Raw genomic sequence first — 54,383 nt, forward strand, 5'->3', positions numbered from 1 at the left:
AGAAGTATGAAGAATAATAATTAAAAAAGAAATTAAAAGTATTAATTAAAAGTATTAAAAAGTATTTTTAATTAAAACTAAGCAGAAGAAGAAAACAAACAAAGATTTTTCCTTCTCCTGCCACCACTTAAACATTTTTATATTTTTTATTTTATTTTTTACTTTTCACTTTATAATTTTTTTGTTTTAAACAAACTAAAACAAAAAGAAATAAAACAATACTTTAAGCTTAAAAGATAAAAGAGAAATAACAAAACTCTTTAATCTTAAAATCAAATCTTAAAGTTTTATAACAAAACTCCTTAGTTTAAGTGGTGGTTGGAGAGGGAAAGAGAAAGATTAGCTTTTAATAAGTGGAATTCCCATTTCCTCAAACTCTTCATAATTTTCTTTCAAAAAATAAACATTTTCTACTCCTAGATTCAATAAATGATGCACATACATAGAAGCAGTATTGCCATGGTAGCAGTAAAGTAAAATATTTTTATTAGTTTTTTCTTCAGCAAGGGCAATTATTTTGCGAATATCTTGTAGATGGATTGCATTTTGAATGTGAAACTTCTTATAATCTTCTTTTTCTCTAATATCTATCACAATATAATCTTTGAGATTGATTTGTTTAAATTTTAGTGCGTAATCTTTTGTATTTTGCATTTTTAAACCTTTATAAAATAATTTATTTTTAATAAAATAGCACTTTATTTTATCAAATACATCAATCCCCAAAGGAAAAAAAGTGGATATTTTTGAACAAAAGATATTAGAAGCAAAAAGTATGGCAGAGCTTGATGGAGTAAGAATTGAATTTTTTGGAAAAAAGGGAAGTGTTACTCAGAGATTTGCGGAGTTAAAGAATCTAGAAGGAGAAGCAAAGACTGAATTGGCAAAAGAATTAAGCTCTCTTAAGGCAAAATTTGAGACATTATTTGCAGAAAAAAAGACAATTTTACAAAATCAAGAGTTAGCACAAGCATTGCTGAGTGAAAAAATTGATACAAGTTTGTTTTTTACACAAGCCAAAAGAAGTGTGGGGCATCCTATAAATTACACTAAAGATCGCATTATAGAATATTTTAGAAATTTGGATTATGATTTGTGCATAGGGCCTTTAGTAGAAGATGATTTTCATAATTTTGAGGCTTTAAATCTGCCTGTATATCATCCAGCAAGAGATATGCAAGATACTTTTTATTTTAAAGATTCTATGTTGTTGCGCACGCATACTTCTCCTGTGCAAATTCGCACAATGCTAGCACAAAAACCACCAATTAAGATGATTTGTCCTGGTGCTACTTTTCGTAGGGATTATGATTTGACACATACGCCAATGTTCCATCAAGTAGAGGGATTGGTAGTAGATTGCGGTAGTAGTGCAAACTTTGCAAATCTTAAATTTACTCTTGAAAATTTTTTACAATATCTTTTTGGTGATGTAAAAGTGCGTTTTAGATCAAGCTTTTTTCCTTTTACAGAGCCTAGTGCAGAAGTTGATATTAGTTGTAATTTTTGTGGGGGTAGTGGTTGTAGGGTATGCTCTCATACAGGATGGCTTGAAGTTTTGGGGTGTGGAGTAGTAGATTCTAGAGTATTTGAGGCTGTGGGTTATGAGGGGGTAAGTGGCTATGCCTTTGGTATGGGTATTGAGCGCTTAGCAATGCTTACTTGTGGGGTAAATGACCTTAGGAGTTTTTTTGAGACAGATTTAAGGGTATTGGAGCAATTTTAATGAAAGTTACAACATATTTATTAAAAGAATTTATTGATATTGAGCATTTGGAGATTGAGGCAATTTGCAATGCTTTGAATGTTATAGGGCTAGAAGTAGAGGTTTCTACTCCTATGGTAGTTCCAAAAAAGATTGTTGTTGGTAAGGTATTGCAAAAAGAAGCACATCCAGATGCAGATAAACTTAGTGTATGTAAGGTAGATGTGGGTCATGAGGTATTGCAAATTGTATGTGGTGCAAAAAATGTTGCACAAGATCAATTTGTTGCTGTGGCATTAAATGGAGCAAGACTTGAATTTGATGAAAAGATTTTGGAGATTAAGCCTAGTAAGCTTAGAGGAGTAGAGAGTTTTGGAATGCTTTGCTCTAGTGTAGAGTTAGGTTTGCCAAAAATAAATGATGGCATTATGCTTTTAGATGAGAGTATAGGAGAACTTGTCTTAGGTAAGGAATTAAGAGAATATGAAATTTTTAATACTCACTTGCTTGAAATATCTCTAACACCAAATCGTGGAGATTGTCTTTGTGTCTTAGGAATTGCTAGAGAGATTAAAACTTATTTTGCCTTGCAGCTTAAAAAAGCAAAAGAGTATATGAGCACCAATCAGTTTGGCATTGGAAGAAAATTTCAAGTTTCGCAAAAAAATAAAGTTGATTCTTCTTTGCTTTATAAGGTGGTGGATTTTGAACAAAGAACCCTTCCTTTAAAAATGCAAATTGCCTTAGGGATTGGCGGTATTTTAAAAACAGGGATTATTGAAAATTATACAGGTTATGTTTCTTATATGACAGGGGTTGTGTTAAATGCATATGAAGCTGATAGGCTTTATAAAAATCAGAATCCAACAAGTGAGATTTTATGGCTTTATGTGCAAAAGAATCAAAAAGGTTTTGAAGAGGTGTTTGCAAATGAGGTGTTATCAAATATTGGTGTGGGAAATTTGATTGAGCAAAATCTTGATGCAAGCAAGACAATTATCTTTGAAGCAAGTTATATCAATCCTGCACAAATTTCTCAAGTCTTATTTGATAATAAAGATTGCAAACAAAATAAAGAGCTTACCTACAAGAGCGCAAGAGGCACAAATCCTAATTTGCATTTAGGAATCAATTATCTATGCCTATTGCTAGATGCTTATAATTCTTGTTTTATTTATGATGGTGTGCAAGAGATTAAGCAAGATAGGGAAGAAAATGTCATACGCACAAAGTTTTCAAGTATTGCGCAGATTATTGGATTTGAAATACCTATTGAAATGGTCTCTGATATTTTAAAACAATTAGATTTCTATCTTGAGTTAAAAACAAATGATAATTCCTTTAGCGTGGTAGTGCCATCTTATCGTCATGATATTCAAACAGAGCAAGATCTTGCAGAAGAGATTCTAAGAATCTATGGGGTGGATAAGATTCCAGCACTTCCGCATAAAATGCAAGAAAAACCAAAAAATACCCCAGCATATCTTGATTACAAAAATCAAAGAGATTTGATAAAAAGGGCTTTGAGCAATAATTTTGTAGAATGTATTCATTATCTTTTTTATCAAAGAGAGAGACTTCAAAAATTTGGTTTTGAAGTGCTTGATTTACAAAAAGATCTTTTAAATCCTATAACTTCTGAGCTTAATACTTTAAGAACTTCTTTAATTCCAGCACTTTTAGATTCGATTTTAAGAAATCAAAATTTTGGATACAAAAATATACGATTATGTGAGATTGGAAGTGTTTATGATAGCAATCGCACAGAGAACACAAAGGTTGCTTTTGTAGTAAGTGGATTAAAGGAAAAAGAACAATTCCCTAATCCAAAAGGCATAAAGTGGGATTTTTATTCTTTTGCTCAAGTTGTTGCAAATATTGTAGGAAATTTTGAACTTCAAAAATATGATGGTAATACGCCAAATATTTTGCATCCTCATCAAAGTGCTTGGGTCTATATCAAAAATCAAAAAGCAGGATTTATTGCAAAATTGCACCCTAGTATCGCAAGGGAGATGGATTTGCAAAATGTATTTTTGTGTGAGCTTGATTTGCAAAAATTAGCCTTAGAGCACCCTATTTGCAAACCTTTTTCTAAGCTTCCGACAAGCCTTAGGGATTTGACTTTGATTATTGATGATACTTTGGCATTTTTTGAGATAAAACAAGCGATTTTACAAGCCAATATAAAATATCTTAAAAATGTTTATCCTCTTGATATTTTTACACAAGATGATGGCAAAATAGCTCTAAGTATTCGTGCAGAAATCACCCCAGAAGATATCACGCTTACAGAAGAAGATATCACAAAGACAATGCAAAAAATCTTAGAAGTTTTAGAGCAAAAGTTTAAAATCAAGCTTAAAAATTAAAAACAATGAAAATAGCAAAAGCCAAGGGACTAAAAGGAGAGATAGAAAATATCGCTACAGATAAGTCTATTTCTCATCGTTGTGTCATTTTTTCTTTACTTGCAAACACTCCTAGCGAAATCAAAAATTTTTTATATGCTAAAGATACTCTTAGCACTTTAAATATTGCAAAACAGCTTGGACTAAGAGTTGAACAAAAAGATAGCAATACCCTTAGATTTATTCCCCCAGAAAAAATACAAGAACCTGATGATATCTTAGATTGCGGCAATGCGGGAACTGCAATGAGGCTTTATATGGGTTTATTGGCAGGACTAAGGGGATATTTTGTTTTAAGTGGGGATTGTTATTTAAAAAATCGTCCTATGGGAAGAGTGATAGAACCCTTAAGAGAGATTGGAGCAAAAATTTTTGCAAGAAAAGATAATGCATTAGCACCCATCAGTATTATTGGAAATACTCTTGAGGGATTTAGATATGAAAGTAAAGTGGCATCTGCACAGATAAAAAGTGCGATGATTCTTGCAGGATTATTTGCAAAAGAGAAATCTTTTTTTAAAGAACCTTATTTAAGTAGAGACCATACAGAAAGATTGCTAAAAAATATGGGAGCAGATTTGCAAGATAAAGATGGAGGTATTAGCATCTCTCCTTTGCAAGAGCCTCTAAAACCTCTTATCTTAGAGATTCCATCAGATCCATCAAGTGCTTTTTTCTTTGCAGTAGGTGCGACAATATTGCCAAATAGCTATCTTATTTTAAAAAATATTTTGCTTAATCCGACAAGAATACAAGCATTTGAGATATTAAAAAAGATGGGTGCAAAAATTACTTATGAAATTACACAAAATACTCATGAAATAATAGGTGATATTAGTGTGCAATCTAGTAGTTTAAATGCGATTGTTTTAGAGGAAAAAATTGCTTGGTTGATTGATGAGATTCCAGCATTGAGCATTGCAATGGCAAATGCAAAGGGAAAAAGCATTATAAAGAATGCAAAAGAATTGCGTGTTAAAGAAACAGATAGAATCAAAGCCCTTGTGAGTAATCTTTCAAAAATGGGCATTGAGGTAGAAGAATTTGAAGATGGTTTAAGTATTTGTGGCGGAGAGTTAAAGGAAGCAAAGGTGCAGAGTTTTGGTGATCATCGTATTGCTATGAGCTTTGCTATAGCAGGGCTTTTGTGTGGAGTAGAGATAGAAGGATTTGAATGTGTAGATATCTCTTTCCCTAATTTTTTAGAAATCTTGCAAAAAATGATACAGAGGTAAAAAATGGAAATTAAATTGGCAAAAAAATACGGATTTTGTTTTGGAGTAAAAAGAGCTATACAGCTGGCAGAGAAAAGTGCAGGGGCTATTACATTTGGCCCATTGATACACAATGAAAGAGAGATTAAGCGTCTAGAGGATTCTTATAGTGTTTTTGTAGAAAATAGCACAGAAAATGTCAAAGATAATCAAAGTGTTATTATCAGAACACACGGCATTACAAAGCAGGATTTGGATATCTTAAAATCCAAAAATGCAAAGATTACTGATGCGACTTGTCCTTTTGTCATCAAGCCCCAACAAATTGCAGAATCTATGAGTAAAGAGGGGTATTGCATTGTAATTTTTGGAGATGTTACACATCCTGAGATTAAGGGAGTGATGAGCTATTCTGTAAGTGAGCCTATCGTGGTGGGAAGTCTTGAGGAGCTTTATGGTAAAAAGCTAGGAAAAAAAGTAGCGTTAATTTCTCAAACTACCAAGCAAACAAAAAAATTTTTAGAAATCGCAGATTATTTAATGCAAAATTGTTATGAAACAAGAGTGTTTAATACTATTTGCAACGCGACTTTTGATAATCAAGAAGCAGTAAGAGAGCTTAGCCAAGAAGTGGATATTATGATTGTTGTAGGAGGCAAGACTTCTTCAAATACAAAACAGCTTTTGCACATCGCGCAGATGTATTGCAAGGATAGCTATTTGGTAGAAGATGAAAATGATTTAGAGGATTTGTGGTTTAGAGATAAAAAAATATGTGGCATTACAGCAGGAGCTTCTACGCCTGATTGGATTGTAAAAAAAGTGCAAGATAAAATCTCAAAGCTTTGAGATTTTTGCTAAAATTTCACCTTTTAAAAATTCAAAATAAAAGGAGCAGTAATGCAAACTAAAATAACCCCCCCCCCCATTTTTAAATATTAGAAATTCTTCTTTAAAAGCCATAGGTTTAGCTTTCTCACTTTCTTCGATACTTTTTTCTCAAGATATTAACTTTGAATATAAAAATGGTTCAAATACAGGTTCTCAATATGCAAATTTTGATCCTAATGATAAAAAGCTTGTTATTAGCGAATCTGCGATATCAAATCAGGTTCCAACAAATTCCACAATCAATTTTGTTAATACTACTAATAGCAAATGGGATACTGGTTTAAGTGGTAACGATGGTATTAAAAGCTATGAGATCAATACCCCTACAAGCACTCTAGTCTTTAAGGCTTTAGCTAATGACAAAGGTGCTGGTTTTACAGATGGCTTTTTTGAAACATTGGAGATTACTGCAAAAAGCATTAGCTTTGGAGATGGCAGTGTCACGATAAATGATCTCTTTGCTGGATGGTCAGGGAGTAGTAAGACTATCCCAGCATATTTTTCAAATCTTAAAAGTGGAAGTAAATTAAACGCAGATGTAACTATCAATAGTGATGGGACTTTGGCTTCTGTTGTGATACTAAAAGAGCAAGAAAATGCAGTGATTACTACAATTTCTAAAAATCTCATAGTAAATCAAGGAGGTATTGCTGCAGGCAGTCAGATAGAAGGCAAAGAAGGGGTGATAGAAGTCGGCGGTAGGGCTACTTTGAGAGATGTGAATATTGCGACTTTTATGCCAGAGAGCGGAGTGATTGGTAATATTACGATTTTAAAGGCATATGGTGGAGTAGATTTACAAGGTGTGAAGAGTGCCTCTGCATTTGCTTGGGCTCAGGCAGGAGATTTGGTGAGTGGATTGGAGAATATTAAAGGGAGTAGTGGTAATACCGCAGCAGAAGAAGGAGGTTTGACTTATAGGCTTACAGCATATACCCTAGAAGCAAAGGTAGATGGAAATGCTTTGATTGTGACACCAAAACTCACAGAAGAAGCAAAAAATCAAGATATAAAAACACTCGTAAATACTGAAAAGAATGAGGCAATTTTAGTGTTTTATAATAATTGGAAACAACATGAAAATAATCCGAATGGCACCAATGGCTTTTCTCAACAAAAAGTTAAAGAAATTATACAAACTATCGGAGATTTTCTTAGAGCTCGAGGAATTGATCCTGATACAGGAAATCCTCTATCAAGCACTTTTGTTTTAAAAAGTGCAAATGTTCTAGCAGATTCTATCCAAACAAAATTATCTACTGAAATAACTCCGACAATGGCAGATATTACCAATAAACTAGATATTTTAACCAACAAAGACAATGCAGATATTACTGAAGCAATCAAAAATTCAAGCAATGATTTATTAGCAGTAAATTTTGTGGCTAGATCTGCTCAAGCATATAATAATCTACCATTGCAACTTGTTGATGAAGTAAAATCAAGTATCAAACAAACAGCAAGTAGTGCTAATCTTGCCTTTTTGCAAGAAAATCTTGGAGTAAAAATGGCGGTGACTCAAAGATTGATGGGATATAAGCCAATCTCTTTAAGTAAAGTAGAAAAGCAAGATGAGGAAAATAAAGAAGCAATAGAAGTGGTGCAAATTGCAAATGTAAGGAATCTGTGGGTAAATACCTATGGTGGTAGTATGATAGTAGGAAACAATGTAGGGGGTCTTGGTGGTGTGAGTGTAGGTTTTGATGATAGTAAGGAAAATGCTATCATCGGAGGCTACCTTGCTTACACTTACAATTATGCAAAAGATGATTTATTGAAACTTGATGCACAAAGTATAGAAGCTGGATTTTACACAAGAATGGATTTTAATTCCCATCAAATAGATGTGAATCTAAAAACTCAAGCAAATTTTATCAATCAAGAAAGAGAAACTAAGATTTATGCATCTAGCACAAAGGCAAATTATTTTAATTCTTATAGTGCTTTAGAGGTAAGATATGGATATAACTTTGGTAGTGAGAGCTTTTTTACAAAACCATTTATTGGTGCTAGAGTAGGGTATAGCATGACACCTTCTTATAAGGATAGTGGGGATATTATCTTAGATTTTGAAGCACAAAATAATGTGATTGGGACATTAAGTTTTGGAGTGGAATTGCGAAAGTTTTTTGATAAATCAGGATTTTTGTATGTGATACCAAGTATTGAGCAAGGGGTTTTTGGATTGCAAGATTCTCTAAAATTTAAAGGTGCTACAAATATCTCAAATGCACTAGAGATTGATAATAGGGCAAAAACTTATGCACAATTGTTGATTGGTGGAGAAATCAGAGTGAATAATGCTTGGAATATTGGACTTGGTATGGCACTAAAACAAATAATTACTGGCTTGCAAGATGATAATCAAGAGTGGAAAAACCAAACCTACATTACAGGAAATATTTCTGGTATCTATAAATTTTAAATAGAAATTTTTGTGAAAGAAAACTCCTAAAAAGTATAAAAAATTTTAAAGCTTAGAGATTTTTTGGGAGTTTTTAAGCAAAAATAAGATAATATAACGCGAAAAATACAAATTTAAGGGTTTTTGGATGAGAATAAACTTAGATAACTTGGATCATTTGGATACTGATGAGGACTTTGCGACACTTTTTGAAGCAAGTCAAAAAGAAGAGGAAAAAGGCGTCTTACAAGAGGCTGTAATCGTAAAAATTACAGCAGAAAATGTAATGGTAGATGTTGGAGAAAAAGTAGAGGGACGTTTTAGTATTTCTGAAATTCAAGATGATGCAGGTAAGGTGCTTTTTAAAGAGGGAGATAAAATACTTGTATATGTAACAAAGGGCAATGGAGAGTATTTTAGTGTTTCTTACAAAAAAGCATTGAAGTTTAAGAAGATTCAAGAAAAAATTAAAGCTTTAGGAGATGATTTTAAAGACAAAATCATTGAAGCTAAGATTGTGAGAAAAAATAAGGGCGGAGTTGTTCTTGAAGATAGCGATGGTGTGGAGTATTTTATGCCAAAATTCCATGCTTCTGCAAAAGAGGATAAGGGCAAAAAAGTTGAAGTTTGCATTATCAATGTCAAGCCAGAAGAAAACAGCATTATTGTATCTCGCAAAGCCTTTTTTGGGATAAATGATAAGTTCCATAGTGAAAATGCAAAGAAGTTTTTAGAATCTAAGGAGCCACTAAGTGGTATTGTAAAGCGTATTACTAGCTTTGGTATGTTTGTAAGTGTTGATGGAGTAGAGGGATTGGTGCATTATACAGAAATTGCACATCGTGGTCCTGTGAATCCTTCAAAGCTTTTTAAAGAGGGCGATAGTGTTCAAGTGAAAGCAATCGCTTATGATGAAGGTAAAAAACGCCTTTCTTTTTCTATCAAAGCTTTGCAAGAAGATCCTTGGAAAGAAGTGGTAAAAGAACTTAAAGTAGGATATGCAATCAAGGTAAATGTAAGCAATATTGAACCTTATGGTGCATTTGTAGATATTGGTAATGATTTAGAAGGATTCTTGCATATTTCAGAAATTTCTTGGGGCAAGGATATTAAACATCCACAAGATGTATTAAGTGTTGGGCAAGAGATTGATGTAGAGATTATTGAAATCAATCCAAGTGAAAGAAGATTGAGAGTTTCTTTGAAAAAATTGCAAGAGAAGCCATTTGCGCAATTTATCAAGCAATATAAAGAAGGCGATATTGCAGATGGAAAAGTAGAGACACTTACTGATTTTGGTGCATTTATCAATATTGGTGGAATTGATGGTCTTTTGCATAATGAAGATGCATTTTGGGAAAAAGGCAAAAAGTGTAAAGATGCATTAAAAGTGGGAGAACAAGTTAAGGTTAAGATTACTAAAATTGACACTAAGAGTGAGAGAGTATCCTTAAGTCTTAGAGCTTTAGAAGAATCTCCTGTCGATAGATTTGCAAAAAAATATCAAATTGATGATGTAGTAGAGGGCAAGATTATTGATATTAAAGATTTTGGTATTTTTATTGAAGTAGAAGGCATTGATGCTTTAATACGCAATGAAGATTTGTCTGGTGTAAAAAGAGATGAACTTAAAAAAGGTGATACTTTAAAGGGTTGTGTAGCTTATATCGATAAAGCAAATGGTAAAGTAAGAGTTTCTATGAAAAGACTAGAGAGACAACAAGAGAGAGAAGAAATTAAAAACTTTAATTCTGATGATAAGATGACTTTAGGTGATAAACTCAAAGGATTGCTTTAATATCTAGCAGATGACAAGAAGCAAAAAATTTTTTTTGAGTATAGTAGTAATTGTGGTGCTTGGCATTGCAATCTACTCACTTTTTTCTTATAAAAATACACTTCCTCCGGAGATGATTACACTAGATTATAAGAATCCTCAAAGAGATGTGGAAATAAAAATACCTAAAGAGAAGGTTTGGTTTGCAGATATGAAAAAAGAAAGAGATTTTGCATATCCAGCAAGTGAGGCTCATTTTTCTTTAAACTTTTTGGATCCAAGTGAAGTAAAAAAAAGGCGTAATGTAATTATCAAGAGTGTTGATAAGGAAAAATTATTTTGCTTAAAAGAACTCTTTAAAGATAAAAAGATAGATTTTGCTTACAATAAATCTGAGAATAATTTAGATATTGTCGTTTATCTTCCTCAAGAGAGAGAAGAAAAAATATTGCAAATGCTGCACTACTATGGTATTGCATATCAAAATAATTAGGAATATCCTTTGAAAAAAGAAATTTTTTTGTGTTCTATCTCTAATGTAAGTAGTGGCAATTGCCCAGAAGATTGTAAATATTGCACACAAAGCGTGCATTATAAAACTCAAATACAAACTTATAATTTTAAACCCATTGAAACAATTTTACAAGAGGCTAAAAGATTAAAGAGTTATGGGATGCTTGGCTTTTGTCTTGTTACTTCAGGCAGGGGATTGGATAGTAAAAAATGCGAATATATCGCACAAGTTGCTAGAGAGATTAAAAAGCATATTGATGATATCCACTTGATTGCTTGTTGTGGTAGAGCTGATACAGATTCTTTAAAATTTTTAAAACAAAATGGAGTAGATAGTTATAACCATAATCTAGAAACAGCACAAAGTTTTTTTGATTCTATTTGCTCTACTCATACTTGGGAAGAGAGGTATGAAACTTGCCAAAATGCTCTTAAGGTTGGGCTTGGTTTATGTACAGGAGGTATTTTTGGTCTTGGGGAGAGCTGGGAGCAAAGAATGGAGCTTTTAGAATCTCTTAAATCTTTGGAGCCCCATTCTGTGCCTGTGAATTTTTTTATCCCTAATTCTGCACTGCCTATTGAGCAAGATATTATTACTCAAGAAGAAGCATTGGAGTGCATTATACTTGCAAGAGAGTATTTACCATCTGCAAGATTGATGATTGCTGGAGGTAGGGAGCTTGTTTTTGGAGAAAATCAAAAAAAGCTTTATGAAAGTGGGATAGATTCTATTGTTTTAGGGGATTATCTTACAACAAAGGGCAGAACCCCACACGATGATATCAATGAGCTTTTATCTTATGGGTTGAGCATAGCAACAAGTTGTCATTAGGAGTTGTATATGAATGTATTTGAAAAGATTATTAAAGGGGATTTACCCTGTAAAAAAGTTTTGGAGAATGAGCAGTTTTTGGCTTTTTATGATATTGCACCAAAGGCTCCTATACATGTATTGGCTATACCAAAACAATCTTTTAAGGATTTTAATGAGATGCCAAAGGAATTGCTTGCAGAAATGAGTGTTTTTATTCTTGAGGTAGTTGAGGTTTTAGGAATTAAGGAGAGTGGATATCGTTTGATTACCAATATAGGAGCTGATGGTGGTCAAGAGGTGCCTCATTTTCATTATCATATTTTAGGTGGGGGAAAGCTAAATTGGGAAAAATTGGTTAAGTGAAAGATTTTGTAGATTTTGCCTTTAGACCTTTAATTGATGGTTTTTATGAAGATAAAATCAGTAGTTTGCGTGAGCAAATTATTTTAAAAAAAGATACTTATTATTTTGATTGGACAGCTTCCGGGCTTGCAAATTCTCTGATAGAAAATCGTATAACTGAAATTTTACCTTTTTATGCAAATACACATTCTAATAGTGCCACTAGTGCAATGATGATGCAAAAGCTTTATGATGAAAGTAAAAAAGTTATTAAAAATAGTTTAGGCCTTAGTGATGATTTTGTGCTTATTGCTTGTGGTAGTGGTTCTACTTCTGCAATTAAGAAATTTCAAGAATTATTGGGAATTTATATTCCGCCAGAGGCTAAAAAATTTGTAGAAATTAAGCAGGATTTATTGCCAATAGTAGTTGTAGGTTCATTTGAACATCACTCAAATGAAGTGAGTTTCCGTGAGGGGTTGTGTGAATTTTATAGAATCCCTCTTTGTGATAACTTGGATTTTGATTTATTATATTTTGAAGAAGTGTTAAAAAGAAATGAAAATCGTAAGATTATTTTTTCTTGCAATCTAATCTCAAATGTAACAGGAAATCTTGCTCCTTATCAAGAACTTATAGATTTGGCAAGGAAGTATAAATGTATCATAGCTTTAGATATGGCAACAAGCTCAACGGATTATGTGATAGATTCTAAAAATTTTGATGCTTGTTTTTTATCTCCTCATAAGCTTTTGGGCGGGATTGGTAGTTGTGGTATTTTGTGCATCAGAGAGAGCTTTATTGATGTGGCTAATGCACCTACATTTGCTGGAGGCGGAGTTGTTTCTTATGTGGATAGAAAAACTCAAATTTACTCTTTAGATAAGCATATTAGAGAAGAGGCAGGAACCCCACCAATATTACAGTTGTTCAAAGCGGCTTTGGCTTATAAACTTCGCGATGAGGTAGGGATTGAGTTTATTGCTCAAAGAAAAAGAGTCTTAATGCGTTTGCTGATGCAAAAACTTAAAAGTCTTAAGGGTATAAAAATTTATGGAAAAGAAGAGCATCTTGGTATAGTCTCTTTTAATATTTTGGGAGTTTCTCCTTTTGAGTTGGCTTATTTTTTAAGCAAACATTATAAGATTCAAACTCGTGCTGGATGTAGTTGTGCTGGCCCTTATGGACATGATTTATTAGAATTGCAAGATGGGGTATATCGCGGAGAAAAAGATCCTTACGGATGGCTACGTATAAGCATTCATTATACACATACCTTGCAGGATATAGAATATTTATTTGAAGTATTAAAAAAGGCCATTGGTATTTTAAATCCTAAGCTTGTATGATACAATCTTTATAAAAAAGGTGAAAAATGGAATTAGATTCTAGAATTTTTATCGCTGGACATAGGGGGCTTGTAGGTAGTGCGATTACAAAAAACCTTCAAAATAAGGGATATGGTAATTTAATTTTAAAAAGCAGAAGTGAACTTGACTTGCTTGATTTTACTGCACTAGAATCTATGTTTCAAAGCCTTAAGCCAGAATATATTTTCTTGTGCGCTGCAAAAGTTGGCGGTATAGTTGCGAATAATACCTATCGCGCAGATTTTATTTATGAAAATTTGATGATACAAAATCATATTATCTCTCTTGCTTATAAGTATGGGGTTAAAAAGCTTTTGTTTTTAGGTTCTAGTTGTATTTATCCAAAAAATGCTCCACAACCTATGCAAGAGGACTGTTTATTGACTAGTCCATTGGAATATACTAATGAGCCTTATGCAATTGCAAAAATTGCTGGTATGAAAATGTGCGAGGCTTTTAATTTGCAATATAAGACAAATTTTGTTTCTGTAATGCCGACAAATTTATATGGAGAGAATGATAATTTTGATTTAGAAACTTCTCACGTCCTGCCAGCATTGATTAGAAAGTTTCATGAGGCAAAAATGCAGGGTAAAAAAGAAGTAGTGATTTGGGGAAGTGGGAATCCAAGAAGAGAATTTTTGTATAGTGAGGATATGGCAGAAGCATGTGTTTATGTAATGCAAAATATTGATTTTTGTGATTTGATACAAGGAAAGCAAGAGATTAGAAATACGCATCTTAATTTAGGATTTGGAAGTGATATTAGCATTAGAGAGCTTGCATTGTTGATACAAGAAATCATAGGGTTTAAAGGAGAACTTATATTTGATTCTTCAAAACCTGATGGGACTTTTCAAAAGTTGATGGATAGCTCAAAGCTATTTTCCTTGGGTTGGAAACCAAAGGTGCAATTAGCTGAGGGGATAAATAAAACTTACAAATGGTATTTGCAAAATGAAGCAGAATAATTTTTTGAAGAACATTTCTTTAATACTTTCTTTAATTACAAGACGCGATAGAGTGATTTTATTAGGATTGTTGCTTGCAACTTTTCTTTTAACTTTTATTGAGACTTTTGGTGTTAGCATTATTATGCCTTTTATTACTCTAGCAACTAATCCTGATTTAATTTTTAATCATAAGGTATCTAGCTTTGTTTATCATTATTTTCATTTTAAAAGCACAAATCAATTTATGATTACTTTTTCAATTTTGCTTATTTGTTTTTATATTTTTAGAGCTTTTTATAATATTGCTTATACTTATTCTCTTAATCGTTTTGTTGCCAAAAAGTATCATTATTTCTCTTATAGTGTTTTTTGTAAGACGATTAGGCAGGATTATGAAAAATTTTCTAAAAAGAATCTTGATGTAATCAGAAAAAATATTGTGCAAGAATCTAGCAATGCTTCTCATTTTCTTTCAAGTTTTTTAAATATTTTTTCAGAAATTAGTATTATGTTGTTGCTTTATAGTCTGCTTTTGATAATTAGCTGGAAGATGACACTGGTTTTAACCTGTTTGCTTGCCTTGAATGTTTTTTTGATTATTAAGGGTATTGGTAGGGTTGTAGGCAAGCAGGGTGAAGAGAGATCTAAGACAGAAGGAAGTTTTTTTAAAATGCTTTCTCAAACTTTGGGTAATTTTAAGATTGTAAAATTAAGAGCTAGAGAAGAAGAGAATTTTAAAGTTTTTGAACAACTTTCATTAAAGAGATCAAGAGTGCAGGTTTTGTTTCAAACTTTTAATTCTTTGCCACGCAATATCTTAGAGACTGTAGGGTTTTGTATTTTAGTGGCATGCGTTGGTTATATCTTATTTGCTTATGGTAATGCAAGTGCTGTTTTGCCTATTGTTTCAATGTATGCTTTGGCTTTGTATAGAATCTTGCCATCAGTCACAAAGATACTTGATCATTACAATACAATGATTTTTATGGGAAAATCAGTGGAGCAAATTTATGAGGCTTTACAAGAAGATGAACCGCAAGAAGGTAATGAAAAAATAGATTTTCAAAAAAATATACTTTTAAGAGATATTGCTTTTGCCTATCCAGATAAAAAGGAAGTTTTTTCTGATTTTAATTTAGAAATTAAGAAAGGAGAAAAAATAGCTTTTGTCGGTAAAAGTGGAGCTGGAAAATCTACTTTGATTGATTTGATTATTGGAATCTTAAAACCAAAGAGGGGTAAAATTTATATAGATGGTATAGAGCTTAATGATAATAATATTAAATCATGGAGGCAGAAGATAGGCTATATTCCACAAAATATTTATCTTTTTGATGGAAGTGTTGGAGAGAATATTGCTTTTGGTAGCAAGATGGATAAAGCAAGATTGACAGAAGTTGCAAAAATGGCAAAAATTTATGATTTTTTACAGGAAAATGAAGGGTTTGATACGCAAGTGGGAGATGGGGGTAATAGTTTAAGTGGAGGGCAGAGACAGCGTGTGGGGATTGCAAGAGCATTGTATCATAACCCTGATATTTTGGTATTAGATGAGGCTACAAGTGCATTAGATGTTCAAACTGAGAGTGCAATTATGGATGAGATTTATCAAATTGCAAAAGATAAGACTTTGTTGGTTATTGCACATAGATTAAGCACTGTGGAGCGATGTGATAGAAAAATAGAGATGGGTACAAAGAATAAGGGTAGTTAATTTATTCTGTTCCCATAGCTTGGCTTTGGGCATTTGCAATCAAAGGATTGATAATGGCATCAAGGTTTCCTGCTAACATAATTTCTTCAAGACTATAGAGAGTAAGACCTATCCTATGATCAGTTAATCGATTTTGAGGATAGTTATAAGTGCGGATTCTTTCGCTTCTATCTCCACTTCCTACTTGATCTTTTCTGGCCTGAGCATTTTGGCTTTGTTGTGCTTCAAGCTGTGCTTCATAGATTCTAGAGCGTAAGATTTTCATTGCTTTATCTTTATTTTTATGTTGTGATTTTTCATCTTGGATAGATACGCTTATGCCTGTTGGGATATGTGTAATTCTTACCGCAGAATCTGTCGTATTGACACATTGTCCTCCATGTCCTCCAGCACGAAAAACTTCAATGCGTAAATCACTAGGATTGATAATCACCTCTACTTCATCTACTTCTGGCATTAAGGCAACAGTGATAGCAGAGGTGTGGATTCTACCTTGAGATTCTGTCTCTGGAACTCTTTGGACACGATGGGTGCCACCTTCAAATTTAAGTTTGGAGTATGCACCCTGTCCTTTGATAAGAGCAATAATTTCTTTATATCCACCGACATTATTTTCACTAGAACTTATGATTTCTACTTTCCATTTTTGTAAATCTGCATAGCGACAATATGCCTTAAACAAGTCTCCTACAAAAATACCAGCCTCATCTCCACCTGTTCCAGCACGCAACTCTAAATAAATATTTTTATTATCATTAGGATCCTTAGGGATAAGTAAAACTTTGATTTGCTCTTCTAGGGATATTTTTTTTTCTTCAAGAAGTTTTAATTCTTCTTTTGCTAAATCGCATAATTCTTTATCTTCTAGCAGTAGTTTATTTTCTTGTATACTATCAAGCGTTGCAATGTATTCTTTTGCTTGATGCACTATTTCTTGTATTTCACTTTGTTCTTTGCTGAGGTTTGTAAGTTGTTTGATATCAGAGATAATTTGAGAATCTGCTAAGAGGGCAGAAATTTCATCATATCTCTTGATAATAGGGAGTAGCTTTTTGACAAGCATTAAAAAGACTTAAGCAGATAAAGCAATCTTTTTTACAGCAGCATTAAGACGACTAACTCTTCTTGAAGCAGTATTTTTCTTAATTATGCCTTTACTTACAAATTTATGTAATTCTTTGTTTGCAATCTTTAAAGCTTCTTGTGCCTTTGTTACATCATTTGCTGCCACGCTCTCTCTTACTGCTTTGATGATATTTTTAATTCTTGTTCTATAATAGCGATTTCTTTCAGTTCTTTTAATGGTCTGACGAATTCTTTTTTCCGCAGATTTATGATTTGCCATAGCTCTTAATCCTTTTGTAATCAAATTTAAGGCAAAATTATGCCAAAATTTTATTTAAAATGAGTTTAAAATTTTATTCTCTCAAAGAATATTTTGAGTTATAGGAGGTTGTTTTGAAAATTTTTGGAACTGATGGCGTAAGAGGCAAGGCAGGCGAAGATATCACCCCATTTTTAGTTTTAAGGCTTGGTATTAGTGCAGGGCTTTATTTTAGAAAGCAAGGGACAACAAATAAAATACTTGTAGGTAAAGATACAAGGCGTAGTGGATATATGATAGAAAATGCTTTAGTTTCTGCTCTAACATCAATAGGATATGATGTGATTCAAGTAGGGCCTATGCCAACTCCAGCAATAGCTTTTTTAACTGAGGATATGCGTTGTGATGGCGGTATTATGATTTCTGCGAGCCATAATCCTTATGAGGACAATGGAATTAAGTTTTTTGATCGTTTTGGTTTTAAGCTTGATGAGCATGCAGAAAGAGAAATAGAAGCAATTTTTGCTGATGAAAAATTGCTTTTTAGCAGCTTTAAAACACATTCTGATATTGGAAGCTCTAAGCGTATTGATGATGTTATTGGTCGCTATATTGTGCAAATAAAAAATTCTTTTCCAAAAGACTTAACAATGAAGGGGTTTAGGGTTGTTTTGGATGGTGCAAATGGTGCTGCATATAAAGTAGCTCCTACGATTTTTTCAGAACTTGGGGCAGATGTAATTGTGATAAATAATACGCCAAATGGATCAAATATCAATGAAAATTGTGGTGCTATCGCTCCTCAGGCTTTAAGTGAGGCAGTAAAAAAATATCGTGCTGATGTTGGTTTTGGTTTTGATGGAGATGCAGATAGGTTGGTTGTTGTAGATAATCTAGGAACAATTGTGCAAGGTGATAAGCTTATTGGCGCTTTGGCAAATTATCAATTAGAAACTAAAAAGTTAAAAAGTCATAAAGTAGTGGCTACATTAATGAGTAACTTGGCTTTAGAAGAATATCTTAAAGACAAGGGAATTGAGCTTAAAAGGTGTGATGTTGGGGATAAATATGTGATTGATTTAATGAAGCAAGAGGATACAAATTTTGGAGGGGAGCAGAGCGGCCATATTATTTTTAGTGATTATGCCAAAACAGGTGATGGATTGGTAAGTGCATTGCAAGTGATGAGTTTGTTGAAAAAAAGTAAGCAGGCAAGTAGTATCGCATTAAACCCTTTTGAGCTTTATCCACAAAGGCTTGTAAATATTATCATCAAGGAGAAAAAACCGCTAACAGATATAGAGGGGTATAACCAGTGGTTAGAGGATATTGTGGCAAAAAAAATGAGATATTTAGTGAGATATTCTGGAACAGAGAATAAGCTTAGAGTTTTGCTTGAGGGAAAGGATCAGGAACTTTTAGATTCTACAATAGAGGCATTTAGTGGATTTTTGAAAAAGGCTTTGGGATAAATGGAGTTGAAAAAGTTTTTTTTGATTTTTTTTAGTGTGTTTTTTCTTGATCAATGCATAAAGTTTTTTTTCTATAGTTATTGCAATGGTGTTGAGGGAAGGATTGTTTGGGAGAGTCAAATTTTTTCTTTATTGCTTGTTTTTAATAAAGGAGTAGCTTTTTCTTTTTTAAGTTTTTTAGGAGGATTTTTAAAGTTTATCCAACTGTTTGCCATTATTTTTGTGGCATTTATTTTGTATAAGCAAAAGGAGTTTTTTTTACAAAATATTGTTGCCTTTGCTTGTATTTTTGCTGGAGGGATTTCCAATCTTTTGGATAGATTTGTTTATGGAGGGGTAGTGGATTATGTATATTGGCATTATTATTTTGAGTTTGCTGTATTTAATTTTGCTGATGTAGTAATTGATCTTGGTGCTGGATTGTTGCTTTTGAGAGTATTTAGGGGCTATAGCAACCAGAGTGTAAGTTCATCTGCTAAGAAATAATCCTTAGCAAAGATTCTATCTCCTTTTTGTATGATTTGATTGGATTGTAGTAATAGTTGTGTTTTTTCTGGATTTAAAAGAGAGTATTCTACGCCAATCTCTGATCTCAATCCTAGAAAGATTTTTTCTAAAAGAACATCATCTTGATTTAGAATTTCTTGTTTTCTATAATGGGGGTTTTTTATATATTCTTCTAAATTTTTTTGGGTATAAAATCTTTTATTGCCAATCTTGCCAACAGCTCCACACCCACAACCAATATAATCTTCATAGTTCCAATAAGAAAGATTGTGAGAAACTTTATAGCCCCTAGAATAGTTAGAAACTTCATATGGGATAAAATTAAATTCTTTTAATGCCAAGCACATTTCTTGGCAAAAAGATTCTGTAGTTTCTTTAATTCCTTGTTTTTGTAGCTTAGAGTCTTTTTCAATGCTTAAACTATAGGCAGATATATGATTGATTGGTAGTTTTGAGGCTAGATTTATTTCCTCATAAATCCTTTGTTTGGTGTCTTGAGGGGTATCATAGATAAGATCAATACTTAGATTGGTGATATTGCAACTAAATGCTATGTCAATTGCATTTGAAATATCATCATAATGATGCTCTCTTTGCAAGAAGTTTAATTTATCTTCAAAAAAACTTTGAACACCTATGCTAAGCCTGTTGGCTCCTAGATTTTTTAGTGCTTTGCACCATTTGAAATGGATAAGATTGGGATTTGCTTCTAGGGTGATTTCGCAATCATCTTTTAAGGTATAGTGCTGATTGATTGTTTTAAAAATTTTTTCATAATAGGATTGGTGGAGTATATTAGGGGTTCCACCACCAAAAAATATTGAATTGATAGGAGCATTGGTTTTAGATGAGATAAGATCTTGTATTAAGGCTTGAACATAATATTCTTGTAAATCAAGTTTATTTTCAAAAGAATTAAATGTGCAATAGCCACATCTGCTATTGCAAAATGGAATATGAATATATAAAATCATTGAAAAACTAGCTTAATATTTAAGATTTTTATTGCATAATTCTAACTCAAAATTTTGTATTTATTAGGAGAAGACAATGAAAAAAGTTATTATGATTTGTGTTTTAGGAGCAATGTCATTATTTGCTGACCCAGCAACAATTATCAAGACAAAATGTGCAAGCTGTCATGGGGCAAATATGGAAAAGGTGGCATTAGGAAAGAGTGCTGTTGTTAATAAAATGAGTGCAAGTGAAATTGAAGAAGCTTTAAAAGGTTATAAGGCAAAAACATTAAATAAGCATGGTCTTGGCGGAACTATGTGGGGACAAGCTGGTGCATTATCTGATGCTGATATTGCTGAAATTGCAAAATATATAACTACAAATTTAAATAAATAATTAACTTCATTTTAGTTTTTCTGTATTTTATATGGAAAAACTAAAAAAGCTTTTGAAATTGAACTTACTTACACTATAATTCATAGATTCTATATCAAAGAAACAAAAGAATAATTTAAAACTTAGGTGGATTATGGAGAAAAAGAAGTATCGTCCCAATGTTGCAGCGATCATTGTTTCTTCAAAATATCCGAGTTCTTGTGAATTTTTTATTGCCCAAAGAAGTGATATGAAAGGGGTTTGGCAATTTCCTCAAGGTGGAATTGATGATGGAGAAAGTCCAAGAGAAGCACTTTTTAGAGAGCTAAAAGAAGAAATTGGCACAGATAATGTTGAAATTTTGGCAGAGTGTCCAAGATGGATTGCTTATGATTTCCCAAAAACAGTTTCAAAAAAAATGTATCCATTTGATGGTCAAACTCAAAAATACTTCTTAGTGCGCCTTAAAAAAGAAAGTGATATTGATTTAAAAACCAAGCATCCAGAATTTAATGCTTTTAAGTTTGTAGATTATGAAAATATTTTTAATATTGTCAATCATTTTAAAAAAAATGTATATAAGGAAGTTTTGGAATATTTTAAAAAAGAGGGATATATATAATGCTGATTGTTCAAAAATATGGTGGCACAAGTATGGGGGATTGTGAGAGAATCCAAAATGTCGCAAATCGTGTTGCACAAGCAAAAAAACAAAATCATTCTCTAGTTGTTGTTGTTTCTGCTATGAGCGGAAAGACTGATGAATTGATTGGTTATACAAAATCTTTTGGCACATTGCCTAATACTAGAGAAGTGGATATGGTGTTAAGTTCTGGGGAGAGAATTACAAGTGCATTACTTGCTATTGCATTAGAAGCAATGGGATTTAAGGCAATATCACTAAGTGGAAGAATGGCAGGAATTCTTACGGATTCTGTGCATACTAAGGCGCGGATTCAATCAATAGATACACAATATATTAAATCTTTATTAGAGCAAGATTATATTGTCGTGGTAGCTGGATTCCAAGGAGTGGATCAAAAGGGTGCGGTAACTACACTTGGTAGAGGGGGTAGCGATTTATCCGCTGTTGCAATAGCTGGGGCTCTTCAGGCGGATTTGTGTGAGATTTACACAGATGTGGATGGAGTTTATACAACAGATCCAAGGATTGAAAAAAATGCCAAAAAAATTCAAAAGATTAGCTATGATGAGATGTTGGAACTTGCTTCAATGGGGGCTAAAGTTTTGTTAAATCGATCTGTTGAGCTTGCAAAAAAATGGAATATTCCATTAGTAACAAGGAGTTCTTTTAGTCTTGAGGAAGGCACAATAATTTTAAATGAGGAGGATATTATGGAACAAGCTATTGTTAGTGGTATTGCGTTGGATAAAAATCAAGCAAGAGTAAGTATGGTGGATGTTGTAGATAGACCTGGAATTGCAGCAGAAATATTTGGGGAGCTTGCTCAGGCAAATATCAATATTGATATGATTGTGCAAACAATTGGTAGAGATGGTAAGACGGATTTAGATTTTACAATTCCACAAAGCGAGGTAGAAGAAGCTAAGATGGCTTTGAAGCGTTTTGAAAATGAAGTGGGGCTAATTGAGTTTGATTGTGAAATTGCTAAGGTTTCAATTGTTGGTGTGGGAATGAAATCGCATTCTGGTGTTGCAAGTAGAGCTTTCAAAACTCTTGCAAATGAAAATATCAATATTATGATGATTAGCACAAGTGAGATTAAAGTCTCAATGATTATTGATATAAAATATGCAGAACTTGCGGTGCGTGCATTGCATCGTGCATATGAGCTTGATAAATGAGTATAGAAATTTCAGAGTGGATGCTAAAAACCATTCGTGAAGAAAATAATAAGATTGCATTAAATGGAGATTGGCTTGAAATCGAGAGATTTCAATGGGTAAGCCTTGTATCTCGAACTATTTCTTATGTGCTTAATGGGGGCACTTTGTTGTTATGTACAGATGAGAGATTTGAGTGGTTTGGTAATTATATTGCTAGCAATATCAATAGACCAAATATAAATCGCCCATTGATTCCTATTTTTCTACTTAAAAATATTATTCCAAATGTGTATAGTCACAATAATCTTTTGATTTATGATATGCTGGCTTTAAGTTTTAAAGATTATGCATTTTGGTATATTGGCAAAACGGGAAATGATATTGCTAAGCTTGCTTTAAATAAGGATAATGGCTTTTTGTGGATTTTTGATGAATCTATACAAAATACATTGCATTTGAATTTAGCAGACAAAATGATAGATTATAAATTGATACAACTCTATAAGGTATTTGAGAAAGCATTATTTGGTGTTATGATGGGGGATATTGTTTTAGAATAATGAATAAAATTATCTTAAGTTATGATTTTGATGAAGCACTTAAAGAGTGCGTAGATGACCTAAATAAGAGTTTTGTAAAAATTTTTCATTGTGAAGAATTTAAGATTGATGATGCTCATGAGGTAATTGCAGAGGCATATATGGCTTCTGAACAAAAAAAGACTATTTGTATTTTGGCAAATAGTTATAATATTTTTGCACAAAATGCATTATTAAAGATATTGGAAGAAACTCCTAGTAATGTAGAATTTATCTTATTTGCCAAAAATAAAAATACATTTTTAAATACTGTGAGATCAAGATTGATAATTGATGATAAGAGAAAGAAAAATGAGATACAGGTCTTTGAGATAGATTTAAAACAAATGCAACTAAAAGATATTTATGACTTTTTGAAAAAGCAAATTGATAATACACAAGAACAAACAAAACAAAAAATAGAATCTTTGCTTTTGAGTGTTTTTCAATCGCATATTATTTTAAATCAAGAAGAATTAGAAAGTTTTGATAATGCAATTCTTGCTAATAGTAACTATCAAAGAAGTGATTATATATTTTTGCCCTTACTATTGATGATTTTGCAAAAGAAAAGAGGGAGATGATGTATATACAACAAATTAACACCGAATCTATCCTTCAAGCAATGCGGGAAATTCAAAGTGATGCTAGTGGCATTGCTATTATGGATAAAAAATCTAAAATGATTGCTTTTAAAATTTTTAATCTCTCTTTGTCTGCTACAATGATTTTAAAACAAGAGGCCTTGAGTGTAGGTGCTGATTTGGCAACACCAAGGGATTGTATTCTTGCAGAGAAGAAAAATTACAATAGTGTCTTATTTGGAACTTTTTCTCAACTACAACGCATTGTGCATAAATGCAAGATTCAACCATTTGGGTTAAAGGAACTAGCCCTTAATCTACAAAGTTTTTTGAAACCAAAAGAGAAAAAATGTAGCATTATGGCAATTGTAAATGTTACTCCAGATAGTTTTTATAGCAATTCAAGGCAAAATACCAAAAGTGCAATTCAAAGAATTGAGCATTTAATGCAAACAGATGTGGATATTATTGATATTGGAGGGGCTAGCTCTAGACCAGGAAGTGATTTAATTGATCCGATGGAAGAAAATAAACGATTGGCAGAAGTATTTGATTTTATTGCTTTTAATGAACTATTTAAACAAAAAGATTTTAGTATAGATACTTATAATGTTGAGGTAGCAACTAAGGCTTTGGAGCATGGTTTTTGTTGGATCAATGATGTAAGTGGTTTTGCCAATGAAGAGATGATGAGACTTGCAGGAGATAAGCGTGCTAAGGTATTTTTAATGCATACTAGAGGCAATCCAAAGCAAATGCAAAATCTTACAGAATATGAGAATCTTTTTGAAGATATGGATAGTTTTTTTGCAGAGAAGATACAAAAGCTTTTGGATTATGGGGTAGGGGATATAGTTTTGGATATAGGTTTTGGTTTTGCTAAAAATCAACAGCAAAATTTATTGCTCATAAAACATCTTGAGCATTTTAAAAAATTTGGGTTTCCTCTTTTGGTAGGTGCTAGTAGAAAACGCACTATTCAATCTATTTTAAATAAAGAGGCTGGGGATACATTAAGCGGAACTTTAGCTATGCATTTTTTGGCTTTGCAAAATGGTGCTGATATTTTGAGGGTTCATGATGAAGTAGAACATTTAGATATGATTAAAATTTTAGAGGCATATAAAAATGCATAAACCTGCATTGAAATCCATGAAGGTTTTTTTGCAATCCAAGGGCTATGATGTAGAACATAAGGATTTTCAAGAAGTTTTTGATATTTATAAGAATGTTTGTTTGCAGGAAACTACTGCGTATCAAAATGAGGTTTTTGATACGAGTTTTTTTGATATTTCTGGAGCAAATGAAAATGTGGAATTAATTGCATTATCACAAGTTATTAAAACAGAAATTGAACAAATACAAAATGAGCCCCAAAAGCTTTATGTATTGATTGATAGATATATCGAGCAATGTCCATATGAAGAATTAAAATTTTTAATTTTCAGCGGTGTGAAGAAATTACCATTTCTGACGATGGATAGAATTTTTAAAATTAAATATTATCAATATCAAGAAGTTTGGATGGAAAAAATTGAACAACATCTTGATGTTTTACCACAGGAAGAAAAGAAGGTTTTGATGCACCATTATGATAAGATGAGAGATAATATACCTTTATTGTTTAGGGCTTATCAAAAATCTTTTGATACAGATGAAGTTGAGAAGATGAGAAGTGTTGCTGAAAATAAGTTGTTGTTATTGCAAAATTTTAATCCTCAGATGTTGGAGGAAAATTACAAAGCTTTTTATGATGAGAGTCCTGAAAAAATAAAACTTGTGAAAGAGGTTTTAAGTCTTACTTCTTCCTATACAAAAAGTTTTCTAAAACATATTCCAATGGAAGAATTGCTAAGCTTGATTGAGGAGATAAAAAAACAGAAGCGAGATGAAGAAGAGAGTAAAAAAAGAATTATCAAACATATAAAGATATTAGAAGAAAGTATTGCAATGGCAAGTGATGGTGATTTTGATATAGCATGTATGAGTGCTATTGAAGAGCTAAATAACGAGGAGTTGCAAAAAGTTTTGCATTATTTAGGCTCTCAAAATAAATTTTTTGTTAATAAATTTGAGAGCGTCGCAAAGCAATTTGGCAGCAATTTCAAAGCAAAAGTATTTTAAAATACAGGAATGATTGCTCCTTGATATTTTTCCAAGATAAAGTGTTTGGTCTTTTCATTTTGCAAGGCATTTATTAAGGCTTTTATTTTAGGTAGATTTTCATTACCTTTTTTAATTGCAAGTATATTTGCATAAGGAGATTCTTTGCCTTCTTGAGCAATAGGATTATTTAAATGTGCTTGAAGTGCATAATTACCATTGATAACAGCAATAGTAACATCATTAAGAATTTTTGCTAAAAGACCAGCTTCTAAGGGTTTAATGACAAGTTTTTTTGGATTTTTAACAATATCTTGTTGTGTGCTATTGAGATTTGATGGATCTTTGAGGGTAATTAGTCCTTGATGGTGCAATAAAATTAACGCTCTAGCAAGGTTGCTAGGATCATTTGGAATAGCAACAATATCTTTTTCTTTTAATTCATTGAGATTGTGAATTTTATTAGAATAAATAGAGAGTGGTTCTATGTGAATACTTCCAATGCTTATAAGATCAAATCCTCTATCTTGGTTTGTTTTTTCAAGATAGGGTAGATGTTGAAAGAAATTTGCATCAATTGAGCCATCTTGTAGGGCAATATTTGGTGTAACATAATCTGTGTATGGAATAATCTTGAGTTCATATCCCTCTTGCTTTAATATTGGCTTTATGAATTCTAGTATTTCGGCATGAGGAATTGGAGTTGCACCAACGATGATTTCATTTTCTTTTTTGTGTATATTTTTACATCCAAATAGCAATAAAGTAATCAATAAAAATGTATAGATTTTTTTCATTTTTTATCCTTTTCTCTTTTTTCGAATTTGATAGACAATAAAATCCCCAATTGCCTGAAATAATTGCACAATTACAATTGTGATAATAACAGTCCAAAATAAAATTTCAGGTTGATTGGACTGGAAACCAATGCGAATAGCAAGATCTCCAAGCCCTCCTGCACCTAAAGCACCGGCCATTGCAGAATATCCTATGATAGAAATGATTGCTACAACAAGTGCATTTATAAGTGCTGGAAGGGTTTCGTGCAATATCATTTTAATAACATCTACTTTGCTTCCACCCATACTTAATGTTGCTTCAATAAGCCCCTTATCAATTTCTGACAATGCACTTTCAAAAAGTCTTGCAAGAAATGGGGTTGCTGCAATTGAGAGAGAAATAATCGCAGCACCAACGCCAATGCTGGTTCCAATTAAGAATCTAGATATTGGAAGAAGCAGAACAATCAAAATAATAAAAGGAAATGAGCGTATCACATTGACAATGCTTCCTAAAATTTTATGGGTTTTTGGCATAGGAAAAATAGAATTTTTTTGAGTGGCAAAAAGAAAAATTCCAAGAGGCAATCCAAAAAATAAAGCCAAAAGTGAAGAGCCTATAACCATAATGATAGTATCTATTGTGCTTTCAAGTAATAAATTAAGCATTATGATCCTTTGTTAGAATTTTAATATTTTGTTGTTGTAGCCAATCTAAAGCTTCATTTAAACGAAAGCCACTCATTTGAACAATCATATGTCCTAAGGTTTTTTCTGAGAGGTGATTAAAATCAGCACTTAAAATATTGATATCTATATCAAAGGTCTTGATAGCTTGAGAGATAATTGGTTGATTTTGATTCTTGTCTAAAAAAATTAGTTCATAAATGCTCTGATTTTTGTCCCCGTGTTGGCTAATGTCTTGATAGCTTTGATGGGGTAAGTTTTGGAGCAATTCTTTTGTGATGGGATGTTTTGGATTGGAAAACAAAGTTTCTACATCATTTTCCTCTACAATCACCCCGCCATCAATAACACATACTCTATTGCAGATTTGTGCAACAATTTCTATTTGATGGGTAATTAAAACAATGGTAATTTTTAATTTTTTTTGTATATCTTTGAGTAAATTTAGGATATCTTTTGTAGTTTTTGAATCCAAAGCACTTGTTGCTTCATCGCAAAGCAAAATATCTGGCTTATTTGCTAATGCTCTAGCAATTGCAACACGCTGTTTTTGCCCCCCGCTTAATTGGCTAGGATAAAAATCTTTTTTATCCAAAAGTCCCACAAGTTGCAAGAGTTCTAAAACTCTATTAGCAATATCTGATTTTTTCCATTTTGCAATTTGTAGAGCAAATGCAATATTTTCAAAGACGCTTTTTGAGCTTAAGAGATTAAAATGCTGAAAAATCATTCCAATCTTTTGTCTTTGCTTTTGTAGTTGTTGAGAATTTAACTCTAGGATATTTGTATTTTGTATTAAAACTTTTCCATGAGTTGGTGTTTCTAGGCGATTGATGAGGCGTATAAGTGTAGATTTTCCAGCACCAGAATAACCTATGATTCCAAAAATATCCCCTTTATGTATATGCAGATTGATATTTTTAATCGCACAAAAACCATTGGGATAAATTTTTTGAATATTCTCTAGTCTAATCAATTTTTTAGATTCTCCATTGTATATTTCGAGGAATTTTATTTATAAAAAGTAAACACAATATGTGTTTTTATTTTTTTGGTTATCTATTTAATCTTTTTATGTTGTATAATTACAAAGCTCTTCTTTAGACTTATGCAATAGGGATATGGGACAAAGCTTCAGGGTGGGAACACAGCAGAGCATTCTATATCTTTGTGTGCCTTAAGTATCTGAAGAAGGGTTTAATATCTTCAAAATATCTTCAGTAATTTTTTCAATAGATTGATTGGCATTTATGATATAGTCGCTTGATTGATGATACTTTTCTTGGCGTTGCATAAAAATTTCGTAGGTTTTTTGTTTGTTTTGTAGAAGAGGCCTTGTGTTGGTATTGCAAATTCTGTGATAGAGCACTTCAAAATCAGCTTTTAAAAAAAATATCTTTCCCATTCCTCTGACATCATTAAATATTGGCATACCTCCACCTGTGGCAATGATATGTTTTTTAATATTTTTATATTGAGTAATAAAATCTTTTTCAAGGATTCTAAAATACTGCTCTCCATAGAGATGAAAAATTTCTGAAATACTAAGTTTGGTGATTTCAGAGATTTTTTTATCCGAGTCAATAAAGTCATAAGAAATTTTACGGGATAAAAACTCTCCAATAGAGCTTTTTCCACTCCCCATAAAACCTATAAGAATAATATTATCTTTAGTAGAGGCTGATTTGATACCCATCATCAGTTTTTAAAATTTCGTATTTATAATGCCCATCAAGAGTGATGACTGCACGATAATAGTTTTGGTGTTGAATAAAATTGATTGTAGAAAAATACTTTTGGTTGATTTTGTTAATAGTGTCTTTATCTCCATCTTTTTTATCAAAATCAATAATGATTCTGAAAGGTTCTGGCAAGATAAAGTTGCGTTGCATTTTGCGATTTGTTGTGATAAACAACTTGTTTTCTTTGGTAAAAAAAATCATTTTATTAACACTAATAAAATCAGAATCTTTACTGATAGAAGCATCTTTCTGACTTAAAGATAAAGGATAATGCCAATCAATATTTTTATCTACTTTAAAGACTTTTTCCTCAATACTACCATCGATGTTTTGATAAACCACTTTAACTTCTTTTAAAATTCTTGCTGTTGAAGGTAGCTTAAAATCAAAAGCTTCAAAAATACTATTATCCTTTTGATCTGTAATTTTTGTATCTATATTGGGTAGAGACAAAGATTCAAAAGGATTTTCTCTACAAAAAATAAATGTGCAATAAAATAAAAGAAGGAAAATTTTTTTCATGGTTCTAATCCTTTAATCTCAAAGAGCTCCTTTTGTATTTTTGTATTTTTTATTTGAAGTTTAAAGATTTCGTCTTTAAGTTTTTTCTCCATATCTTGATTGCGAGATAATACGCTAAAAGAATTTTTTCCAAAAGCCAAATTTATAGCATAGCTACTTAGTCCAAAAAATATAACAAAAAGAGCTATAAAAACCCTCTTTTTGTATAAAGAATGCATAAAATTAAAAAAGAAACCCTTCACTATTTAAAAAGTACCTTGCCTATATATTCTGTCTGTGCTATTTCTCCTTCTATCTCTAACAAGCGATTATATTTTGCAATTCTTTCGCTTCTTGCTGTGGAGCCAGTTTTAATCTCTCCTGTATTAAGAGCTACTGCAAAATCTGCAATAAAAGCATCTTCACTTTCTCCACTTCGATGACTCATGATGCATTTATAATTATTGCGTTGCGCTAGTCTTACAGTTTGCATTGTTTGACTTACAGTTCCAATTTGATTAGGTTTAATAAGGATTGCGTTTGCAATATTTTTATCAATCCCTTCTTGCAGTATTTTTTTGTTTGTCACAAATAGATCATCTCCTACAAGCTGTATTTTTGAACCTAGTTTTTTTGTAAGTAACTCCCAGCCCCTCCAATCATCCTCACTCAATCCATCTTCTATGGATACAATGGGATATTTTGCAACAAGTCTTTCATAATATTCAATAAGCTCTTCTGCGGAAAGTTTTTTGTCTTCACCCTTTAGGTGATAGATTCCATTTTCCACAAACTCACTGCTTGCAACATCAAGTGCTATGGCAATATCTTCACCAATTTTATACCCTGCTTTTTCTATGGCTCTAAGGATTGCTTCAATAGGCTCTTCATTGCTTTTAAGATTTGGTGCAAAACCACCCTCATCGCCAATACTTGTAATATGTCCCAAATCTTTTAATATTGATTTTAGATGATGATATACCTCCGCACTTGCACGCAATGCTTGACTAAAGTTTTCAAATCCAAGAGGCATAATCATATATTCTTGAAAATCTACAGTGTTGTCAGCGTGAGATCCACCATTGATAATATTAAGCATTGGTGTTGGAAGTGTTAGTGCATTAGCACCTCCTAAATATCTATACAAGGGGATATTGAGGCTAGAAGCACTTGCTCTTGCAATTGCCATGCTTACTCCCAGTGTAGCATTAGCTCCAAGATTGCTAAAATTTTCTGTGCCATCGAGTTCTTGTAAAATCATATCAATATGACTTTGATCGTATGGATTTAGTCCTATAAGGTTATTTGCAATGGTAGTTTCAATGTTTTCACATGCCTTTAATACTCCTTTGCCTAAATAGCGATTAGAATCTTTGTCTCTAAGTTCTAAAGCCTCTCTTTTTCCAGTGCTAGCGCCACTAGGAACAATGGCATTTTGTAAAGTTCCATCTGAAAGCAAAACGCTCGCCATAACCGTGGGATTTCCTCTGCTATCCATCACTTCTTTTGCATAAATATTTTCAATATAAATCATTATAAACCCCTTTGCTTATAGTTCTTCATCAAGTGTGTCTGGCAGAGGTAAAATCTCATCAGTAGCACCAATTTGTTCTTTAATTTTTTGTGTAATTTCATTTGCTAAATTTATATCCTCTTTAAGTAGAAGTTTTGCATTTTCTCTTCCTTGTCCTAGTTTTTTGTCTCCATAGCTAAGCCAAGCACCGCTTTTATCGATAATATCTAATTTGATTCCATAATCAATAATTTCACCCTCTTTGCTAATTCCTTCTCCAAACATAATGTCAAATTCTGCTTCCCTAAATGGAGGTGCAACTTTGTTTTTCACCACTTTTGCTTTTACGCGATTTCCAATTTGTTGCTCTGCTTGTTTGAGGGTTGCAATGCGTCTGATATCAATGCGAACGCTTGCATAAAATTTAAGTGCATTGCCACCTGTTGTTGTTTCTGGGCTACCATATCCCATCATACCTATTTTCATTCTGATTTGATTGATAAAAATAAGAGTAGTATTCATTTTGTGTAATACCCCTGTTATTTTTCTTAGAGCATGACTCATAAGTCTTGCTTGAAGTCCTACATGCTGATCTCCCATATCACCATCAATTTCTGCTTTTGGTGTAAGCGCTGCTACAGAATCTATTACCACCAAATCTACAGCACCACTTCTTGTAAGGGTTTCAAGAATTTCAAGTGCTTGTTCTCCATTATCTGGTTGGGATACTAAAAGATTTTCAGTATCTACACCTAGTCTTTTAGCATAATAAACATCAAGAGCATGTTCTGCATCGATAAATGCACAGATTCCACCATTCTTTTGGCACTCTGCAACAATTTGTAAGCTTAGTGTGGTTTTTCCGCTAGATTCTGGACCATAGATTTCAATAATTCTTCCTTTTGGAACCCCATTGATTCCTAAGGCCATATCAAGTCCAAGCGATCCTGTTGAAATTACCTCTACTTTTTCTACCTGCTTATCCCCTAAGCGAACCAAAGCACCCTTGCCAAAAGTCTTATCTATTTGTTTTAAAGCAAGGTCAATTGCTTTTTGCTTTCTCTCATCAATTGCCATATTTCACCTTAAATTTATAATTTAGTTTTGCTGTGTAAATATACTATAAAATTTTATCCTAAAAAACTATATTTAAATCAATGTTAGGTTATTTGGTGATTTTTTTTAAGATTATGGAAGTTTTATTTTTAAAATTTTAATATCTTGATGGTCGGAGTAGCGGGATTCAAACCCACGACCTCACCCACCCCAAGGGTGCGCGCTAATCAGGCTGCGCTATACTCCGTATTTCCTTTGTAATTTTATTGTTTTTTGCCATTATAGCATAAAAAGTATTGTTTGATTTAAGGCTTATGGTAATGGAATATTTCTTGCTTGTGTTATTAGTAGATTTTTCTCAAGGATGGATTTTGAAGAAATTATTTTTATGTTTTTTGATAGGATGTATGTGTTATGGTGAAAAAATTGGAGATATAGCCAATGTTGTTGGTGTTAGAGATAATCAACTTATCGGATATGGTCTTGTGATTGGATTAAATGGAACTGGAGATAAAACAAGCTCAAAATTTACAATGCAATCTATTGCAAATATGCTAGAGAGTATGAATGTCAAAGTATCTCCAGAGGATATAAAATCAAAAAATGTGGCTGCTGTTATGATTACTACAACACTTCCTGCATTTGCAAGACAAGGAGATAAGCTGGATATCCAAATTGCATCAATTGGAGATGCTAAGTCTATTGAGGGTGGAACCCTAATTATGACGTCATTAAGTGCTGTAGATGGTAATATCTATGCTGTAGCACAAGGAAATGTTGTTTTGGGGAATTCTCAAAATGCTTTAAGCGGGATTATTAGTAATGGTGCAACGGTGGAAAAAGAGGTAAATTATGACATCTATAATAAAAATGGTTTAATCCTAAGCCTTAAGCAGACAAATTTTCAAAATGCCATTAAGGTGCAAAATATATTAAATAAGACATTTGGGGAGGGAATTGCTAAGGCTATTGATCCAAGAACGATTAAAATTTTGGTTCCACAGAATCTATCGACAATAGAATTTTTAGCACTTGTTCAAGAAGTTAATGTGGATTATAGTAATAGAGATAAGATTGTTATTGATGAAAAATCTGGAACCATTGTAGCTGGTGTTGATATTGTTGTGCATCCTGTGGTAGTTAGCAGTGGAGATTTAACAATTAAAGTAACTAAAGAATTTTTAGAAGAAAAAGATTCTCAAAAACTTGATAATGAAACTCTATTAAATCCAAATTACAATCTCATTAGCTCAAATGGAAGACCTACAACTATTTCTAGTGTTGTGAGGGCTTTGCAAAAAATGGGCATTAAGCCAAAAACAATGATTTCTATTTTAAGTGCAATGAAGCAAAGTGGTGCCATTAGTGCTGAAATTGAGGTGTTATAATGAAGATAGATGTGTCTCAAAGTTTATATGTAGCTCAAAAAAAAGCCCCAAAGGTTGATGCTAAAAATGATAAGAAATTAAAGGAGCAAACAGATGCTTTTGAGGCTTTAGTGTTAAAAACTTTATTGGATACAGCTTTGAAACTTGAAAATCCTCTTTATCCAAAAGAAGCCGGTAGCGATATTTATCAAAGTATGTATAAAGATACACTTTCTGAGCAACTTAGTGGTGGATTTGGATATAGCGAATTGCTATTTAATTTTCTCAAAGAACAGCAAGCAGGAAAACGATGAGTGATTTGACAGAAGATAATGTAATCAATACCGATTTATTAAAGAGTTTTGATGTAAAAGATAAACAAGAGTTATTAGATTTATTAAATGAATTTATTTTGCAAAGTTATAAGGTTGAAAAAGAATTTAAAGATTATAAGGCTTTGTATGAATGGGTTATTGAGATTATGCCTCAAGCAATTTGGGTGTTTAATGATGATGGAAGTGTTTTTTATCGCAATACCCAAGCAGTAGATTTAAATCCTATATTAGAAAGTATTCAAAATTTGCCTCAAGAAATAGAATATGGAAAAAAAACCTTTCTTATACAAGGTAATCTTTTGGAAAATAAGCAAATTATTACTGCTACAGATATTACTGCACAAAAGCGACAAGAAAGGCTTGCTACAATGGGGCAAATTTCCGCACATCTAGCACATGAAATTAGAAATCCTATCGGCTCAATTTCGCTTTTAGCATCGACTTTGCTTAAAAAGGTTGATGTTGGTATAAAACCTATTGTATTTGAAATACAGAAGTCCTTATGGAGAGTTGAAAGACAAATTAAGGCTACTTTGTTGTTTTCAAAAGGGTTAAATATTAGTAGAACACAAAACTCTCTTTTGGAGTTAAAAGAAGAGTTAGAAGCAATTATTGCGCAATATACTTACACAAAACATATTGAAGTATCTTTTGATTTTGATTGTATGGATTTTGATTTTGATTTTGATTTGATGGGTATTGTTTTACAGAATTTTATTTATAATGCTATTGATGCGATTGAAGAGGGTGATTGTCATCAAGGGAAAATAAAGATTTGGACAAAGCAGCAAGAAAATTATCTTGATTTTTTTATTCAAGATAATGGAAAAGAGATTGAAAATAAAAACATTTTATTTGAACCTTTTGAGACAACAAAACTTAAGGGTAATGGATTGGGATTAGCTTTGAGTTTGCAGATTATAGAGGCTCATAATGGAAGTATAGAATTGCTAGATGATGAGCATAAGATTTTTAAAATAACTATTACAAAATAATTTTACCTATTTGATTTAAAAAAGTATTTACATTTTTGATATAAACTCTCCCTTGTGTTTAATATAAAACGCCTAAAAAAGGAGAAGATATGAATAAAGTTATTGAGTTATTGAGGCAACTTCAGGCAGATAGTTTGGTTTTATTTGTTAAAACACATAATTTCCACTGGAATGTCAGAGGAAGTGATTTTTATCAGGTGCATAGTGCAACAGAAGAGATTTATGAAAATTTTGCTTCAATGTTTGATGATTTGGCTGAGCGTATTGTGCAGTTGGGTGAAAAGCCTGTAGTTACATTACAAGATGCACTTCAGCACTCAAAAATAAAAGAAGAGAGTAAAACAAATTTTTATTCAAAAGAGATTTTTTCTGCAATTATTAAAGATTATGAGTATCTTTTGGAAAATTTTGTAGCACTTTCAAATTTAGCAGATGAATCTAAGGATAAAACTACAGTAGCTTATGCAGATGAGCAAGTTGCAAAATTGCAAAAATCATTATGGATGCTAAGAGCTACACAAGCTTAAAGATATTTTGCCTCTTTTAGTGAGGCAAATCAAGGTTTAGTAAATTATGAGAATATTAAATACAATTGATGATGGTTTTTCACAAGCTTTTAAAGAAGTTTTAAATCGAGGGGAAGTGGATGCGAGTGATGTAATACCAAAGGTTTTAGAGATCTTGCGTTCTGTTAGGGATAAAAAGACACAAGCAATTTTACAACAAGTATCTCAGTTTGATAATTGGGAACCAAAGACATTTCAAGATCTAGAAATATCACAGGATATGTGTAAAAAGGCTTATGAAAGATTAGATAAACAAAAAAAAGAAGCACTGCATCAAGCTTATGAAAGAATCTATGCTTTTCATAGCAAACAGAAGCAAAAAAGTTGGATGGATTTTGAGGCTAATGGTAATATACTTGGCCAAAAAGTTACTCCATTAGATCGTGCCGGATTGTATATACCTGGAGGAAGAGCGTTTTATCCAAGTTCGCTACTCATGAATGCTATACCCGCCATTGTAGCTGGTGTAAAAGAAATTGTGGTTTGTTCTCCTGTGCCATATAACCAACCAAATGAATTGTTTTTAGCAGGATTGTACTTGTGTAATATTACAAAAGCCTATAAGGTTGGTGGTGCTAGTGCTGTAGGGATGATGGCCTATGGGCTTGAAGATTTTAAAAAAGTAGATGTGATTACAGGGCCTGGTAATATTTTTGTTGCAATGGCAAAGAAGTTAGTTTTTGGTGAAGTAATGATAGATATGATTGCTGGACCAAGTGAGATTCTAATAATTGCAGATAAAAATGCAAATGCTAATTTTATTGCAAATGATTTATTGTCCCAAGCAGAGCATGATGAAATGGCTAGTTCAATTCTATTGACAGATGATAAGAATCTTATTGTTGAGGTTCAAAAACAAATTGATAAAATCTTACCTACCTTACCTCGCTATCAAATTGCCAAAAAGAGTATAGAGGATAGAGGATTGATGATTTTGTGTAGGGATCTTAAGGAATGTATTGCTTTGAGTAATGAATTGGCTCCAGAGCATTTAGAACTTTTAATAACAAATCCTCTTGCATATCTTGCGGATATTAAACATTGCGGTGCAATTTTTATTGGAACTTATGCTCCAGAGGCAATCGGTGATTATGTGGCTGGACCAAACCACACCTTGCCAACAGGAGGTAGTGCAAAGTTTTTTTCACCCTTAGGTGTTGAGCATTTTATGAAAAAAAGTTCAATTATTTATTGCACTAAAGATGGTTTTGAAGAGATTGCAGAAAGCGCACAGATTCTAGCGAATATTGAGGGATTAGAGGCTCATAGAAATTCTATTGAGGTAAGAAGAAGTAAGGAGTAAAATGGAGATTTTAGAAGGTGATCCGATTGGTCGTTGGGAGGAAATAGTTTTTGCTGCCAACAAAGGCATTGTCTCAAGGGAATTGCAACGCTTAATAGAGTATATTGCTATTTGTGAAATTCTCATAGAAGATGAGAGATTAGAAGAGAAATTACAAAAAGTATTAAAAGCCTTGCAATATGACGAAAGGATTAAAGAATTAGTTAGAAAAAATAAGAATGATATAGTTATTGCATCAATGGCAAATATTTTAAGTCAAAATGAATAAAATTGTTTTTATTGTTTTGATGCTAAGCCTTTTAATATCAAAACCTATTGAGTGGAATTTTGAAAAAAATTTTGCTTTGCAAAAAGAAGAAAAAGTTGTAGCAAAAGTTGCAATAGGTTCAGAGATGAAAAATTTTTCAATGCGTTGGACATTGTTTAAGAAAGAAGGGCTTGTAATTTTGTTAAAATACGATAATTTTATGCATCAGTTTATTTTATATCCGGATTATCAAAGAAATACTTTTGTATTAAAACTTCAGGATAATGGAAGCTTTGAAGATTCTAAAATGGTGTTGGTTTTTAAGGAATTTAAGGATAAGCAAGCATATTTTTGGATTGGTATTCAAGGGGATACTGAATTTTTTATGGAGCAATAAAAGAATATATGTTATTGGAAATAGAAAAAAAAATTGCAAGTTTCATTGAGCAAGTAGATAGTAGTTTTGTGCAAGAGTTGTTTGCAAAAATTCAGCATGGTAAAATGTTGCGCTCCAAGCTTATGTTGGCAATTTGCCCAAAACATCCAGATATTATTACTCTATGTGCAATTATTGAAATGATACAAATTGCTTCTTTGTTGCACGATGATGTGATTGATGAGGCTCATATTAGAAGGGGTAGCCCCTCTATTAACGCAGTTTTTGGAAATAAAAATGCAATTATGCTTGGTGATATTTTTTATGCTCAAGCTTTTTTAAAATTAACCTCATTTGATAGAAATATTGCTCAAAATGTAGCAGAATGTGTTGTGAGATTATCAAGGGGTGAGATACATGATGTTGTTATGGGAAATAGTTTTCAGGAGAGCAAGGAGAGGTATTTTTCCATGATTGAAGATAAAACAGCATCACTTATAGCTTCTAGTGCAAAGAGTGCGGCTATTTTGGCAAATCTTGATTCTGAAAAATATTATACTTATGGATTAAATTTAGGGATTGCATTTCAGATCATTGATGACTTATTAGATGTGTTTGGTGATGAAAAAAAATTAGGGAAACCTGCAATGAGTGATTATGCAGAAGGAAAGACCACATTGCCTTACTTGCTGTTGTATCAAAGTTTGTCGCAAGCAGATAAACAAAAACTTAAGAGTTATTTTAGAATCTCTTCTATGGAAGCAAAAGAATGGATTAGTGAAAAAATGCAAGAAAAAGAAATTTTTGAAAAAACTCAAGATATGGCAAGATTTTTTGCCAATAAGGCTTTAGAGAGCATAGAGGGTGAAAATAATCTTAAGCTTGAAGAAATTATCAAAAATATGATTTATAGAGAGTTTTAATGGAAAAGAAGTTGCAATATTTTGCTTTAAGTTTTTCTCATAAAAAAACACCTATTGAGTTACGAGAAAGATTAGCGTTTGCGGATAATGCAGAAATTTATCTTTTTTTACAACAAATTAAACAATTAGAAAGTATTGAAGAAGTGATTTTGCTTTCTACATGTAATCGTGTGGAGTTGTATTGTTATGCTCACACTTTTGAAGAAACAAAAAATTTTATTTTAAAAAATCTATCCCAAACAAAAAAAATAGACTTAGCATTATTAAATCAGAGTGTTGAGATTCATGAACATATTGAAGCAATCCATTATATTTTTTGTGTTGCTAGTAGTTTGGAGAGTGTTGTAGTAGGTGAAACACAAATTGCTGGACAGCTTAAGGATGCATACAAGACTTGCTTTGATGCAGGGTTTTGCTCCAAAGCCTTTACGCGCTTGATACATTTTGCCTTTAGATGTGCAGCCAAAGTAAGAAATCATACCCAAATATCTGGTAATGCGACATCTGTGGCATCTGTTGCTATTCATCAAGCAAAATCTTTACAAAAACAATATGGCTTTGATAAAAAAGCTTTGGTGATAGGTATGGGGGAAATGGGTATTTTGAGTGCAAAATATTTATTAGATGATGATTATGATGTTATGATTTGTAATAGAAATCAACAGAGAATCCAAGATTTTATCTCACAATGTGATATAAAACAAAAGCAAAAAATTAGTATTTGTGAATTTGAACACTTACAGGAAAAGATAAATGTATATCCACTGCTTTTTAGTGCTACTGGTGCATCAGAACCAATTATTTTAAAAAATATGATAAAGAGCGTTGATTTTAAGCGTTTTTGGTTTGATTTGGCAATACCTAGAGATATCGAACATTTTGAAGATGAGAAAATTGAGCTTTTTGTAGTAGATGATTTAAAACAAGTGGCACAGGAAAATTTAAATCTAAGAAAAGAATCTCTTCATAAGGCTTATGAGATTGTTGGCATTGCTACAATGGAGTTTTCTCAATGGTTACAAACCCTAGATGTGGAACCTTTGATAAAAAAGATTAGAGAAATGGCAAAAGAAGCTTCTTTAAGAGAAATAAATAGAGCGGTTAAAAAGGGATATATTCCTAAAGAATATCAGCATAATGTAGAAAAGGTTATACATCAGGCCTTTAATGTCTTTTTGCATAAGCCTACGCAAAATCTGAGAGATCAAGTCAATAAACAAGAAATTGATATTATTATTGAATCCATTAAGAATTTTTTTAGTATTGATGAGGATTCTTTGCTTATCAATACTTATAAATGTGAATATGATACCTCTAAGTCAGAATAAGGAATAAAAATGCGTTTTTCTCAATTTTTCATACCTACAACTAAAGAAACCCCAAAAGATGCAGTTTTAAAAAGCCATCAATATCTTATTCGTGGTGGTTATATTCATCAAGTTGGAAGTGGAATCTATAATTTTTTACCACTTGGAAAAAGAGTGCTAGATAAAATTTCTAAAATTATCAAGGAAGAAATGGACAGGGCTGGTGCGATTGAAATTATGATGGGCTTTACTACCCCAGCAGAATTATGGAAGCAGACAGGACGCTATGATAAATATGGCAAAGAGCTTTTGAGATTTAAAGATAGAAAGGATAATGAGTTTGTTTTAGGGCCGACATGTGAAGAAACAGTAACAGATATTGCAAAAAACTTTATTAAAAGCTATAAAAATTTACCATTAAATCTTTATCAAATTCACTTAAAGTTTAGAGATGAGGTGCGACCGAGATTTGGATTGATGCGTGGTAGGGAATTTGTCATGAAAGATGCTTATAGTTTTCATTCAAGCTATGAGGATTTAAATAAAGAGTTTGAAAATATGCATCAAACATATCAAAGAATTTTTCATAGGCTTGGTCTTGATTTTAGAGTGGTGGATGCAGATAGTGGAGCTATTGGTGGAAGTGGGAGTAAGGAGTTTATGGTTTTGGCTGATTGTGGAGAAGATACAATTGCTATTTGCAATCAGTGTGATTATGCTTCAAATATTGAAGCTGCTAAAAGACAAAAACGCACAACACAAGCAATAGCTCCAAAAGCAGAATTTGCAAAATTTAATACCCCAAATATTTCTAGTGTTAAAGATTTATGTGAGTTTTTTAAGATTGATGCTTTTTATATTCTTAAGGCAGTGGTTAAAAAAATTATCTTTTTACCAGAATCACAAAAAGAATCAGCTCTTGCTTTTTTCTTTTTAAGAGGAGATGATGAGCTAGAAGAAACCAAAGCGCTTAATGTGCTAAATAACTTTGGAGCAGGTGCGCTAGAGATTGTTGATGCGACACAGCAAGATATTAGAGAAGCACAGCTTTTTGAAGGTTTTATAGGGCCTTATGCTCTAAAGAATCTTACACAGAGCGACTTTATTTTCTTTGATGAGGATTTGAGAGAAGAGAGAGATTTGATTTGTGGAGCTAATGAGATTGATAAGCATTTTGTTGGTGTGGATTTAAGCACTTTTGATGGTTTGAAATATGCGGATTTAGCCAAGATTAAAGAAGGAGATTTGTGTCCTCATTGTGAAGGTGTTATTGCTTATAAAAAAGGGATTGAGGTCGGGCATATTTTTAAATTAGCAGATCGATATTCTAAAGATATGAATGCAGTATTCTTAGATTCTAATGGTAAAAGTATGCCATTTATTATGGGATGTTATGGGATTGGTGTTTCAAGACTACTTCCAGCAATTTTGGAGCAAAAGAGTGATGAGCTTGGTTGTGTTTGGAGTGTAACAACAGCACCTTTTTTGGTTGATATTATTCTTTCAAACACAAAAGATGATAGACAAGTGGATTTTGCAAATTTGCTTTATGAAAAACTACAAAAAGATTCTATTGAAGTATTATTGGATGATAGAAATGAGCGTTTTGGGTTTAAGATGAAGGATTTTGAACTCATTGGCATAAGCTTTGGAATCATTGTAGGCAAGGAATTAGAAAATAATCAAGTAGAATTAGTTGTAAGAGATGGTATGCAAAAGCAAGTGATATCAGCAGATATTGAAAAAATTACAACTCTCATCAAGGAAAAATTATGAATTTTTTTAGAATTTTCTTTTTGATTTATCTGATTTTAGAAATCATTGGGGTGGTTTATGTAGGAAAGCATTTTGGTGTTTTTATCATGTTTTCAGAAATGATTATTAGTGCTTTTATTGGGGGTCTTATTATCTTAAATACACAGGCAAATATTTTAGATACCTTGAGAGGTTTTTCTCAAAGTAGTGCAAATCCTATGGATTTTGTGAGAGGTAATTTTGCAAAAGCTTTTGGAGGATTACTATTGATTTTTCCAGGGGTATTTTGTGATATTTTTGGAGTGCTTATTCTTATTAATGCTTATTTTATTTTAAAACCTAAGCAAACATTTCAAGATAAAAATTCTGATGAAGATATTATTGATATTGAAGTATTAGAAAAGGATGAGGGTAAATCGTGAGAGAAATAGTAATTGGAACAAGAGGAAGTTTGCTTGCATTGTGGCAAGCAGAACATATTAAAAAAAGATTGCAAGAAGAACTAGGTATTGCTTGCAGACTTGAGATTGTTAAGACAAAAGGGGATAAAATTTTAGATGTACCACTTGCAAAGATTGGGGGCAAGGGGCTTTTTACAAAAGAGCTTGAAGAGCTTTTGTTAAGGAAAGAGATAGATTTAGCGGTGCATTCACTTAAAGATGTTCCTGTTGAGTTTGTTGATGGCTTAAATCTTGCTTGTATTACAAAAAGAGAAGATGTGAGAGATTGTTTTTTGAGTGTTAAATATCCCAATTTACAATCCTTGCCTTTAAATGCAAAAGTTGGCACTACTTCATTGCGTCGTTCTATGCAATTAAAAGCTTTGCGTCAAGATTTGGATACGCAAAGCTTAAGAGGCAATGTGCAGACAAGATTAAAGCGTCTTTTTGATGGTGATTTTGATGCCATTATTTTGGCAAAAGCAGGACTTAATCGCTTGGAAATTTCTCAAGATGAAATACCTTTTATGCAAGTTTTTGAAATAGATGAGATGATACCTGCAATGGGTCAGGGTGCATTGGGAATAGAAGCACGAATTACAGATCCTTTGTTTTCTCAACTTTTTGCTTTAAATGATGATGAGACTTTTATTTGCACACAAGCTGAAAGATCTTTTATTAGAGCATTAAATGGTGGATGTCAAGTCCCTATAGGGGTTCATGCGGAAATTGAAGGTGCTAATATAAGACTGAGTGCTATTTTGGGTTTGCCAAATGGTGAAAAGATTTTAAAAGAAAGCCTTTGTGGAGCAAAAAAAGATTTTGAAAAACTTGGTATATCTTTAGCACAAAGTTTTATAAAAAAAGGTGCAATGGAAATTTTAGCAGAAGCACAAGAAATGGCTTTTGCTTAATTTTTATAGTTTTTCAAAAATAGTTTTAGCTTTTAGAATCCATATTGATAATGCAATAAATGCGATACTGCTTAGTATAATATAAGCATTTTGATATCCTAAATATTGGGCTGTAAAGCCACCAAGAGTGCTACTTAGTGCCCCTCCAATACTTCCTATGGTGATGATAAAAGAAAAACCCGTATTGATATAACCGCTCCCTTTTAATAAAATGACTGCAATAAGTGGCAAAATTATTCCCGTGATTCCAGCCCCTATACCATCTAGTATTTGTGCAATTATCATTGCAAGCATATTTTCATAACAACCAGCAATATATCCACGAAGAATAAGTGCACATAAGGCAATTGACATTAAATAAAAATAGATTTTAGGATTATGGGTTTTTTTGATGATATTAGCACTAAAAAAGACAACTATAATCATAGTAGTTTGTGCAATGATTATAGTTATAGCAGCATATGCTCCAGTTGTATCAATACCTAGCGTATGTGCCCTTTGGCTAAGTAAAGGGAGCATATGTGCATTGCTTAAGTGAAAACAAAACATTATAAAGCTTATCAGTAAAATTTTTTTATTCCATAGAATGCTCCAGAATGGACGGTATGTGGAATTATTGTTTTTACCCCTAGCAATAGTGTCATTAATAGAATCTTTAGGTATAAAACTTAGGATAAAAAGTGAAAAAATTCCCATAAGAATAGTAATAATAAAAATGGATTTAATCCCATAAAAATATGCAAAACCAAGGCTTATTATTGCACCAAAGACAGTTCCAGCATGCTTGTAGATTTCATTTTTGCTTGTTTGTTGTGTGTATTTATTTTGTCCAACAATCCCAAGAGTAATGGCTGTAAATGCAGGTGCAAGAAAGGTTCCGCTAAGTGTAATTAGGGATTGTGCGATAAGAACAAAAACAAAAGAATTGATAAAATAAATACATAAAATTGCTACAAGTATTAAAATAATCGCAATAGCTATCATAAATCGCTTATGAGTCGATCTATCAATGAGTATTCCAAATGGAACTCCAAGACACAAAGCACTTAGAGAAGCAAAGGTCATAATAAACCCAATTTGACTCTCTAAAAAAGATTGTTCTTTCAGAAAAACACCAAGATAAGGTCCTAAACCATCTCTTACATCAGCAATAAAAAAATTTAGCCAAGCCAAAAGACCTGAAGCCATTAAGAAACCCTTAAACAAAAATATAGAGAGTATATCTTATTTGATATAATTAAGCTTAAAGATTTTAGTTAAGGAAACAAAATGCAAAATATAAATTTAAATGATCGCATTCCAGCAAAAGGGTTTGCGGTTTTCTCAAAGACAGATACTTTTAAGCCTTTTGCTTTTAGCAGACACCCAGTTGGGGCAAATGATATTTTGATAGAAATTCTTTATGCTGGAATTTGTCATAGTGATATCCATAGTGCAAGGAGTGAATGGAAAGAGGGTATTTATCCTATGGTTCCAGGTCATGAAATTGCAGGTAGAGTAGTGGCTGTTGGGGCAAAAGTGACTAAATTTAAAGTAGGGGATTATGCAGGTGTTGGTTGTATGGTAAATAGTTGCGGGGAATGTGAAGCATGCAAAAAATCTCAAGAGCAATTTTGCCAAAAAAAACAAACAATTTTCACCTATGATTGTCTAGATTGCTTTCATGATAATGAACCCACATACGGAGGGTATTCCAATAATATTGTAGTAAGTGAAAAATTTGCTATCAATGTTCCAAAAGATGCCCCTCTTGATAAAGTTGCACCTTTGCTTTGCGCAGGGATTACCACTTATGCACCTTTGAAATTTTCTAATGTGAAAGCAGGGGATAAAGTAGCAGTTGCTGGTTTTGGGGGGTTGGGCAGTATGGCTGTAAAATATGCGATTAAAATGGGTGCTGAAGTTTATGTTTTTGCAAGAAATGAGCTTAAAAAACAAGATGCCCTAGATATGGGAGTTAGTGGCTTTTATACAAGCACAAGAGGAGTAAAGGAGAGGTTTGATTTAATCATTTCTACCATTCCAACTGCTTATGATGTTCATAGTTATCTTAATCTTTTGAAGTTTGGTGGAGAAATGGCAATCGTAGGATTGCCTCCAAGAGAATGTAGTCCAAAAATTGACACAATGAGTTTGGTTTTTGATGCAGGAAAAAAGGTATATGGTTCTTTGATTGGTGGGATTGCACAAACACAAGAGATGTTAGATTTTTCACTTAAACATAAAATTTATCCTGAAATTGAAGTGATTTCTGTAGAGCAAATCAATGAAGCTTATGAAAAACTCACCAATGGCAAAGCAAGGTTTAGATATGTCATTGACATGAAAACATTGCAATAGTGATAATTTGTAATTTATGGTAAAATCCAAAACTAAAAAATAAAAGGCGATAAATGTCCATTAACTATAAAGATTCTGGGGTGAATATTGATGAGGGGAATGCCTTTGTTGAAGCAATTAAAGATGAAGTAAAAAAGACTTATGATAAAAATGTTTTAGGAAGTTTGGGTTCTTTTGCAGGGGCTTATGCGCTTCCTAGTGGATATAAAGAGCCAGTAATGCTTGGTGCTACAGATGGAGTGGGGACAAAGTTAAAGCTTGCCATTGAGAGCAATAAACTTGATAATGTCGGGATAGATTTAGTAGCAATGTGTGTAAATGATCTTATTTGCAACTTTGGAATCCCTGCATTTTTTTTAGATTATTATGCGACAGGAAAATTAGATAAACTTAGTGCTGCAAGAGTATTGCAAGGAATTGTAAAAGGTTGTCAAGAGGCAGAATGTGCGCTTATTGGTGGCGAGACTGCAGAAATGCCTGGAATGTATCAAGGAAAGGATTTTGATTTAGCAGGTTTTGCAGTGGGGATTGCTGAAAAATCACACTTAAATAAAAATCAAAATATACAAAAAGGGCAATATTTAGTGGCACTCCCAAGTAGCGGATTGCACAGCAATGGTTTTTCTTTAGTAAGAAAAATTCTTTTTGAGGTTTTAAAAAAAGATTTTAATGAGGATTTTGATGGAAGGGCGTTGATTGATGTTTTATTGGAGCCTACAAGAATTTATGTAAAACTTTTTAAACAAGTGCAAAATCATATCGAAGGATTAGCACATATTACAGGTGGTGGGATATTAGAAAATATTCCACGAATTTTTCCAGATCATCTTGGGGCAGTGGTGGATAAAAAATCCATCAAAATACCAAAAATTTTCCAATTCCTAGCACAGCATGTTGAAACAGAAGAAAGCTTCAGGGTGTTTAATATGGGTGTGGGAATGGTATTGGTGGTAAAACCACAAAATCTTGATTTTATCTTAAAAAATACAGATGGCTATGTCATAGGTGAAGTAGTGGATACGCATAAAGGCATCAGCCTAGAATGATAAAATCAATCTTTAAATTTTTCTTTTTACATACTACTCCTTTTTTGTTTTTGATTTGTTCTTGTATTTTTTATTTGGGTTGTATGGCATATTTCTATGACAAAGAGATTTGGAATCATTGGGTTGTTGAGGTGCGACAATATGCTATTAAAGAAGATAAAACTAAGCTGTTATTTTATAAGCAAGAGCAAGTAGAGCAAAAGATTTATCGAGCAAAAGCTAATGTTTTAAATATTAGAGAATTACCATCAGTTGATTCTAAAATCATAGGCAAGATTTACAAAAATCAAGAAGTAGTGATTTTTGATATTGAAAATAGTTGGGGAAAAATGCAAAAAGGCTATGTTTTTTTAGATCCAAAAAATATTCAAAAGCTAGATCAGACATATCAAAAGCCTAATCTAGAGCAAATGGCATTTTATAAAGTAAAGGTTTTAGCAGCCAATATTAGAAAAGAGCCTTTATCAGATTCCCCAATCATTACAAAAGCTTATCAAGGCAGTATCATAGAGGTTCAAGAAATAGATGCAATATGGGGTAAGACTAAAGATGGTTTTGTTGCATTGAGGCTTTTAGAAAAAGTCGATGAATAAACAATTTTGTGTTTTTGGCAACCCTATCGCACACTCCCTATCCCCCCAAATGCATAATTTTGCATTTGAATTTTTACAAAATGATATAGGTTTTAGGGGAAGTTATGGGAGATATCTATTAAAAGATGCAGATAATCTTGCAAAGAGTTTTTATGACTTAAGGCTTGATGGTGCAAATATCACACTTCCTTTTAAGGAGAATGCATTTGAACAAAGCGATAGAGTGGAAGGCATTGCACAAAAGATACAAGCAGTAAATACTTGGGTTTTGAGAGATAAAAAGATTTATGGTTACAATACTGATGCAGAAGGTTTTTACCAAACTATTAAAGATTTTAATTTTAAAAATGCTCTTATTTTAGGCGCAGGAGGTTCTGCTAAGGCAATAGCTTTTATATTGCAAGAAAAAAAAATCACCCCAACAATACTCAATCGTTCATTAGAACGCATAAGATTATTACAGAAAGATTTTGATTGTTTCACTCCGCATAACTTTAAAGCACAGCGATTTGATTTAATCATCAATACTACTTCAGCAAGCCTGAAAAATACTTTGCCATTTGAAAAAGAGTTTTTGCAAGATCTTTTGTGTAATGCAAAATATGCTTATGATTTGATGTATGCAAAACAAACACCATTTTTGCAATTAGCAAAGAGCTTTGTCCCCATAAAAGATGGTAGAGATATGCTCATAGCACAAGGTGCATTAGCATTTGAATTATTTTGTGCAAAAAAAATCCCCCAAGCTTTTTCTTTGATGCAAAAGGCATTGCAATGAATGATTTTTTGTTTCAAATTATTTTTGGTATCAAAATCATTCCAAAAAAATATCAAACACTTTTCTCTAGGCTTCAAAAATTACATTGTATTAAAAAATTAGAATCTAAATTTATTTTAGATTCTAATTTTGTTATCGGCAGTATTGATATTACAAGAAATCAAAATGCCTTTCTTTGTGATTTGGCAAAAAAGCAAGATTATAGAATCTCCAATCGCATTAAAAATCTTCAAAAAGGTGATATTGCGCTTGCAAAGCTTGTGCGACAAAAAGGAAAGCTAAAAGCCAAGATTATTGATATTTTGCATTCTACACATCAGATTTTGTGCTATTTGGATTTACACAAGGGAAATATCGTAGCCTATAAGCTTTATGATTCTAAACCCCATCCCTTGCATTTGCCAATCTCACAAAAATCCCTTAGGCAATTGCCAAGATATTGCGTCATTCTTCTTGATATGAAAAACAAAAAAATCCTAGATATTTTAGGAATCTTAAATGATCTAAAAATTGATGAAAAAATAATGCTTTATTTATACCACCATCCCTTTGAATTCTCCAAAGAATGCGAGGATTATGCCAATAGCTTTGGCACTCAGGTGGATAAAAAAATGTATCCCAATCGTATAGATTTAACACATCTTCCTTTTTATACCATAGATCCTATTGGTGCAAAAGATCACGATGATGCAATTTATTATGATGTAAAAAATAAAACACTTTATGTAGCTATCGCAGATGTTAGCGAGTATGTAACCCTTGATAGTGTTATCGATAGCCAGGCTTTTCAAAGAGGTTTTAGCTTGTATTTTCCGCATAAAAGCTACCCAATGCTCCCTCAGAATCTAAGTCAAAATATCTGCTCTTTAAAGCAAGATTGTGATCGTCTTGCTTTTGTGTGGAAAATAGAATTTGATAAAAAATACCAAATAAAAAATGCAAGTTTATTTGAGGCAGTGATTTGCAATCATCAAAATATGAGCTATGAAATGGTAGATATGATGTTAGATTCCAAAAAGCATTCTATTAAAAAAGAAATAGCTTCAAATATCAAGAGTTTTTATAAAGTAGCTTTGAAATTAAAACAAGAGCGCTTAAAAAATGGCTTTAATTTTCAAAGCGATGAAATATCCTTAGAGCTTGATGAAAATTCTGAAATAAAATCCATTAAACCCTACGAAGAGACAAAAAGCCATTGTATTATAGAAGAAGCAATGCTACTTGCAAACAAGCAGTCAGCCTTGATGTTGCAAGATTTTAAATCAGGGATTTATCGTATCCATCAACCCATAAAAGAAGAAAAAGCAAGAATGCTTTTTTTTGATTTGAAAAATCTAGGTTTTGAAATAAAAGGGAAGGATTTTCACACCCAAATTGTAAATATCCAATCCCAAGCCAAAGCACAAAACCTCCTTGCACAAATTGATAAGATGATTATCAAAGCACAAAATAAAGCAGAATATGATTCTAAACCCAAAGAGCATTTTGCCTTAGGATTTCAAGCTTATACCCATTTCACTTCGCCTATTCGTAGATATAGCGATCTCTCACTGCATAGAATCTTAAAAGAAATTTTAAAATCAAGTAAGCAGATAGATTTTTTATTAGATAAAATGCAAGCAGTATGTGCTCATCTCAATGAGCAAGAAAAAAAGATAGCAAAAATTGAAATAGGCTTTAAGGATAGAAAATATATGCATTGGGCAGCTAAAAACAAGGGGGTAAGAATCAAAGCAAGTGTGATTGATGAAAACTATCCAATCCTTGCTAATGCTCTTGAAAAAATAGAAGGAGCAAGGTTTGTGATAGAAGATGCTACAAGAGAAGTTTTGCGTTTTGAAGAAATTGTAGTAGAAATTCAAGATATCGATTTGATAAATGCTAGAATCTATGCAAAAATCATTTAAAGTTTTAGCACGATGTATAAAAAAGATTTAGATACCTATCTGACAAAATCCACCCCAAAGGCAGCCTTGCTTTATGGGGAGAGTAATTTTTTTATTGATTTTTATACCAAAAAGATTATTGCAAAAATCCCAGATGCCAATGTCAGCACTTTTTATTTTGCTGATTATCAGCTTGATGCAACATTGGACATCCTCTCTCAAGGAAGCTTATTTGGAGATAAGAGTATTGTGGTGCTAAAGCTTGATTCTAAACTTCCTAAAAAAGATATAGATTTATTATTAGAATCTATTAAAAACACAGAGAATGCCTTAATCATAAATTTTTATCACTCTGAGAGCAAAACCCCTGTGCAATATGCTCAAGATTGTAGAACCTTTGCAAGTGCTTTTAAGGGTGATGGGGTGATTGAAGTGCGATTTTTTGCACCAAATATGACAGATAATATGACTTTGTTAAAACAAAAAGCAAAAGAGTTAAATTTGCAAATCCAAGATAATCTTTTGCTTTTTATCTTACAAATGCAAAACAATGATATTTCCCTAGCACTCAGTGAATTAGAAAAATATCAAAATTATGATGAAGTTATCACCAAAGAATTGGTAGAAAATCTCTCCTATGGACTAGGAAGCATTAGTATAGATGATTTTTTTGACATCTTTTTTGAAAAAAGAGATTTTTTACCCACCTATGAAAAAATGCAAGAAGAGGGGCTAGATTCTAATGATCTTTTAAAAGAGATGGAGCGTTATTTTTTTATTCTTTTTATGTTTAGTGCCTATGCAAAAACACATCAAAACAATGTGGATGCTAAAGAGATTTTAGGCTATCAACCCCCAAACTTTATTATAGATAAATATATACGACGCATTGCCAAGCTCAAAGAGGTGCATTTTCAATCCATCTTTGAGATTTTGCGTCACTGGCGTATCCAATCTTTTAGAGGTGAAAAAACAGCAGATATCTGTGCTTTAATAAAAATAAAAGCATTTCTCTGATATAATCCAAGCTTCTTTTTATATCCATAAAAAGAAATATAACCTTGCTCTTTGAAAAAAGGGCTATAAAACCACAAGGAGATGTAATGAAACATTATGAAACAATGTTTATTATCAAGCCTACTTTAGTAGAAGAAGAAATCAAAGCAAAGATTGATTTTTATAAAGAGGCGATTACAAAAAATGGAGGCAGTATTGAAACTTGCCTAGATATGGGTATGAGAAATCTTGCTTATGAAATCAAAAAAAATAAGCGTGGATATTATTTTGTGATTTATTTCAAAGCACAGCCAAGTATGGTTTTGGAGCTTGAGAGACTTTATCGTATCAATGAAGATATTTTACGATTTATCGTTATCAAATATGAAAACAAAAAAGAGCAAAGAGCTTGGCAAACTCTAGTAGATAGAGCAAACAAAAAGCCAGAGCCAAAAGCTCCAAAAAAAGAAAAAGTAGAAGAAAAAGAACAAACACAAGAGAGTGCAGAGTAATCTAAAGTAGGTGAGAGATGTTTAATAAGGTAGTGATGATTGGTAATTTGACTCGTGATGTAGAGTTGCGATATCTTCCAAGTGGAGCAGCTTTAGCGACCATAGGTTTGGCGAGTAATCGCAGATTTAAAAAGCAAGATGGAAGTATGGCAGATGAATCTTGTTTTATTGATGTAAAACTTTTTGGCAGAACCGCAGAAATTGCAAACCAATACCTCAAAAAAGGCTCAAAAGTCCTCATTGAAGGAAGATTGACCTATGAGACTTGGACAGATCAAATGGGTGCTAAAAAAAGCAGACATACCATCACAGCAGAAAGTATGAGTATGCTAGATAGTAAATCAGCAGCTCCAAGTGAGAGCTATGAAACCCAAGAAAATGCAAATGCTTATGCACAAAGCTATACACCAAATAACCAATACCAAAACACTCAAAGCCATACATCACCACAAAAAGATTATGTAAGCAATATTCCAGAAATCAATATTGATGAAGATGAAATACCATTTTAGGAGAAAAATATGGAAAGAAAAAAATATTCAAAAAGATACTGTAGATATACAGAAGCAAAGATAGAATTTATCGATTATAAAGATGTAGAAATGCTAAAGCATTCTTTATCTGAAAGATATAAAATTATGCCAAGAAGACTTACAGGCAATACAAAAAAATGGCAAGAGCGCGTAGAAGTAGCTATCAAAAGAGCTAGACATATGGCACTTATCCCATATATTGTAGATAGAAAATCTGTAGTAGAAAACCCTTTCAAAATCTAACTTTATTTTAATAAACCCTACCAAATTTTATTAGTAGGGTTTGATTATGGTTGTAATTATCTAAATAACTTAAATTTGTCTATATTTATCCCCCTCCCCCTTTTTTTTATAACCAATCGATATTATTGTTAATGATTTTTTTGTCCTTTTGTTTTTATAGTCATTTTCTTTCTATAACCTTTTTCATTAACTTTAGTAAATAAGTTTTAAAAAAAATTCAAAAAAAGCAATTTTTTAATATATAATTTTTGTCTTACTTTAAAAATAAAGAGCCTAAATACTTTTAAAGTAAAAAATAAAATCTTAAAAAAGGAGTTTTTGTTATGGAACAAAAATTTGATGTAATGAGGGGGGGGGGTATAGTAATTCTTTAAATGCTTCTTTCTCTACAAAAGATTCAAACAACTCAAAAAAATTTTTCAAACCTTTAATTGCTAGTTCTCTAGCTTTGTTTTTAAGTGCAAATATTGCAAGTGCAGGTAGTAGTTGGAGTGGTAGTGGTGAAGTAAATAATTCCCAAAGTACTGATAATTGTACCAATGCTGTATGTGCTTACACATCTCACGGGAATTTTACTAAGGGGAGTGGTGCTAATACTTTAAATTTTCAAGGTACAACAAGAATAACAGATAGTGCTTACACTCTCACTGCAAAAGGTGTAACGATTAATGTAACTGCACCAACAAATACTACAGCTAATATGATAGATGTTAAAAATAGAATAACTCTTAATCTTGCAGATTCTTATCTAAAATTTCAAGATCAAGCTACAGGAATAGCTGAGCACTTTCTAAGAGCTATAGATAATGGTGCTAGTTTAACTGCAACCTTCAATGGTGGTATTGGAAAAGAAAATATTGGTGGACAAGATTATAATAATATTGCTTTTTATGGAACAATGTCAATTCAAAGTACCAATAACAACAGTAATAGTATAAAATTTAATAATGGTGCTAGTATGATTGGTTATTTTAATTTAGGTACTAGTGCAGCTAAAATTGATGCAACTGTTGATTTTATCGGTGGCGGAAGTTTAGTGGCTATAGGTAATGATCATTATATTAATAAAACAGAAAATGTTAAAGGTAAGGCAATTAATATATCACAAGCTAGTGCTACAGGTGGAAAATTGCCAACTGTCTTTACTATCAATTTTGGTGAAAGCAGAAAAGTAGAAACAGTTGCAACTACTGATAAGGATACCTTACTTGATAAAGATGGTGTAGTAGTTGGTGCTATTGGTAATAGCAATGGAAAAAAAGTTACTACTCAAGAAAATACAACAGTTTCTGATAATCAAACCCTAATCACCAATGCTATTAGAGGTGATATTTCTGTGGGAGGATATGGTACATCAACATCTACTTTAAACCTTAATTTTTACAACAAAGGTTTGATAGAAGGAAAAATTGAGGCTAGGGATAGTAGTGCCCAAGTAAATGCAAACTTTACTAATGATGGAACTATTAAATCAGATTCTATCAGCGGTAATTTAAAGGCTATCTTTACTACAACAGGAAATGTTCAATCAGATGCTATTTCTACAGATGTAGGGGCGATTTATCTACAAGGTTCAGATGGACAAACTCTACAAGTAGATCAAAAAACTAAAGGATTAGCTCTATCTGTAACAGGAAGTGGTGGTAAAAGTGATAGAAAAATTTTCATCACAGATTATGATGCAACTAGTGGATTTAAAGAAGACCAAGATGCCAATACTGGCGGAACCCTTACACTTAATGCAAAAAGCCTTACTATGAGTAATAATGATGGTAGTAGCAAGGGACAGCAATTTGTAGTAGATTATAAAGATGGTAGTGTTGTGATTAATAGTGGAGAGAAGGATAAGAAGAGTATTACAATATCTCAGCTTGGTCATACCAATATTATTCGTTTTAGAGATGAGAATAGCACTTCTTCTTCAATCACTATTGGTAGTGATGGAAATAACAATGGTGATGTCTTTACAAGTGGTGCAAAAGGTAAAACACTTTTCCAAGCAAAAACTATCACCATCAATGGTGGTATTTATGGAAGTGGAGGTTTTGATCTTTCTGGTAATGCAACATTTACTGCATATGACACTCTAAGCACAGATTTTGTAGGGATTATAAAAACTGATGGTAGCGGAGGTAATGGATCAAAATACAACAACACTATCACAGCACAAACAATCAAAATCAATCCTGCAGGAACCAAAGGACTTAGTGCTAATAACGGAAGTTCAGCTGCAATAACTAGAGGGGGTAATATAGCTATCTTTAATAATATTAGTGGCGGTAACAACACTATCATCTCTGAAAATACATCAGGAACAAATAATTCCTTAATCCTTGGTGATGTGGTCAATTATAATGGAAGCAATAATATAAAAATTAGTGGACAGAGTGCTGCAACTTTACCAAGTCTTGTAGGTAATATCACAACTAATAGCGGAAGCAATAATATTGTCTTTGTAAATACTCTTTTAGCACCAAGTAATATTGCAGATATTTTTGCTAAACAAGCAGGAGGTCAATCTCCACAAACTACTGATACTGCTACTACTGCTGCTATAGCTACTTATCTTGGCACAGGTGCTACAGTGGGTAATATCACAACTAAAAGTGGAACTACAAACTTAGTTTTAAGACAAGCAGCTTCAAGCACTACTAATGGTATTATTCCAATCTATACTGTTAAGACAACAGGCGGAACAGCTAATCTTGTAATGCAAGGACCTGTAAATGTAGAGGCTGATATTGATTATGGCACTAGTGGAATTACAAACCTTATTTTTGCAAGTAATAATGATGGAAAAACAGCTGATGAATTTAAAAATGGAGTGGCGGGT

55 protein-coding genes, 1 tRNA gene, 1 other RNA gene and 1 pseudogene are annotated in these 54,383 nt (G+C 32.4%); 44 read left to right on the forward strand and 14 right to left on the reverse strand.

Features of this window, described 5'->3' with window-relative positions; translation table 11 throughout:
- Positions 1-339 precede the first annotated feature (339 nt).
- Positions 340-654, reverse strand: a complete 315-nt coding sequence (locus CQA57_RS05060; protein WP_115579148.1) for a rhodanese-like domain-containing protein — start codon at positions 652-654, stop codon at positions 340-342.
- A gap of 82 nt (positions 655-736) precedes the next feature.
- On the opposite strand from CQA57_RS05060, the gene pheS reads away from it, so the two are divergent.
- From pheS to CQA57_RS05120, 12 genes are all read left to right on the forward strand, one after another.
- On the forward strand, positions 737-1,726 hold the full coding sequence (gene pheS / locus CQA57_RS05065) for a phenylalanine--tRNA ligase subunit alpha (RefSeq protein WP_115579149.1): 990 nt from the start codon (positions 737-739) through the stop codon (positions 1,724-1,726).
- A complete protein-coding gene (pheT, locus tag CQA57_RS05070) occupies positions 1,726-4,077 on the forward strand; it encodes a phenylalanine--tRNA ligase subunit beta (RefSeq protein ID WP_115579150.1) in 2,352 nt (783 codons plus the stop codon). Before pheS ends, pheT begins: the two co-directional genes overlap by 1 nt.
- Positions 4,078-4,082: 5 nt before the next feature.
- On the forward strand, positions 4,083-5,351 hold the full coding sequence (aroA, locus tag CQA57_RS05075) for a 3-phosphoshikimate 1-carboxyvinyltransferase (protein WP_115579151.1): 1,269 nt from the start codon (positions 4,083-4,085) through the stop codon (positions 5,349-5,351).
- A gap of 3 nt (positions 5,352-5,354) precedes the next feature.
- Positions 5,355-6,179: a 4-hydroxy-3-methylbut-2-enyl diphosphate reductase gene (locus CQA57_RS05080; protein ID WP_115579152.1), complete on the forward strand. Its 825-nt coding sequence runs from the start codon at positions 5,355-5,357 to the stop codon at positions 6,177-6,179.
- Positions 6,180-6,618: 439 nt separating this feature from the next.
- Entirely contained in the window at positions 6,619-8,646 is a 2,028-nt protein-coding gene (locus CQA57_RS05085; protein ID WP_115579153.1) for an autotransporter outer membrane beta-barrel domain-containing protein, read from the forward strand.
- 127 nt (positions 8,647-8,773) lie between these two features.
- The gene (locus tag CQA57_RS05090; RefSeq protein WP_115579154.1) at positions 8,774-10,423 is read left to right on the forward strand and encodes a 30S ribosomal protein S1; all 1,650 of its coding nucleotides are present in this window, start codon (positions 8,774-8,776) and stop codon (positions 10,421-10,423) included.
- Positions 10,424-10,457: 34 nt separating this feature from the next.
- The gene (locus tag CQA57_RS05095) at positions 10,458-10,895 is read left to right on the forward strand and encodes a hypothetical protein (protein WP_147288350.1); all 438 of its coding nucleotides are present in this window, start codon (positions 10,458-10,460) and stop codon (positions 10,893-10,895) included.
- A gap of 9 nt (positions 10,896-10,904) precedes the next feature.
- A complete protein-coding gene (locus CQA57_RS05100; protein ID WP_115579156.1) occupies positions 10,905-11,747 on the forward strand; it encodes a biotin synthase in 843 nt (280 codons plus the stop codon).
- A gap of 9 nt (positions 11,748-11,756) precedes the next feature.
- Positions 11,757-12,092: a histidine triad nucleotide-binding protein gene (locus CQA57_RS05105; protein ID WP_115579157.1), complete on the forward strand. Its 336-nt coding sequence runs from the start codon at positions 11,757-11,759 to the stop codon at positions 12,090-12,092.
- A complete protein-coding gene (locus CQA57_RS05110; protein WP_115579158.1) occupies positions 12,089-13,420 on the forward strand; it encodes an aminotransferase class V-fold PLP-dependent enzyme in 1,332 nt (443 codons plus the stop codon). Before CQA57_RS05105 ends, CQA57_RS05110 begins: the two co-directional genes overlap by 4 nt.
- Positions 13,421-13,446: 26 nt before the next feature.
- Positions 13,447-14,412 carry a GDP-L-fucose synthase family protein gene (locus CQA57_RS05115; protein ID WP_115579159.1) on the forward strand — a complete coding sequence of 322 codons (966 nt, stop codon included), beginning with the start codon at positions 13,447-13,449 and terminating at the stop codon, positions 14,410-14,412.
- A gap of 4 nt (positions 14,413-14,416) precedes the next feature.
- Complete coding sequence (locus tag CQA57_RS05120) at positions 14,417-16,108, forward strand: ABC transporter ATP-binding protein/permease (protein WP_245941863.1); 1,692 nt, start codon at positions 14,417-14,419, stop codon at positions 16,106-16,108.
- Position 16,109: 1 nt separating this feature from the next.
- Here the strand turns inward: CQA57_RS05120 and prfA are convergent, their stop codons facing one another.
- Complete coding sequence (gene prfA, locus CQA57_RS05125) at positions 16,110-17,171, reverse strand: peptide chain release factor 1 (RefSeq protein ID WP_115579161.1); 1,062 nt, start codon at positions 17,169-17,171, stop codon at positions 16,110-16,112.
- A 9-nt stretch (positions 17,172-17,180) separates the two neighbouring features.
- On the reverse strand, positions 17,181-17,453 hold the full coding sequence (gene rpsT / locus CQA57_RS05130) for a 30S ribosomal protein S20 (RefSeq protein WP_115579162.1): 273 nt from the start codon (positions 17,451-17,453) through the stop codon (positions 17,181-17,183).
- Between the two features lie 113 nt (positions 17,454-17,566).
- Here rpsT and glmM point away from each other — a divergent pair, with 113 nt between their 5' ends.
- Together glmM and lspA are read left to right on the forward strand one after the other, a co-directional pair.
- Complete coding sequence (gene glmM / locus CQA57_RS05135) at positions 17,567-18,904, forward strand: phosphoglucosamine mutase (RefSeq protein ID WP_115579163.1); 1,338 nt, start codon at positions 17,567-17,569, stop codon at positions 18,902-18,904.
- Positions 18,905-19,390, forward strand: a complete 486-nt coding sequence (gene lspA, locus CQA57_RS05140) for a signal peptidase II (RefSeq protein ID WP_407918736.1) — start codon at positions 18,905-18,907, stop codon at positions 19,388-19,390.
- On the opposite strand, the gene hemW is transcribed toward lspA, so the two are convergent.
- Positions 19,351-20,385: a radical SAM family heme chaperone HemW gene (gene hemW, locus CQA57_RS05145; RefSeq protein ID WP_115579164.1), complete on the reverse strand. Its 1,035-nt coding sequence runs from the start codon at positions 20,383-20,385 to the stop codon at positions 19,351-19,353. The two genes, lspA and hemW, sit on opposite strands and share 40 nt — an antisense overlap.
- A 76-nt stretch (positions 20,386-20,461) precedes the next feature.
- On the opposite strand from hemW, the gene CQA57_RS05150 reads away from it, so the two are divergent.
- From CQA57_RS05150 to CQA57_RS05180, 7 genes are all read left to right on the forward strand, one after another.
- Positions 20,462-20,764 carry a c-type cytochrome gene (locus tag CQA57_RS05150; RefSeq protein WP_115579165.1) on the forward strand — a complete coding sequence of 101 codons (303 nt, stop codon included), beginning with the start codon at positions 20,462-20,464 and terminating at the stop codon, positions 20,762-20,764.
- Positions 20,765-20,897: 133 nt separating this feature from the next.
- Positions 20,898-21,365, forward strand: a complete 468-nt coding sequence (locus tag CQA57_RS05155) for an RNA pyrophosphohydrolase (protein ID WP_115579166.1) — start codon at positions 20,898-20,900, stop codon at positions 21,363-21,365.
- Entirely contained in the window at positions 21,365-22,570 is a 1,206-nt protein-coding gene (locus tag CQA57_RS05160; RefSeq protein ID WP_115579167.1) for an aspartate kinase, read from the forward strand. Before CQA57_RS05155 ends, CQA57_RS05160 begins: the two co-directional genes overlap by 1 nt.
- The gene (locus CQA57_RS05165; RefSeq protein WP_115579168.1) at positions 22,567-23,112 is read left to right on the forward strand and encodes a HobA family DNA replication regulator; all 546 of its coding nucleotides are present in this window, start codon (positions 22,567-22,569) and stop codon (positions 23,110-23,112) included. The genes CQA57_RS05160 and CQA57_RS05165 overlap by 4 nt, the downstream gene beginning before the upstream one ends.
- Positions 23,112-23,714, forward strand: coding sequence for a DNA polymerase III subunit delta' (locus CQA57_RS05170; RefSeq protein ID WP_115579169.1), 603 nt, complete (start codon positions 23,112-23,114; stop codon positions 23,712-23,714). The genes CQA57_RS05165 and CQA57_RS05170 overlap by 1 nt, the downstream gene beginning before the upstream one ends.
- Positions 23,711-24,850, forward strand: coding sequence for a dihydropteroate synthase (gene folP / locus CQA57_RS05175; RefSeq protein ID WP_115579170.1), 1,140 nt, complete (start codon positions 23,711-23,713; stop codon positions 24,848-24,850). Before CQA57_RS05170 ends, folP begins: the two co-directional genes overlap by 4 nt.
- Complete coding sequence (locus tag CQA57_RS05180) at positions 24,843-25,838, forward strand: hypothetical protein (protein WP_115579171.1); 996 nt, start codon at positions 24,843-24,845, stop codon at positions 25,836-25,838. Before folP ends, CQA57_RS05180 begins: the two co-directional genes overlap by 8 nt.
- On the opposite strand, the gene CQA57_RS05185 is transcribed toward CQA57_RS05180, so the two are convergent.
- Genes CQA57_RS05185 through CQA57_RS05195 form a run of 3 tightly spaced genes read right to left on the reverse strand, consistent with a single transcriptional unit; the run spans position 25,835 to position 28,259 of the window.
- Positions 25,835-26,614 carry a MetQ/NlpA family ABC transporter substrate-binding protein gene (locus CQA57_RS05185; protein WP_115579172.1) on the reverse strand — a complete coding sequence of 260 codons (780 nt, stop codon included), beginning with the start codon at positions 26,612-26,614 and terminating at the stop codon, positions 25,835-25,837. The two genes, CQA57_RS05180 and CQA57_RS05185, sit on opposite strands and share 4 nt — an antisense overlap.
- 3 nt (positions 26,615-26,617) lie before the next feature.
- A complete protein-coding gene (locus tag CQA57_RS05190; protein ID WP_170126830.1) occupies positions 26,618-27,268 on the reverse strand; it encodes a methionine ABC transporter permease in 651 nt (216 codons plus the stop codon).
- Positions 27,258-28,259 (reverse strand): methionine ABC transporter ATP-binding protein, encoded by a 1,002-nt coding sequence (locus tag CQA57_RS05195; protein ID WP_115579174.1) that lies wholly within the window; start codon positions 28,257-28,259, stop codon positions 27,258-27,260. The genes CQA57_RS05190 and CQA57_RS05195 overlap by 11 nt, the downstream gene beginning before the upstream one ends.
- A 121-nt stretch (positions 28,260-28,380) precedes the next feature.
- On the opposite strand from CQA57_RS05195, the gene ffs reads away from it, so the two are divergent.
- Positions 28,381-28,478: signal recognition particle sRNA small type (gene ffs, locus CQA57_RS08350), an RNA gene on the forward strand.
- Positions 28,479-28,493: 15 nt separating this feature from the next.
- On the opposite strand, the pseudogene CQA57_RS05200 reads toward ffs, so the two are convergent.
- The 6 genes and pseudogenes from CQA57_RS05200 to CQA57_RS05225 all read right to left on the reverse strand — a co-directional run.
- Positions 28,494-28,982 (reverse strand): annotated as a pseudogene (locus CQA57_RS05200) (shikimate kinase); the annotation flags it as partial.
- Positions 28,954-29,547, reverse strand: a complete 594-nt coding sequence (locus tag CQA57_RS05205; protein WP_115579176.1) for an AMIN domain-containing protein — start codon at positions 29,545-29,547, stop codon at positions 28,954-28,956. The gene CQA57_RS05205 and the pseudogene CQA57_RS05200, both read right to left, overlap by 29 nt.
- Positions 29,544-29,765 (reverse strand): hypothetical protein, encoded by a 222-nt coding sequence (locus tag CQA57_RS05210; RefSeq protein WP_147288351.1) that lies wholly within the window; start codon positions 29,763-29,765, stop codon positions 29,544-29,546. Before CQA57_RS05210 ends, CQA57_RS05205 begins: the two co-directional genes overlap by 4 nt.
- Positions 29,766-29,788: 23 nt before the next feature.
- Entirely contained in the window at positions 29,789-31,060 is a 1,272-nt protein-coding gene (eno, locus tag CQA57_RS05215; protein ID WP_115579178.1) for a phosphopyruvate hydratase, read from the reverse strand.
- Positions 31,061-31,075: 15 nt separating this feature from the next.
- Positions 31,076-32,116, reverse strand: a complete 1,041-nt coding sequence (gene recA, locus CQA57_RS05220) for a recombinase RecA (RefSeq protein WP_115579179.1) — start codon at positions 32,114-32,116, stop codon at positions 31,076-31,078.
- 148 nt (positions 32,117-32,264) lie between these two features.
- A tRNA-Pro gene (locus CQA57_RS05225) sits at positions 32,265-32,342 on the reverse strand.
- 124 nt (positions 32,343-32,466) lie between these two features.
- On the opposite strand from CQA57_RS05225, the gene CQA57_RS05230 reads away from it, so the two are divergent.
- The 12 genes from CQA57_RS05230 to hemC all read left to right on the forward strand — a co-directional run bounded on the left by CQA57_RS05230 (position 32,467) and on the right by hemC (position 42,623).
- A complete protein-coding gene (locus CQA57_RS05230; protein ID WP_170126831.1) occupies positions 32,467-33,483 on the forward strand; it encodes a flagellar basal body P-ring protein FlgI in 1,017 nt (338 codons plus the stop codon).
- On the forward strand, positions 33,483-33,776 hold the full coding sequence (locus tag CQA57_RS05235) for a Rod binding protein (RefSeq protein WP_115579181.1): 294 nt from the start codon (positions 33,483-33,485) through the stop codon (positions 33,774-33,776). Before CQA57_RS05230 ends, CQA57_RS05235 begins: the two co-directional genes overlap by 1 nt.
- On the forward strand, positions 33,773-34,792 hold the full coding sequence (locus tag CQA57_RS05240) for a sensor histidine kinase (RefSeq protein WP_115579182.1): 1,020 nt from the start codon (positions 33,773-33,775) through the stop codon (positions 34,790-34,792). The genes CQA57_RS05235 and CQA57_RS05240 overlap by 4 nt, the downstream gene beginning before the upstream one ends.
- Positions 34,793-34,881: 89 nt before the next feature.
- Positions 34,882-35,319, forward strand: coding sequence for a Dps family protein (locus tag CQA57_RS05245; RefSeq protein WP_115579183.1), 438 nt, complete (start codon positions 34,882-34,884; stop codon positions 35,317-35,319).
- 46 nt (positions 35,320-35,365) lie between these two features.
- A complete protein-coding gene (hisD, locus tag CQA57_RS05250) occupies positions 35,366-36,661 on the forward strand; it encodes a histidinol dehydrogenase (protein WP_115579184.1) in 1,296 nt (431 codons plus the stop codon).
- A gap of 1 nt (position 36,662) precedes the next feature.
- Positions 36,663-36,929 (forward strand): DUF2018 family protein, encoded by a 267-nt coding sequence (locus tag CQA57_RS05255; protein WP_115579185.1) that lies wholly within the window; start codon positions 36,663-36,665, stop codon positions 36,927-36,929.
- A complete protein-coding gene (locus CQA57_RS05260) occupies positions 36,922-37,305 on the forward strand; it encodes a hypothetical protein (protein WP_115579186.1) in 384 nt (127 codons plus the stop codon). The genes CQA57_RS05255 and CQA57_RS05260 overlap by 8 nt, the downstream gene beginning before the upstream one ends.
- Positions 37,302-38,207: a polyprenyl synthetase family protein gene (locus CQA57_RS05265; RefSeq protein WP_170126832.1), complete on the forward strand. Its 906-nt coding sequence runs from the start codon at positions 37,302-37,304 to the stop codon at positions 38,205-38,207. The genes CQA57_RS05260 and CQA57_RS05265 overlap by 4 nt, the downstream gene beginning before the upstream one ends.
- Positions 38,207-39,535: a glutamyl-tRNA reductase gene (gene hemA / locus CQA57_RS05270; RefSeq protein WP_115579188.1), complete on the forward strand. Its 1,329-nt coding sequence runs from the start codon at positions 38,207-38,209 to the stop codon at positions 39,533-39,535. Before CQA57_RS05265 ends, hemA begins: the two co-directional genes overlap by 1 nt.
- Before the next feature lie 9 nt (positions 39,536-39,544).
- The gene (locus CQA57_RS05275; protein WP_115579189.1) at positions 39,545-41,290 is read left to right on the forward strand and encodes a proline--tRNA ligase; all 1,746 of its coding nucleotides are present in this window, start codon (positions 39,545-39,547) and stop codon (positions 41,288-41,290) included.
- The gene (locus CQA57_RS05280) at positions 41,287-41,691 is read left to right on the forward strand and encodes an FxsA family protein (RefSeq protein WP_115579190.1); all 405 of its coding nucleotides are present in this window, start codon (positions 41,287-41,289) and stop codon (positions 41,689-41,691) included. The genes CQA57_RS05275 and CQA57_RS05280 overlap by 4 nt, the downstream gene beginning before the upstream one ends.
- Positions 41,688-42,623 carry a hydroxymethylbilane synthase gene (gene hemC / locus CQA57_RS05285; RefSeq protein ID WP_147288352.1) on the forward strand — a complete coding sequence of 312 codons (936 nt, stop codon included), beginning with the start codon at positions 41,688-41,690 and terminating at the stop codon, positions 42,621-42,623. Before CQA57_RS05280 ends, hemC begins: the two co-directional genes overlap by 4 nt.
- 3 nt (positions 42,624-42,626) lie before the next feature.
- Here the strand turns inward: hemC and CQA57_RS05290 are convergent, their stop codons facing one another.
- The gene (locus CQA57_RS05290; protein ID WP_115579192.1) at positions 42,627-43,811 is read right to left on the reverse strand and encodes an MFS transporter; all 1,185 of its coding nucleotides are present in this window, start codon (positions 43,809-43,811) and stop codon (positions 42,627-42,629) included.
- 81 nt (positions 43,812-43,892) lie between these two features.
- Between CQA57_RS05290 and CQA57_RS05295 the strand changes: the two genes are divergently transcribed.
- The 10 genes from CQA57_RS05295 to CQA57_RS05340 all read left to right on the forward strand — a co-directional run.
- Positions 43,893-44,963: an NAD(P)-dependent alcohol dehydrogenase gene (locus CQA57_RS05295; protein ID WP_115579193.1), complete on the forward strand. Its 1,071-nt coding sequence runs from the start codon at positions 43,893-43,895 to the stop codon at positions 44,961-44,963.
- Positions 44,964-45,016: 53 nt separating this feature from the next.
- The gene (gene purM, locus CQA57_RS05300; protein ID WP_115579194.1) at positions 45,017-46,009 is read left to right on the forward strand and encodes a phosphoribosylformylglycinamidine cyclo-ligase; all 993 of its coding nucleotides are present in this window, start codon (positions 45,017-45,019) and stop codon (positions 46,007-46,009) included.
- Positions 46,006-46,602 (forward strand): SH3 domain-containing protein, encoded by a 597-nt coding sequence (locus tag CQA57_RS05305; protein ID WP_115579195.1) that lies wholly within the window; start codon positions 46,006-46,008, stop codon positions 46,600-46,602. Before purM ends, CQA57_RS05305 begins: the two co-directional genes overlap by 4 nt.
- On the forward strand, positions 46,595-47,380 hold the full coding sequence (locus CQA57_RS05310) for a shikimate dehydrogenase (RefSeq protein ID WP_115579196.1): 786 nt from the start codon (positions 46,595-46,597) through the stop codon (positions 47,378-47,380). The genes CQA57_RS05305 and CQA57_RS05310 overlap by 8 nt, the downstream gene beginning before the upstream one ends.
- Positions 47,377-49,287, forward strand: coding sequence for an RNB domain-containing ribonuclease (locus CQA57_RS05315; protein ID WP_147288353.1), 1,911 nt, complete (start codon positions 47,377-47,379; stop codon positions 49,285-49,287). The genes CQA57_RS05310 and CQA57_RS05315 overlap by 4 nt, the downstream gene beginning before the upstream one ends.
- A 12-nt stretch (positions 49,288-49,299) precedes the next feature.
- Positions 49,300-50,283, forward strand: coding sequence for a DNA polymerase III subunit delta (gene holA, locus CQA57_RS05320; protein ID WP_115579198.1), 984 nt, complete (start codon positions 49,300-49,302; stop codon positions 50,281-50,283).
- An 86-nt stretch (positions 50,284-50,369) separates the two neighbouring features.
- Complete coding sequence (rpsF, locus tag CQA57_RS05325) at positions 50,370-50,774, forward strand: 30S ribosomal protein S6 (protein ID WP_115579199.1); 405 nt, start codon at positions 50,370-50,372, stop codon at positions 50,772-50,774.
- Positions 50,775-50,791: 17 nt separating this feature from the next.
- The gene (locus CQA57_RS05330; RefSeq protein WP_115579200.1) at positions 50,792-51,286 is read left to right on the forward strand and encodes a single-stranded DNA-binding protein; all 495 of its coding nucleotides are present in this window, start codon (positions 50,792-50,794) and stop codon (positions 51,284-51,286) included.
- Between the two features lie 9 nt (positions 51,287-51,295).
- Complete coding sequence (rpsR, locus tag CQA57_RS05335; RefSeq protein WP_115579201.1) at positions 51,296-51,550, forward strand: 30S ribosomal protein S18; 255 nt, start codon at positions 51,296-51,298, stop codon at positions 51,548-51,550.
- A 448-nt stretch (positions 51,551-51,998) separates the two neighbouring features.
- Positions 51,999-54,383, forward strand: a 2,385-nt coding sequence (locus CQA57_RS05340; protein WP_147288354.1) for a beta strand repeat-containing protein, incomplete at its 3' end; no start/stop codon positions are given.

The organism is Helicobacter anseris (assembly GCF_003364335.1).
GTDB lineage: Bacteria > Campylobacterota > Campylobacteria > Campylobacterales > Helicobacteraceae > Helicobacter_H > Helicobacter_H anseris.

Bases quoted from the DNA above. Each gene is read 5' to 3' on its own strand.
- hisD (WP_115579184.1), top strand. From the start codon at position 35,366: ATGAGAATATTAAATACAATTGATGATGGTTTTTCACAAGCTTTTAAA.
- CQA57_RS05165 (WP_115579168.1), top strand. From the start codon at position 22,567: ATGAGTATAGAAATTTCAGAGTGGATGCTAAAAACCATTCGTGAAGAA.
- prfA (WP_115579161.1), bottom strand. From the start codon at position 17,171: ATGCTTGTCAAAAAGCTACTCCCTATTATCAAGAGATATGATGAAATT.
- recA (WP_115579179.1), bottom strand. From the start codon at position 32,116: ATGGCAATTGATGAGAGAAAGCAAAAAGCAATTGACCTTGCTTTAAAA.
- hemA (WP_115579188.1), top strand. From the start codon at position 38,207: ATGGAAAAGAAGTTGCAATATTTTGCTTTAAGTTTTTCTCATAAAAAA.
- rpsF (WP_115579199.1), top strand. From the start codon at position 50,370: ATGAAACATTATGAAACAATGTTTATTATCAAGCCTACTTTAGTAGAA.
- CQA57_RS05235 (WP_115579181.1), top strand. From the start codon at position 33,483: ATGAAGATAGATGTGTCTCAAAGTTTATATGTAGCTCAAAAAAAAGCC.
- CQA57_RS05275 (WP_115579189.1), top strand. From the start codon at position 39,545: ATGCGTTTTTCTCAATTTTTCATACCTACAACTAAAGAAACCCCAAAA.
- CQA57_RS05245 (WP_115579183.1), top strand. From the start codon at position 34,882: ATGAATAAAGTTATTGAGTTATTGAGGCAACTTCAGGCAGATAGTTTG.
- CQA57_RS05240 (WP_115579182.1), top strand. From the start codon at position 33,773: ATGAGTGATTTGACAGAAGATAATGTAATCAATACCGATTTATTAAAG.
- CQA57_RS05260 (WP_115579186.1), top strand. From the start codon at position 36,922: ATGAATAAAATTGTTTTTATTGTTTTGATGCTAAGCCTTTTAATATCA.
- CQA57_RS05290 (WP_115579192.1), bottom strand. From the start codon at position 43,811: ATGGCTTCAGGTCTTTTGGCTTGGCTAAATTTTTTTATTGCTGATGTA.
- CQA57_RS05315 (WP_147288353.1), top strand. From the start codon at position 47,377: ATGAATGATTTTTTGTTTCAAATTATTTTTGGTATCAAAATCATTCCA.
- CQA57_RS05180 (WP_115579171.1), top strand. From the start codon at position 24,843: ATGCATAAACCTGCATTGAAATCCATGAAGGTTTTTTTGCAATCCAAG.
- purM (WP_115579194.1), top strand. From the start codon at position 45,017: ATGTCCATTAACTATAAAGATTCTGGGGTGAATATTGATGAGGGGAAT.
- CQA57_RS05255 (WP_115579185.1), top strand. From the start codon at position 36,663: ATGGAGATTTTAGAAGGTGATCCGATTGGTCGTTGGGAGGAAATAGTT.
- folP (WP_115579170.1), top strand. From the start codon at position 23,711: ATGATGTATATACAACAAATTAACACCGAATCTATCCTTCAAGCAATG.
- holA (WP_115579198.1), top strand. From the start codon at position 49,300: ATGTATAAAAAAGATTTAGATACCTATCTGACAAAATCCACCCCAAAG.
- CQA57_RS05155 (WP_115579166.1), top strand. From the start codon at position 20,898: ATGGAGAAAAAGAAGTATCGTCCCAATGTTGCAGCGATCATTGTTTCT.
- CQA57_RS05185 (WP_115579172.1), bottom strand. From the start codon at position 26,614: ATGAAAAAAATCTATACATTTTTATTGATTACTTTATTGCTATTTGGA.
- pheT (WP_115579150.1), top strand. From the start codon at position 1,726: ATGAAAGTTACAACATATTTATTAAAAGAATTTATTGATATTGAGCAT.
- rpsR (WP_115579201.1), top strand. From the start codon at position 51,296: ATGGAAAGAAAAAAATATTCAAAAAGATACTGTAGATATACAGAAGCA.
- CQA57_RS05210 (WP_147288351.1), bottom strand. From the start codon at position 29,765: ATGCATTCTTTATACAAAAAGAGGGTTTTTATAGCTCTTTTTGTTATA.
- CQA57_RS05305 (WP_115579195.1), top strand. From the start codon at position 46,006: ATGATAAAATCAATCTTTAAATTTTTCTTTTTACATACTACTCCTTTT.
- hemW (WP_115579164.1), bottom strand. From the start codon at position 20,385: ATGATTTTATATATTCATATTCCATTTTGCAATAGCAGATGTGGCTAT.
- lspA (WP_407918736.1), top strand. From the start codon at position 18,905: ATGGAGTTGAAAAAGTTTTTTTTGATTTTTTTTAGTGTGTTTTTTCTT.
- CQA57_RS05105 (WP_115579157.1), top strand. From the start codon at position 11,757: ATGAATGTATTTGAAAAGATTATTAAAGGGGATTTACCCTGTAAAAAA.
- aroA (WP_115579151.1), top strand. From the start codon at position 4,083: ATGAAAATAGCAAAAGCCAAGGGACTAAAAGGAGAGATAGAAAATATC.
- rpsT (WP_115579162.1), bottom strand. From the start codon at position 17,453: ATGGCAAATCATAAATCTGCGGAAAAAAGAATTCGTCAGACCATTAAA.
- CQA57_RS05160 (WP_115579167.1), top strand. From the start codon at position 21,365: ATGCTGATTGTTCAAAAATATGGTGGCACAAGTATGGGGGATTGTGAG.
- CQA57_RS05080 (WP_115579152.1), top strand. From the start codon at position 5,355: ATGGAAATTAAATTGGCAAAAAAATACGGATTTTGTTTTGGAGTAAAA.
- CQA57_RS05205 (WP_115579176.1), bottom strand. From the start codon at position 29,547: ATGAAAAAAATTTTCCTTCTTTTATTTTATTGCACATTTATTTTTTGT.
- CQA57_RS05150 (WP_115579165.1), top strand. From the start codon at position 20,462: ATGAAAAAAGTTATTATGATTTGTGTTTTAGGAGCAATGTCATTATTT.
- CQA57_RS05295 (WP_115579193.1), top strand. From the start codon at position 43,893: ATGCAAAATATAAATTTAAATGATCGCATTCCAGCAAAAGGGTTTGCG.
- CQA57_RS05060 (WP_115579148.1), bottom strand. From the start codon at position 654: ATGCAAAATACAAAAGATTACGCACTAAAATTTAAACAAATCAATCTC.
- eno (WP_115579178.1), bottom strand. From the start codon at position 31,060: ATGATTTATATTGAAAATATTTATGCAAAAGAAGTGATGGATAGCAGA.
- CQA57_RS05330 (WP_115579200.1), top strand. From the start codon at position 50,792: ATGTTTAATAAGGTAGTGATGATTGGTAATTTGACTCGTGATGTAGAG.
- CQA57_RS05115 (WP_115579159.1), top strand. From the start codon at position 13,447: ATGGAATTAGATTCTAGAATTTTTATCGCTGGACATAGGGGGCTTGTA.
- CQA57_RS05090 (WP_115579154.1), top strand. From the start codon at position 8,774: ATGAGAATAAACTTAGATAACTTGGATCATTTGGATACTGATGAGGAC.
- CQA57_RS05170 (WP_115579169.1), top strand. From the start codon at position 23,112: ATGAATAAAATTATCTTAAGTTATGATTTTGATGAAGCACTTAAAGAG.
- CQA57_RS05280 (WP_115579190.1), top strand. From the start codon at position 41,287: ATGAATTTTTTTAGAATTTTCTTTTTGATTTATCTGATTTTAGAAATC.
- CQA57_RS05310 (WP_115579196.1), top strand. From the start codon at position 46,595: ATGAATAAACAATTTTGTGTTTTTGGCAACCCTATCGCACACTCCCTA.